The organism is Pseudoclavibacter sp. RFBI5, from assembly GCF_002931395.1.
Classification (GTDB): domain Bacteria; phylum Actinomycetota; class Actinomycetes; order Actinomycetales; family Microbacteriaceae; genus Pseudoclavibacter.
The window spans coordinates 1-55,815 of the sequence record NZ_PSYA01000004.1; the positions used below are offsets into that span (position 1 = coordinate 1).

General features: G+C 68.6%; 53 protein-coding genes, 2 tRNA genes, 1 other RNA gene, 1 pseudogene and 1 riboswitch. Of the genes and pseudogenes, 39 read left to right on the top strand and 18 right to left on the bottom strand.

The features are described from left to right. The 16 genes and pseudogenes from C5E06_RS19160 to C5E06_RS02980 form a co-directional block, all read left to right on the top strand. Positions 1-373 (top strand): annotated as a pseudogene (locus C5E06_RS19160) (hypothetical protein); the annotation flags it as partial. 64 nt (positions 374-437) lie between these two features. Further along, positions 438-611, top strand: a complete 174-nt coding sequence (locus tag C5E06_RS02910; protein WP_104305940.1) for a CsbD family protein — start codon at positions 438-440, stop codon at positions 609-611. A gap of 212 nt (positions 612-823) precedes the next feature. Next, positions 824-1,384 carry a recombinase family protein gene (locus C5E06_RS02915; RefSeq protein WP_104305941.1) on the top strand — a complete coding sequence of 187 codons (561 nt, stop codon included), beginning with the start codon at positions 824-826 and terminating at the stop codon, positions 1,382-1,384. 317 nt (positions 1,385-1,701) lie between these two features. After that, entirely contained in the window at positions 1,702-2,883 is a 1,182-nt protein-coding gene (locus tag C5E06_RS02920; RefSeq protein ID WP_219820179.1) for an MFS transporter, read from the top strand. A 95-nt stretch (positions 2,884-2,978) separates the two neighbouring features. Next, positions 2,979-4,241, top strand: a complete 1,263-nt coding sequence (locus C5E06_RS02925; protein ID WP_104305943.1) for a glycosyltransferase — start codon at positions 2,979-2,981, stop codon at positions 4,239-4,241. After that, on the top strand, positions 4,234-5,013 hold the full coding sequence (locus C5E06_RS02930) for a PIG-L deacetylase family protein (protein WP_104243303.1): 780 nt from the start codon (positions 4,234-4,236) through the stop codon (positions 5,011-5,013). Before C5E06_RS02925 ends, C5E06_RS02930 begins: the two co-directional genes overlap by 8 nt. Before the next feature lie 85 nt (positions 5,014-5,098). Further along, a riboswitch (FMN riboswitch) is annotated at positions 5,099-5,223 on the top strand. Positions 5,224-5,329: 106 nt separating this feature from the next. Beyond that, entirely contained in the window at positions 5,330-6,436 is a 1,107-nt protein-coding gene (gene ribD / locus C5E06_RS02935) for a bifunctional diaminohydroxyphosphoribosylaminopyrimidine deaminase/5-amino-6-(5-phosphoribosylamino)uracil reductase RibD (RefSeq protein WP_104305944.1), read from the top strand. Beyond that, positions 6,433-7,128: a 3,4-dihydroxy-2-butanone-4-phosphate synthase gene (ribB, locus tag C5E06_RS02940; RefSeq protein ID WP_104305945.1), complete on the top strand. Its 696-nt coding sequence runs from the start codon at positions 6,433-6,435 to the stop codon at positions 7,126-7,128. The genes ribD and ribB overlap by 4 nt, the downstream gene beginning before the upstream one ends. Beyond that, positions 7,125-7,634, top strand: coding sequence for a 6,7-dimethyl-8-ribityllumazine synthase (gene ribH / locus C5E06_RS02945; RefSeq protein WP_104299798.1), 510 nt, complete (start codon positions 7,125-7,127; stop codon positions 7,632-7,634). Before ribB ends, ribH begins: the two co-directional genes overlap by 4 nt. A 2-nt stretch (positions 7,635-7,636) precedes the next feature. Beyond that, on the top strand, positions 7,637-8,266 hold the full coding sequence (locus C5E06_RS02950) for a riboflavin synthase (protein WP_104306054.1): 630 nt from the start codon (positions 7,637-7,639) through the stop codon (positions 8,264-8,266). Between the two features lie 170 nt (positions 8,267-8,436). Then, a complete protein-coding gene (locus C5E06_RS02955; protein ID WP_104305946.1) occupies positions 8,437-9,918 on the top strand; it encodes a family 43 glycosylhydrolase in 1,482 nt (493 codons plus the stop codon). 41 nt (positions 9,919-9,959) lie between these two features. Beyond that, a complete protein-coding gene (locus C5E06_RS02960; RefSeq protein WP_104305947.1) occupies positions 9,960-11,297 on the top strand; it encodes an ABC transporter substrate-binding protein in 1,338 nt (445 codons plus the stop codon). A gap of 61 nt (positions 11,298-11,358) precedes the next feature. Beyond that, on the top strand, positions 11,359-12,240 hold the full coding sequence (locus tag C5E06_RS02965; RefSeq protein ID WP_104243292.1) for a carbohydrate ABC transporter permease: 882 nt from the start codon (positions 11,359-11,361) through the stop codon (positions 12,238-12,240). Continuing rightward, positions 12,237-13,163: a carbohydrate ABC transporter permease gene (locus tag C5E06_RS02970; protein WP_104299792.1), complete on the top strand. Its 927-nt coding sequence runs from the start codon at positions 12,237-12,239 to the stop codon at positions 13,161-13,163. Before C5E06_RS02965 ends, C5E06_RS02970 begins: the two co-directional genes overlap by 4 nt. Positions 13,164-13,201: 38 nt before the next feature. Next, positions 13,202-14,179, top strand: coding sequence for a LacI family DNA-binding transcriptional regulator (locus C5E06_RS02975; protein WP_308471409.1), 978 nt, complete (start codon positions 13,202-13,204; stop codon positions 14,177-14,179). Then, entirely contained in the window at positions 14,179-15,618 is a 1,440-nt protein-coding gene (locus tag C5E06_RS02980) for a glycoside hydrolase family 32 protein (RefSeq protein ID WP_104305949.1), read from the top strand. Before C5E06_RS02975 ends, C5E06_RS02980 begins: the two co-directional genes overlap by 1 nt. Before the next feature lie 64 nt (positions 15,619-15,682). On the opposite strand, the gene C5E06_RS02985 is transcribed toward C5E06_RS02980, so the two are convergent. After that, complete coding sequence (locus C5E06_RS02985) at positions 15,683-16,099, bottom strand: low molecular weight phosphatase family protein (RefSeq protein WP_104305950.1); 417 nt, start codon at positions 16,097-16,099, stop codon at positions 15,683-15,685. A 117-nt stretch (positions 16,100-16,216) separates the two neighbouring features. Between C5E06_RS02985 and C5E06_RS02990 the strand changes: the two genes are divergently transcribed. Beyond that, positions 16,217-17,065, top strand: a complete 849-nt coding sequence (locus C5E06_RS02990) for an aminotransferase class IV (protein ID WP_104305951.1) — start codon at positions 16,217-16,219, stop codon at positions 17,063-17,065. Next, positions 17,005-19,299 (top strand): chorismate-binding protein, encoded by a 2,295-nt coding sequence (locus tag C5E06_RS02995; protein ID WP_104305952.1) that lies wholly within the window; start codon positions 17,005-17,007, stop codon positions 19,297-19,299. Before C5E06_RS02990 ends, C5E06_RS02995 begins: the two co-directional genes overlap by 61 nt. A 24-nt stretch (positions 19,300-19,323) precedes the next feature. Here the strand turns inward: C5E06_RS02995 and C5E06_RS03000 are convergent, their stop codons facing one another. Together C5E06_RS03000 and C5E06_RS03005 are read right to left on the bottom strand one after the other, a co-directional pair. Further along, complete coding sequence (locus tag C5E06_RS03000) at positions 19,324-20,391, bottom strand: ABC transporter permease (RefSeq protein ID WP_104305953.1); 1,068 nt, start codon at positions 20,389-20,391, stop codon at positions 19,324-19,326. Next, positions 20,388-21,311: an ABC transporter ATP-binding protein gene (locus C5E06_RS03005; protein ID WP_104243278.1), complete on the bottom strand. Its 924-nt coding sequence runs from the start codon at positions 21,309-21,311 to the stop codon at positions 20,388-20,390. The genes C5E06_RS03000 and C5E06_RS03005 overlap by 4 nt, the downstream gene beginning before the upstream one ends. A gap of 299 nt (positions 21,312-21,610) precedes the next feature. On the opposite strand from C5E06_RS03005, the gene C5E06_RS03010 reads away from it, so the two are divergent. The 4 genes from C5E06_RS03010 (at position 21,611) to C5E06_RS03025 (ending at position 24,578) form a co-directional block, all read left to right on the top strand. Beyond that, positions 21,611-22,501 carry a class II glutamine amidotransferase gene (locus C5E06_RS03010; protein ID WP_181062874.1) on the top strand — a complete coding sequence of 297 codons (891 nt, stop codon included), beginning with the start codon at positions 21,611-21,613 and terminating at the stop codon, positions 22,499-22,501. Between the two features lie 70 nt (positions 22,502-22,571). Beyond that, the gene (locus C5E06_RS03015; RefSeq protein ID WP_104305955.1) at positions 22,572-23,030 is read left to right on the top strand and encodes a MaoC family dehydratase N-terminal domain-containing protein; all 459 of its coding nucleotides are present in this window, start codon (positions 22,572-22,574) and stop codon (positions 23,028-23,030) included. A gap of 4 nt (positions 23,031-23,034) precedes the next feature. Beyond that, positions 23,035-23,526, top strand: a complete 492-nt coding sequence (locus C5E06_RS03020) for a MaoC/PaaZ C-terminal domain-containing protein (RefSeq protein WP_104305956.1) — start codon at positions 23,035-23,037, stop codon at positions 23,524-23,526. After that, positions 23,526-24,578, top strand: coding sequence for a UDP-N-acetylmuramate dehydrogenase (locus C5E06_RS03025; protein WP_104305957.1), 1,053 nt, complete (start codon positions 23,526-23,528; stop codon positions 24,576-24,578). Before C5E06_RS03020 ends, C5E06_RS03025 begins: the two co-directional genes overlap by 1 nt. A 102-nt stretch (positions 24,579-24,680) precedes the next feature. Here C5E06_RS03025 and C5E06_RS03030 read toward each other — a convergent pair whose 3' ends face one another. The 6 genes from C5E06_RS03030 to C5E06_RS03055 all read right to left on the bottom strand — a co-directional run bounded on the left by C5E06_RS03030 (position 24,681) and on the right by C5E06_RS03055 (position 29,694). Next, complete coding sequence (locus C5E06_RS03030) at positions 24,681-24,962, bottom strand: hypothetical protein (RefSeq protein WP_146081287.1); 282 nt, start codon at positions 24,960-24,962, stop codon at positions 24,681-24,683. A 366-nt stretch (positions 24,963-25,328) separates the two neighbouring features. Then, positions 25,329-25,775 carry a hypothetical protein gene (locus C5E06_RS03035; protein ID WP_104299774.1) on the bottom strand — a complete coding sequence of 149 codons (447 nt, stop codon included), beginning with the start codon at positions 25,773-25,775 and terminating at the stop codon, positions 25,329-25,331. Between the two features lie 115 nt (positions 25,776-25,890). Then, positions 25,891-26,574 (bottom strand): response regulator transcription factor, encoded by a 684-nt coding sequence (locus tag C5E06_RS03040; protein ID WP_104243264.1) that lies wholly within the window; start codon positions 26,572-26,574, stop codon positions 25,891-25,893. Continuing rightward, on the bottom strand, positions 26,571-27,809 hold the full coding sequence (locus C5E06_RS03045; protein ID WP_104305959.1) for a sensor histidine kinase: 1,239 nt from the start codon (positions 27,807-27,809) through the stop codon (positions 26,571-26,573). The genes C5E06_RS03040 and C5E06_RS03045 overlap by 4 nt, the downstream gene beginning before the upstream one ends. A gap of 53 nt (positions 27,810-27,862) precedes the next feature. Beyond that, positions 27,863-28,747, bottom strand: a complete 885-nt coding sequence (locus tag C5E06_RS03050; protein ID WP_258067471.1) for an ABC transporter permease — start codon at positions 28,745-28,747, stop codon at positions 27,863-27,865. Next, positions 28,744-29,694: an ABC transporter ATP-binding protein gene (locus C5E06_RS03055; protein ID WP_104305960.1), complete on the bottom strand. Its 951-nt coding sequence runs from the start codon at positions 29,692-29,694 to the stop codon at positions 28,744-28,746. The genes C5E06_RS03050 and C5E06_RS03055 overlap by 4 nt, the downstream gene beginning before the upstream one ends. Before the next feature lie 205 nt (positions 29,695-29,899). On the opposite strand from C5E06_RS03055, the gene C5E06_RS03060 reads away from it, so the two are divergent. The 4 genes from C5E06_RS03060 to C5E06_RS03075 all read left to right on the top strand — a co-directional run bounded on the left by C5E06_RS03060 (position 29,900) and on the right by C5E06_RS03075 (position 33,908). Then, the gene (locus tag C5E06_RS03060; protein ID WP_104305961.1) at positions 29,900-30,355 is read left to right on the top strand and encodes a helix-turn-helix transcriptional regulator; all 456 of its coding nucleotides are present in this window, start codon (positions 29,900-29,902) and stop codon (positions 30,353-30,355) included. A gap of 48 nt (positions 30,356-30,403) precedes the next feature. Next, positions 30,404-30,808 carry a VOC family protein gene (locus C5E06_RS03065; protein WP_104305962.1) on the top strand — a complete coding sequence of 135 codons (405 nt, stop codon included), beginning with the start codon at positions 30,404-30,406 and terminating at the stop codon, positions 30,806-30,808. Positions 30,809-30,888: 80 nt separating this feature from the next. Continuing rightward, complete coding sequence (gene poxB, locus C5E06_RS03070) at positions 30,889-32,622, top strand: ubiquinone-dependent pyruvate dehydrogenase (RefSeq protein ID WP_104305963.1); 1,734 nt, start codon at positions 30,889-30,891, stop codon at positions 32,620-32,622. 80 nt (positions 32,623-32,702) lie between these two features. Then, on the top strand, positions 32,703-33,908 hold the full coding sequence (locus C5E06_RS03075) for a hypothetical protein (RefSeq protein ID WP_146081288.1): 1,206 nt from the start codon (positions 32,703-32,705) through the stop codon (positions 33,906-33,908). 231 nt (positions 33,909-34,139) lie between these two features. Here C5E06_RS03075 and C5E06_RS03080 read toward each other — a convergent pair whose 3' ends face one another. Beyond that, positions 34,140-35,351 carry a pyridoxal phosphate-dependent aminotransferase gene (locus C5E06_RS03080; RefSeq protein ID WP_104243248.1) on the bottom strand — a complete coding sequence of 404 codons (1,212 nt, stop codon included), beginning with the start codon at positions 35,349-35,351 and terminating at the stop codon, positions 34,140-34,142. Positions 35,352-35,543: 192 nt separating this feature from the next. Here C5E06_RS03080 and C5E06_RS03085 point away from each other — a divergent pair. The 5 genes from C5E06_RS03085 to rplA all read left to right on the top strand — a co-directional run bounded on the left by C5E06_RS03085 (position 35,544) and on the right by rplA (position 38,351). Beyond that, positions 35,544-35,616, top strand: a tRNA-Trp gene (locus C5E06_RS03085). Between the two features lie 70 nt (positions 35,617-35,686). After that, on the top strand, positions 35,687-35,998 hold the full coding sequence (gene secE / locus C5E06_RS03090; RefSeq protein ID WP_104243246.1) for a preprotein translocase subunit SecE: 312 nt from the start codon (positions 35,687-35,689) through the stop codon (positions 35,996-35,998). A gap of 88 nt (positions 35,999-36,086) precedes the next feature. Continuing rightward, positions 36,087-37,016, top strand: coding sequence for a transcription termination/antitermination protein NusG (gene nusG / locus C5E06_RS03095; RefSeq protein WP_104243244.1), 930 nt, complete (start codon positions 36,087-36,089; stop codon positions 37,014-37,016). 113 nt (positions 37,017-37,129) lie between these two features. Next, positions 37,130-37,561 carry a 50S ribosomal protein L11 gene (rplK, locus tag C5E06_RS03100; protein ID WP_104243242.1) on the top strand — a complete coding sequence of 144 codons (432 nt, stop codon included), beginning with the start codon at positions 37,130-37,132 and terminating at the stop codon, positions 37,559-37,561. A gap of 103 nt (positions 37,562-37,664) precedes the next feature. Beyond that, positions 37,665-38,351, top strand: a complete 687-nt coding sequence (gene rplA, locus C5E06_RS03105; protein ID WP_068482355.1) for a 50S ribosomal protein L1 — start codon at positions 37,665-37,667, stop codon at positions 38,349-38,351. Between the two features lie 100 nt (positions 38,352-38,451). Here the strand turns inward: rplA and C5E06_RS03110 are convergent, their stop codons facing one another. Then, entirely contained in the window at positions 38,452-40,146 is a 1,695-nt protein-coding gene (locus C5E06_RS03110) for a 2-isopropylmalate synthase (protein WP_308471410.1), read from the bottom strand. Positions 40,147-40,418: 272 nt separating this feature from the next. Between C5E06_RS03110 and C5E06_RS03115 the strand changes: the two genes are divergently transcribed. Further along, positions 40,419-41,087 carry a FadR/GntR family transcriptional regulator gene (locus tag C5E06_RS03115; RefSeq protein ID WP_104305966.1) on the top strand — a complete coding sequence of 223 codons (669 nt, stop codon included), beginning with the start codon at positions 40,419-40,421 and terminating at the stop codon, positions 41,085-41,087. 21 nt (positions 41,088-41,108) lie between these two features. Here C5E06_RS03115 and C5E06_RS03120 read toward each other — a convergent pair whose 3' ends face one another. The 4 genes from C5E06_RS03120 to C5E06_RS03135 form a co-directional block, all read right to left on the bottom strand. Beyond that, on the bottom strand, positions 41,109-42,110 hold the full coding sequence (locus tag C5E06_RS03120) for an NADP-dependent oxidoreductase (protein ID WP_258064834.1): 1,002 nt from the start codon (positions 42,108-42,110) through the stop codon (positions 41,109-41,111). 135 nt (positions 42,111-42,245) lie between these two features. Further along, positions 42,246-43,289, bottom strand: a complete 1,044-nt coding sequence (locus tag C5E06_RS03125; protein WP_258067473.1) for a YqaJ viral recombinase family protein — start codon at positions 43,287-43,289, stop codon at positions 42,246-42,248. Positions 43,290-43,474: 185 nt separating this feature from the next. Continuing rightward, entirely contained in the window at positions 43,475-44,737 is a 1,263-nt protein-coding gene (locus tag C5E06_RS03130) for an allantoate amidohydrolase (RefSeq protein WP_104305967.1), read from the bottom strand. Beyond that, on the bottom strand, positions 44,734-45,885 hold the full coding sequence (locus tag C5E06_RS03135) for an FAD-dependent oxidoreductase (RefSeq protein ID WP_104305968.1): 1,152 nt from the start codon (positions 45,883-45,885) through the stop codon (positions 44,734-44,736). Before C5E06_RS03135 ends, C5E06_RS03130 begins: the two co-directional genes overlap by 4 nt. A 115-nt stretch (positions 45,886-46,000) precedes the next feature. Between C5E06_RS03135 and C5E06_RS03140 the strand changes: the two genes are divergently transcribed. From C5E06_RS03140 to C5E06_RS19165, 5 genes are all read left to right on the top strand, one after another. Continuing rightward, the gene (locus C5E06_RS03140) at positions 46,001-46,882 is read left to right on the top strand and encodes a LysR substrate-binding domain-containing protein (RefSeq protein WP_104305969.1); all 882 of its coding nucleotides are present in this window, start codon (positions 46,001-46,003) and stop codon (positions 46,880-46,882) included. 255 nt (positions 46,883-47,137) lie between these two features. Continuing rightward, positions 47,138-47,653, top strand: a complete 516-nt coding sequence (gene rplJ, locus C5E06_RS03145) for a 50S ribosomal protein L10 (RefSeq protein WP_104243230.1) — start codon at positions 47,138-47,140, stop codon at positions 47,651-47,653. Between the two features lie 45 nt (positions 47,654-47,698). Beyond that, the gene (rplL, locus tag C5E06_RS03150) at positions 47,699-48,082 is read left to right on the top strand and encodes a 50S ribosomal protein L7/L12 (protein WP_104243228.1); all 384 of its coding nucleotides are present in this window, start codon (positions 47,699-47,701) and stop codon (positions 48,080-48,082) included. 249 nt (positions 48,083-48,331) lie between these two features. After that, a complete protein-coding gene (locus C5E06_RS03155; protein ID WP_104305970.1) occupies positions 48,332-49,681 on the top strand; it encodes a hypothetical protein in 1,350 nt (449 codons plus the stop codon). A gap of 257 nt (positions 49,682-49,938) precedes the next feature. Further along, positions 49,939-51,060, top strand: a complete 1,122-nt coding sequence (locus C5E06_RS19165; RefSeq protein ID WP_181062875.1) for a hypothetical protein — start codon at positions 49,939-49,941, stop codon at positions 51,058-51,060. A gap of 148 nt (positions 51,061-51,208) precedes the next feature. On the opposite strand, the gene C5E06_RS03170 is transcribed toward C5E06_RS19165, so the two are convergent. The 3 genes from C5E06_RS03170 to ffs all read right to left on the bottom strand — a co-directional run bounded on the left by C5E06_RS03170 (position 51,209) and on the right by ffs (position 52,280). Next, positions 51,209-51,296, bottom strand: a tRNA-Ser gene (locus C5E06_RS03170). Between the two features lie 106 nt (positions 51,297-51,402). Beyond that, a complete protein-coding gene (locus C5E06_RS03175; protein ID WP_104305973.1) occupies positions 51,403-52,056 on the bottom strand; it encodes an SDR family oxidoreductase in 654 nt (217 codons plus the stop codon). A 127-nt stretch (positions 52,057-52,183) separates the two neighbouring features. Continuing rightward, positions 52,184-52,280: signal recognition particle sRNA small type (gene ffs, locus C5E06_RS03180), an RNA gene on the bottom strand. 102 nt (positions 52,281-52,382) lie between these two features. Between ffs and pta the strand changes: the two genes are divergently transcribed. Both pta and C5E06_RS03190 read left to right on the top strand, forming a co-directional pair. After that, positions 52,383-54,497, top strand: coding sequence for a phosphate acetyltransferase (gene pta / locus C5E06_RS03185; protein WP_104243393.1), 2,115 nt, complete (start codon positions 52,383-52,385; stop codon positions 54,495-54,497). A gap of 54 nt (positions 54,498-54,551) precedes the next feature. Further along, positions 54,552-55,739 carry an acetate/propionate family kinase gene (locus C5E06_RS03190; RefSeq protein WP_104306058.1) on the top strand — a complete coding sequence of 396 codons (1,188 nt, stop codon included), beginning with the start codon at positions 54,552-54,554 and terminating at the stop codon, positions 55,737-55,739. Positions 55,740-55,815 lie beyond the last annotated feature (76 nt).

Consider the following 55,815-nt stretch of genomic DNA (forward strand, 5'->3'; position numbering starts at 1 on the left):
GGGCATCATCCTGCTCCTCGCCTTCAGCCTTCGACAGGGGCAGGGGCGGACGGGAACACTCATCCACGACCGCAGCTCGGACACGGGACGCACCGTCGTCGACGTGTCCGTCGCACGCGACGCACTCGCTGACGCACTCGGCGAACGTGACGAGTTCCTCTCGACCAGCGTCTCCGCGTACGACGTGAAACGCACCCCAACACTCAAGGTCTCGGCGACCTGCCGACGTGGTGTCTCGCCCAGGGACGCGACGGCGATCGTCGAGCAGAACCTCGAGGCGCTCGATTCGCTCCTCGGCCAGAAGGTGCCGGTCCTGCTGCAGCTCAGCGGCGGATTCCGCGCCAAGGTGCAGCAATCGACGCGCCTCCAGTAACCACGACTCCCCACCGCGGCACCCCGATTCCGAGGAACCGCACCCCCAACAGAAAGGAACTGCCATGAGCGCAGGAGACAAGATCAAGAACGCAGCAGAAGAGTTCGGCGGCAAGGCCAAGGAAGCCCTCGGCAAGGCCACCGACAACGACAAGCTCGTCGCAGAGGGCCAGGCCGACCAGGCCAAGGCCAACGTGAAGCAGGCGGGCGAAGACGTCAAGGACGCCTTCAAGAACTAGCTCTCACCAGCGCGAGAAGCGGCAGCCGTCCCTTCGGGGCAGCTGCCGCTTCTCGCTTCCGCGGCTGCAATCGACGGTCACGGGCTCGGGAGTGGAGCCGCAGGCGAGTCCCCAGCGCGGTGGAAGTTCATGGCTCGCCGTCGTCATGCCCCGGCGTCTCGGGTCGATCGGTAAAGTCGCGTCTTCGACGTTGGTTCGGCGACAGGAGAAGCGTGCCCAAACTCATCGGCTACGCCCGAGTCTCGACCCGACAACAGGGCGCCGACCGGCAGGAGGCGGACCTTCGAGCTGCCGGCGTCCGAACGGACGACCTCTACGTGGACCGTGCAGAGGCCACCGCTCGCGACACCTCCTCGGCCCTCGACGCCGCCCTGCGCGCGCTGAGCGGCGGCGACACCTTGGTCGTGCCGACGCTCGACCGGCTCGGGCGGTCCACCGGCGACCTGCTGCGGCTGGCCGCCGAGCTGCGCGCGGAGGGCGTCTCGCTGCGGGTGCTCGACCTCGACGGGGCAGAGGTGGACACGTCGACGCCCACGGGGTCGATGATGTTCACGGTTATGGCGGGGCTCGAGCGGATGGAGTCGGAGCTCACGCGTGAGCGAGTCCTGGACTCGGTCAGCCGGCGACGAGCGTCCCGAGTCGACGACGGCGGCAGCTCCCGGAAGCGCACCGACGGCCCCGCCCAGGCAGGCGGACAAGAACTGCCGGAGGTCGCGGGCGGAACGCACCCGCCTGCCCTGCACGGCCTCACCGTTCCGATCAAGCGACTCTGACCGCGCGTCGCCGTGCCCTCGAGCGGGGCGACGCTGCAGCGATGGGGTCGGCAGCGCGACGCGACGCCGACGAGCGAACTCTGCGCCGCGTCGACAGGGTGGGTAGTCTGCGTGGATGATCGGCTTCATCGTCGCCTTCGCCTGACGGTCCTGCGACCCGCCCCTCGCAGTTCCCAGCACCGACCCGGGTGGGTTTCAGCGCGCCTTCTTCCGCGTGCTTTCCTGACGCAGGCCGCTTCGCTCATCTCTGGGGATGAGTGCTGAGCGAGATCTCATCGGAGTCTCCGTTGTCCCCTGAACGACCCTCATACGCTTCTGTGCTGCGAACGCCGCACCTCACACGCTCCTTCGTCGCCAGCATCATCGGCCGCCTCTCGCTGGCAACCTCCGGGCTCGCGCTGATCCTCCTCCTGGAACAGTCGACGGGCTCGTTCGCGGTGGCCGGCATCGCAACCGCGACGCTCGGCGTCGCTAACGTCGTCGCGACACCGTGGCGTGCGCGACTCATCGATCTACACGGACAGTGTCTCGTGGTGACGTCCCTCGGGCTCGTCCACGCCGCGTCCCTGCTCGCCGTTGGGGTGTTGTCGAGCGCAGGCCTGCCGACACTGCTGTTCCTCAGCGCGCTCGCCGGGGTGAGCGCCCCACCATTCGGCGCGGTCATGCGCGTGCTCTGGACCGCAGCGCTCCCGGCTGGCCCCCAGCGCACTCGCGGATTCAGTCTCGACGCCGTCGCAGACGAGGCGACGTTCGCCGTCGGCCCCTTGGCGGCTGCCGTCCTCGCCGTCGTCGCGGATCCGCTCTCGTCGCTGGTCGTCTCGGCAGGCTGCGTCGCCCTCGGGACGGCACTCTTCGTGACGAGCCCACGGTCACGAGCGCAGCGCGGATCACGTCAGGTGGAGGTCCCCGGCGCCCGGCCGGCGCTGCGTCCGCTGCGCTCCAAGGGCTTCCTGCCCATCGTGCTGGCGATGACGGCCCCGGGAGTGATGCTCGGCTGCGTCGAAGTCGCAGCCCCCGCAGTGGCCGCCGCCGCATCCAGCACGGTACTGGCAGGTGCGCTGCTCGCGGTGTTCGCGGGCACCAGCGCGATCGGCGGCTTGCTCTACGGCCGATGGGACCTCCGCGCGAGGCCGGAGCGTCAGCTGCTCGCGCTCACCCTGGCCCTTCTTGCGATCATCACTGTGACCGGGCTCCTCGGGGGCGTCGGCGTCGCGATCGTCGGCTTCGCGCTCAGCGGCCTCTTCCTGGCGCCGACCCTCATCGTCGGCTACCTCGCCGCGGACGCTCGCACCGACCCGCGAGCGCGAACCGAGGCGAGCAGCTGGATCAACACCGCCGTCAACCTCGGCGCAGCGCTCGGCGCGGCAGCATTCGGGACGCTCACCGACCGCGTCGGCCCGGGCCCCGCCCTCGCGATCTCCGCAATCTGCACGCTCATCCTCATCTGCGCACCGCTGGCCCTGCACGACCGCAGATCTCGGCGACGGGCTGACGGATGACGGCGGCCCCATCGGAACGGCCGGACGCCACCCCGGTGCGTAACCGAGGGCATCCCGAATGGAAAAGTGGGGCCGCGGGGCCTACGGTCGGAGGCATGCCTGACGTCCTCTCCGATGAGCGCCCACTCCGTATCGCGTTTGTCGTGCTCCACACCTCCCCGCTCGACGAGCCGGGCACCAAGGATGCAGGTGGCATGAACGTCGTCGTGCTCGCCCAGGCCGAGGCGCTCGCCGCCCGCGGCCACCAGGTCGAGCTCATCACGCGACGAAGCGATCCAGACTCGGCGCCCACCGTGCAGCTGCGCGAGAACCTGTGCCTCCACAACCTCGACGCCGGGCCGGCCCGCCTCATCGCGAAGGGGGAGCACGAGCACGTCATCCGCGAATTCCAGGATGCGCTCGCCACGCTCCTCGGAGAACTGCCCGTCGATGTGCTGCACGCCCAGCACTGGTTCTCGGGCGTCGCCGCCCTGCCCGTCGCCCGCGAGTTCGGGATCCCGATCGCGCAGAGCTTCCACTCCATCGCCGCGGACAGCTCCACGCCGCTCGCCGACGGGGAACGCGCAGAATCGCCGGGACGGCTCGCCGGCGAGGCGATGCTCGCGAAGTCCGTCGACGCGATCGTCGTCGTCAGCAGGGCCGAACGCGACACCGTCCTCTCGAGGCTCGGCGGCGACCCCGCGATCACGCACATCGTGCCGCCTGGCGTCGACGCCGACCTCTTCTTCCCCGCCTGGGATGCGCGGGCTGAGCCGGCCGCGCACGAGCAGCGACCCAGGCGTGCCCTGTCTGCCGGGCGCCTGCATCCGCTCAAGGGGTTCGACCTGGCCCTCGACGCGATCGCCGAGGTCGACGCCGACGTCCGCCCCGACTACGTGCTCGTGGGCGCCGCACCGCCGGATGCCGACGGCCGCGAATACGAGGCTCGCCTGCATGACGCCGTCGAGCAGCACGGGCTCGCCGACCATGTGCAGTACATCGGCTCGCTCAGCCGGCACGCGCTCGCAGCCCAGCTGCGCCTCGTGGACCTCGTGCTGATCCCCTCCCACTCCGAGACGTACGGTCTCGTCGCGCTCGAGGCCGCGGCATCCGGGGTGCCCGTCGTCGCCTCCGCAGCCGGCGGACTCCGCGAGGCTGTCGTCGACGGCGTCACCGGCATCCTGCTCGAGACGCGCGACCCCGCCGACTGGGCGGCCGCCATCGCGGGCATCCTCCGACAGTCCGAGGTCGCCGAGCGCATGAGCCGCGCCGCACGCGAGCACGCGCTCACCCACTCGTGGGACCTCAGCGCGGAAGGCCTCCTCTCGGTGTTCCGCGACCTCGTCGCACAGGCCCGGCCGGGTTCCGCGCGTGCCTGAGGCCGGCCACAGCCTGCTCGACTCGGTGCGCCACGCGCTGGTCGTGCACGCGCATCCCGACGACGAGGTGCTTGCCGGCGGCGCCCTGCTCCGCGAGCTCCACGAACGCGGCGCACGAGTCACGCTCGTGACGTGCACGCGCGGCGAGCTCGGCGAGATCGTCGACGGCGCGCTGCCAGATGCCACCTCCGTCGGGGAGCTCGCGGCCGTGCGGGAGCGGGAGCTGCGCGGCTCGCTCGACGCCCTCGGCATCGACGAGCACCGCTGGCTCGGCACCGCCCCCGCACGCGCCGAGGGCCTCGCACCCCGCGACTACCGTGATTCGGGGATGCGCTGGCTGCGGCCGGGCCTCGCGGGCCCCGCCGACGAGACTGACCTGCGGTCGCTGAGCGTCGCCCCGCTCGAGGAGGTCACCGCTGATCTCGCCGCCGCGATCGCCCATGACGGGCCGGACCTCGTCATCAGCTACGACGCGACCGGCGGGTACGGGCACCCCGACCATGTTCGGGCGCGGGAAGCGAGCCTCGCCGCATCGCGGGCAGCCGGTGTGCGATTCGCGGAGCTCGTCGAGCAGAGCGAGCGTGCCCTCGCGGCCGAGATCGGCGACCTCGAGTGGTTCGACCTCGAGCAGCACCGGGCCGCGGTCCTCGCCGCCCTCCGCAGCCACCGCACCCAGCTCACGGTCGACGACGAGGGCGCGTCGCTCGTGCACTCGGGCGGGCAGCGGCAGGACGTGCACCTCGCGATCGGTCTGCGCGAAGTGGTGGCGTAGCGAGGCCGTCCGCGCGGGCACCCACCTGGGTGCGAGATGTCCCACGACGTCACACGCCAAGCTTGCGGGCTTATGCTCGCCGTGCAACATGCTCCGGGGTCGGTGAAAGTCCGAACCGGCGGTGAGAGTCCGCGACCCGCTCGTCCGCGAGCGGTTGACCTGGTGGAATTCCGGGACCGACGGTTAAAGTCCGGATGGTAGGTGCATGGGAGGCGCTCGTTTCGGCGAGGGCCTCCGAGGCGTCGGCTGCCGGACTCTCCGGCTGCGCCGGCACCGGGACATGGCCCCGTGGTACGCGAAACGCGGAGGTCCGGCCATGCCGATCCAAGAACCCACACGCGTCGACACTGTCGACGCCGCCATGCAATTGGCGCTCTCCCTGGCGGCCCGAGGGCCAGCCCGAGATCCGAACCCACAGGTCGGGTGCGTCCTGCTCGCGCCGCCCTCCGGCGAGGGCGGCCCGCGCCGCATCCTGGGAAGCGGCCACCACCGCGGAGCGGGCACCCCGCACGCGGAGGCCGCCGCGCTCGACGCCGCGCGCGCAGCCGGGGCGGATGTGCGGGGTGCGACCGCCGTCGTGACCCTCGAGCCCTGCGCCCACAGCGGCAGGACGCCGTCGTGCGCCGACGCCCTCCTGCACGCAGGTGTCGCGGAGGTCGTCTACGCGGTCGCGGACCCGAACCCGATCGCATCCGGGGGAGCGGCGCGCCTTCGCGCGCACGGGGTGAGCGTGTCGATGGGCACCCGGCAGGTCGAGGCCGAGTCACTCCTGCGGGTCTGGCTCGTCAATGTCACCGAGCGGCGGCCGTTCGTGACGCTCAAGCTCGCATCCACGCTCGACGGGAGGGTCGCCGCCGCCGACGGGTCGAGCCAGTGGATCACCTCCGAGGCCGCCAGGGCGCACGCGCACGGTCGGCGGGCCGAGGCCTGCGCGATCCTCGTCGGCACCGGAACGCAGCGCGCCGACGACCCATCGCTGTCGGTGCGGGGAATCGCCGCGACCGACGCGTCTCAGCCCCTGCGCGTCGTGATGGGGCTGCGCGAGGTCGAGGAGGGCGCCGCCGTGCGCGCGGAGCCGGAGCTGTTCGTGCACCTCCGGACGCACGACCCGGTCGACGCCCTGGAGGTCCTGCACGCGAGGGGCGTCCGCCACGTCATCGTCGAAGGCGGCCCCACCATCGCGGCGGCCTTCCTGCGCGCCGGACTCGTCGACGAGATCGACGCCTACGTCGCGCCCATCCTGCTGGGCGACGGGGCGAGCTCCGTCGCGTCGCTCGACATCGGGAGCCTCCGGGACGCGAACAGGTGGACCACCGACTCCGTGCATCCGCTGGGCGTGGACACGCTCATCCGGCTCGTCCGGGGCCCCGAATCACCCGCCGTTCACGTCCCCGGCGCTGCACCCGTGGGAGTCGCAGCATGAACGCTGAACTGCTCCGGGCACTCGAGGCGCTGCGGGCGGGACGCCCCGTGCTCGTCGCCGACGCCTCCTCACGCGAGAACGAGGTCGACGCGATCCTCGCGGCGAACACCGCCACCCCCGAGTGGATGGGCTGGATCATCCGCCATTCCTCCGGGCTCCTCTGCGCGCCCCTCCCGGCGGCGCTCGCCGACCGGCTCAGCCTGCCGATCATGGTGGAACGCAGCGAGGACGCGCGCGGCACCGCCTACACGGTCACGGTCGACGCGGCCGAGGGGGTGACGACGGGCATCTCGGCAACCGACCGGGCAGCGACCGTCCGCGCCCTCGCCGCAGCGGACGCGCGGCCGAGCGATCTCATCCGCCCGGGCCACGTGCTGCCCCTGCGCGCCGTGGATGGCGGCGTGCTCGAGCGTCCGGGGCACACCGAGGCGGCCGTCGACCTGGTGCGCCTCGCTGGCACCGGCGAGGTGGGCGTCATCGCCGAGCTCGTGCGGGACGACGGCGAGATGCTGTCGTTCGGCGAGGCGCTCGAGCTCGCGGCAGCCACCGACCTGGTGCTGCTGCACGTCGACGACCTCGTGCGCCACCGCAGGGAGCATCCGGGCTTCCCCGCAGTGCGCACGCAGGAAGAACCGCAGGACCACAGCCAGCAGCGCGCCGCCCAGGCGCACGTGAGAGGAGCGCGACGATGAGCGGACACGGAGCACCGACAGTGCAGGCAGACGGGCGCGGCATGCGAGTCGTCGTCGTCGCGGCCGAGTGGCACGAGACGGCGATGGACGCGCTGCTCGACGGCGCCCAGCGCGCACTCGCCGATGCCGGCGTCACCGACGTCCAGGTCGTGCGGGTTCCCGGCTCGTTCGAGCTGCCCGTCGCGGCGAGCCGCATAGCCATGAGCAGGCCGGACGCGATCGTCGCGCTCGGCGTGGTCATCCGTGGCGGCACCCCGCACTTCGACTACGTGTGCACGGCCGCGACCAACGGCCTCACCGACGTGGCCGTGCGCACGGGCATCCCGGTCGGCTTCGGGGTGCTCACGTGCGACGACGAAGCCCAGGTGCAGGCCCGCATCGGCCTGCCGGGGAGCTTCGAGGACAAGGGGGCGGATGCGGCACTCGCCGCCATCGCCACCGCGAGCGCGCTCCGGGAATGGCCCGCGAGCCAGCCGGCAAGCCTGCCCACGAGCGGACGGGGCTGACCGTGTTCACGGGCATCATCGAAGAGCTCGGTCGGATCTCGAGCATCGAACGGCATGACACGGACGCGCGCCTCACGCTGCGCGCCCCGCTCAGCGTCAGCGACGCGAGGATCGGCGACTCCATCTCGGTCGACGGCGTCTGCCTCACCGTCGCCGAGCTGCTCGACGACGGCTTCACCGCGGACGTCATGGGGGAGACGCTGCGTGCCTCCGCGCTCGGCGACCGGGCCGAGGGGGAAGCGGTGAACCTCGAACGCGCCATGCGCCTCGGCGATCGCCTCGGTGGCCACATCGTGCAGGGGCACATCGACACGACCAGCGAGGTGCTGGAGGTGGAGCGCTTCGACGCGTGGCGGCGCATCCGCTTCGCCATCGACCCAGCGCACGCGAGGCTGCTCGTCGACAAGGGGTCGGTCGCCGTGTCGGGTGTCTCGCTGACGGTCAGCGCGGTCAGTGCCGTCAACGGCGTCGGGCGAGCCGGCGCAGATGGCTCGCCCTGGTTCGAGGTGTCGCTCATCCCCGAGACGCTCGCCGCGACGACCCTCGGCGACCTTGGCGTCGGGGACCGGGTGAACGTCGAGACCGACATCCTCGCGCGCCACGTGGCGCGGCTCGCGGGTCACCAGGCGTGAGCGAGGGGCAGGCGGGGCGAGCTCTTCGCTCCGTCTGCCCGGCGGGAAACCGGCACCATGCAGCTCAGCGAATCTCAGCGGACCACCTCGATCTTGATTAACCGCTTGATCAAGGTGATGGCGTGTGGTTATAGTCTGCGTAACCGATTAACCACGAACAATGAGGTGACATGGACCAACGAGGGTTCTACAAGCCAGACGGAGCTTGGGTAGGCGACGTGATCCCGTGGCAGGAAGGCGGACGCTTCCACCTCTTCTACCTCCACGAGACCCGTGAAGCCCCGAAGGCTGGCATGCCCTGGCACCGCATCGAGTCGGACAACGTCGTCGACTTCTCCGAGACCGGGGTCGCGCTCGCATCGGGTGGTCCAGAGGCCGCCGACTTCAACGTCTACACGGGCAGCGTCGTGCTCGACCAGAACGGCCACCACCACCTGTTCTACACGGGGCAGAACCCAGCCATCACCGGCCAGGACGGTCGGGCGCTTCAGGTGGTCATGCACGCAACAAGCTCGGACGGTATGCGCACCTGGGAGCGTCACCCCGCACACACATTCGGCGCTACACCCGGCTACGAAACCGGTGACTGGCGCGATCCGTTCGTGTTGTGGGATGCCGATCAGCAGCTCTGGCGGATGCTCATCACTGCTCGCCACGAGCACGGTCCCGATCGACGCCGCGGTGTCATCGCGCAGTGCACCTCGAAGGACCTCACGACTTGGCATGCTGCTGCGCCGTTCTGGGACCCGCGGCAGTACGTCGCGCACGAGTGCCCAGAGGTGTTTCAGTGGGGCGACTGGTGGTACCTCGTGTACTCGGAGTTCAGCGATGCTTTCGCCACCCGCTACCGGATGTCGCGCAGCCTCGAAGGTCCCTGGCAGGTCCCGGAACATGACACCCTTGACGGGCGGGCCTACTACGCGGCGAAATCTGCAGAACGAGAAGGCCGACGCTTCTTCTTCGGCTGGATCGCAACGCGAGAGGGGGCACGCGACGACGGCCCCTGGCAGTGGGCGGGCACCCTGTCCGTGCTCGAAGCGGAACAAGCGTCCGATGGGACACTCTCGTTCCATCCGGCGGCCGAGCTCCGAGAGACGTTCGACACGCTTGCCGGTTCAGGCGGCATCGCACCAGGGACGGTGCTTGCCGCGTCGGACGGCTACGCCGAGGTGCTGACCGACCGAGACGCGCCGAGCTCTGCCCGCGTGCGTGCGCGATTCGACATCACGCAGGACACCACCGAATGCGGCGTCCTGCTGCGGGCCAGCGCAGATGGCGACACGGGGTACCGACTGCGCCTCGAACCGAAGCGCAATCGCCTCGTCTTCGATCGCTGGCCGCGGGCATCGACCGGCACCGAGCAGTGGCACATCTCCGGGGATGTTCCCCACGTCGTGGAACTCGAACGACCCTGCTCCCTCGACGCGGGCGTGCACGAGCTCGAGGTCATCCTCGACGGTGAACTCTGCGTCGCGACCGTCGACAATGCCGTGGTCCTGAGCACTCGGCTCTACGACCTGCCCGCCGGCCGTCTGGGCGTCTTCGTCGCTGAGGGCACCGTCACCGTCGACAGCTTCATCATCCAGAGCCGCGACTCAGCGCCCCATTCGCCTTCCCCGCGCCATCAGCACCTCGTCACTACGGCGAGCTGACCTTCATCCACTGTCCCGATCAATCAACGGAGATCTCGATCATGTTCAGAACATCCAGGAAGACCGCCATCGTCGCGACCGTCGCGGCCGCGGCGCTTGCACTCACGGCCTGCGCCGGTGGCGCTCAGAGCGTCGACCCGAGCAACGTAAATCCGGAGGGTGAGATCGTCCCCAGGGAGATCTCGTGGCTCCTGTCCAGGCCGGCTGACGGGGGTGTAATCACGGCAATGCAGCAGATCGCCGAAGAGTACGCCGCTGAACATCCCGGCTTTGCGCTCAACCTCATCACGACCCCCGATCGTCCTTCCTACATTCAAAAGTACGAGACGCTGGCCGCGGCCAACCAGCTTCCTGAGCTCTTCGACACGGACGCGACTCCGTTCGCCCAGAAGCTCGCCGGTCAGGGGCGGATGCTCGATATCGATGCGCTCCTGGAAGATCTCGGGCTTGCCGACGACTACCGCGAGACGGCGCTCAACTACCAACGGTTCGATGACGGGACGCTCCGCATGGTGCCGTTCGAGTTCCAGCTCGAGTTCTTCTGGTACAACCAGGCTCTTCTCGACCAAGCAGGTGTGCAGCTGCCCGCGACGCTCGATGACTTCCCAAAGGTGTGCGAGGGTCTGCGGGCGGCAGGGATCACCCCGATCGCCCTCAACGGACAGGACCAATGGCCGCTTGAACGCTACATGGCCTACTACCCGTTCCGCATGGTTGGTCCCGAATACATCCAGGACCTGAAGAACGGAGACGCGAATTTCTCTGACCCGGCGGGACGCGCAGCTGCAGAATGGCTCTCCTCGCTTGGGCAGGCCGGCTGCTTCCAGGAAGGCTTCTCGTCCACGGGGTACGCGGATGCGCAAGCATTGTTCACCTCGGGTAAAGCGGCCATCTACAACACCGGCACCTGGGAGCTCGGAAACCTGGCCACCGAATCGCTGGATTCCGGCGTGCGGGACAACGTCGACTACTTCACCCTCCCCACCATCGACGGAGCCGTCACCGCCGACAACGAGTACGTCACGCCATCGGGAATCGGGATGGCCGTGAACACCAAGACCTATGACCCACTGGTTCGCGACTTCCTCGCGTTCGCACTCGAGCGATACCCGACGCTCTACGCCGCGACAGGTGCGATCTCCCCGACGGTCTCCGCAGAGACGGTTATCCCGGGAGGCGCCACCCCGCTCTATGAGCAGGCAGTCTCCCAGGCCGACGACACCGGAGGCGCGATCGCCATGCCGTGGGACACCCAGCTCGACCCAGCCACCAACACGCGGCTTCAGCAGGAGTTGACATTGCTGGTGCAGGGGGACATCACTCCGGACCAGTTCGTGGAGACCATGGACGCCGCGATCTCGGAGAACCGCGTTGAGTAACGCAGCCCCCGCAGAGAATCACGGTCCTCGCCCGCGTCGTCAGAAGAAGCCGTTCGCCTCGATGCTCCCACTCCGATCTCGTCTCTCGGTGCTGGTCTTCCTCCTCCCGCCGCTGCTCCTCTACAGTGCTGCGGTCCTGCTGCCGATCGTGCAGTCACTGATCCTGAGCTTCTACCGCTGGGACGGCATCACGAACATGGTCTTCGTGGGTCTCGACAACTACGTGAAGATGTTCACGCGCGATGATGTCTTCTGGACGTCGTTCGTGAACGCCCTCGGGTATCTGGTCATCTGTCTTGTGCTGCAGCTCGGCGGCGCACTCGCGGTCGCGGGGCTTCTCACTGCGATGCCGAGAGCACGGGAGCTCGTGAAGACGCTCTACCTCCTGCCTGCCGTCATCTCAACGGTGGCGATCGCGTTCCTCTTCCAGCGCATCTACTCGCTGGAGCCAATCGGTCTGATCAACCAGCTCCTCGAATGGTTTGGTCTCGGGGCATGGCAGACTGCCTGGCTTTCCAACGTGCAGACAGTGCTTCTTGCGGTCTCGATTCCAGAGGGGTGGAGGTTCACGGGCCTGTACATGCTCATCATCTATGCAGCCCTCATCGCGGTTCCGAAAGAGCTCGAAGAGGCTGCTCGTCTCGATGGGGCGTCCTGGTGGCAGGTCTTCTGGCGAATCCGATTCCCCTACATTCGGCCCGTCTGGATCACAACCACGATCATGGCGACCACCTTCGCGCTGCGTGGTTTCGATATCCCGTACCTCCTGACCAACGGTGGGCCAGGACAGTCGTCGGAGCTCCTGACCACCTACATGTACAAGACAGCTTTCGTGCACACCGACTACGGCTACGCCAGCGCGATCTCCGTGTTCATCGTTGTCGAGTGCCTCGTCGCTGTTGGTCTCATCTTCCTGCTTCTCCGTAGAAGGGACGCCTCATGACCGCGACACGTGTTCTCACCCCCGCCACGTCGCCAGTGGAACCCCAGCCAGCGCCAATACCAGGGCCGCGTCGCTCGCGTTCACCCCGACCGCCGCGAGTGCGGGTCCAGCGAACGCTCCTCACCGTGACCGTCGTGCTTATCGTGCTGGCGCAGGTGTATCCCCTGGCGTGGCTCTTCGTCACGAGCTTCCGCACGGCTGCGGATTTCGCCGGCGGAAATCCCTTCGCGCTTCCGGCGGAGTTCACGCTCGAGAACTACTCGCGAGCGTTCGCCACCGGCAACCTCTGGCTCAACATCGCGAATAGCTTCATCGTCACGCTCGGTTCGAGTGCGCTCATCGTGATCGCGGGAATGATGGCTGCGTTCGCTCTCCAGGTGCTCGGGTTCCGACTCAGCGGACTTGTTCGAGGGCTCTTCCTGCTGGGCATCATCGTGCCCGTGCAGATTGCGCTTGTGCCGCTGTTCATCGACTACTCGCAGATCGGGCTGCTCGACACGCACCTGTCGATGATCATCCCTCTCGCCGCATTCGCGATGCCGATGGCGGTCTACCTGTTCTCCTCGTTCTACGAGTACATTCCACGCGAGATGTACGAGGCCGCATCCCTCGACGGGGCTGGACCGTACCGTATCTTCACCCAGATCACGTTCCCGCTTTCCGTGAACACGATCATCACGGTTGTCCTCGTCAACAGCATCTTCATCTGGAACGACTTCATCTTCGCGAACACCTTCGTGCTGTCGGATGGGCTCAAGACGATCCCACTCGGACTGCAGAACTATATTGGCGCGATGGGCAACACCGACTGGACGGCAACGTTCGCTGCCGTCTGCGTCACCGTGACGCCGCTGCTTCTCGTCTTCCTTGTGCTGAACAAGGCCATGATCAGCGGCCTTGAGAGTGGAGCGACCAAGGGATGAACTTGTCCGAGCACCCTAAGAACGGGCCCCCCGTGACCATGCGCGAGGTTGCCAAGGCGGCGGGAGTGTCCGTCGCCACGGTCTCCCATGTCGTCAACAACAAGAAGGGCGCGCGCATCGGCGAGGATGCGCGCCGCCGAGTGCAGCACGTTGTCGCTGAACTCGGATACCGTCCGAATGCGCTGGCCAAAACCCTCTCACGGGGGACGTCTCGCTTCATCGGGCTGGTCGCCGATGCCATCGCGACGACCCCGTTCGCCGGCCAGATCATCCACGGAGCCCAGGACGAAGCATGGAAACACGGCTACATCCTGCTCGTCGCCAACACGGAGAGCAACGCGGCGGCGGAGAGTGAGGCGATCGCCATGATGCTGGAGCATCAGGTGCACGGCATCCTCTACTCCACCTGGTATCACCGAGGAATCACGCCCCCGGAGGGCCTCGAGAAGACCGAGACCGTGCTGGTGAACTGCTACGCCCTCGATGGCGGCTACCCCGCGGTCGTTCCCGACGAGTACCAGGGCGGACGAGCCGCAACTGCAGCGCTGCTGGCAGCAGGGCATCAACGCATCGCGTTCATCAACACGACGACCGAATCGCCCGCCCAGTCCGGTCGCCTCGCGGGGTACCGGGCAGCGCTCGAGGCTTCCGGGGTCCCATTCGACGACTCGCTGGTCTTTCCCGCGTCACCGCAGCAGGAAGGTGGTTATGCGAGTACCGATGGCGTGCTGAGAACCGGTGCCACCGGAGTGTTCTGCCACAACGACCGCGTCGCGATGGGCCTCTACGACGGACTCCGCGAACGTGGCCTGCGCATCCCCGAGGACATCGCCGTCATGGGCTTCGACAATCAGGACGTGATCGCTGCCCACCTCAGGCCGCCCCTCTCGACGGTTGCGCTCCCGCACTACGAGCTTGGAGCGCAAGGCGTTCGGCTGCTGCTCGGACTCGAGAGCTCCACTCCGGATTCTCCGCAGCTCATCGACTGCCCACCGATCGCGCGGAGCTCCGTCTGATGGCTGGCAGCTCTCGCCGTGCAGCAGACCCCACCGTGCCGCGCCCGATCGTCCACTTCGCCCCTGAGCGTCACTGGATGAACGATCCGAATGGGCTCATCCACCACGGTGGCCTCTGGCACGTGTACTTCCAGTGCAACCCGGAAGGCAACGACTGGGGAAACATGAGCTGGGGCCACGCCAGCAGCAGCGATCTGCTCTCCTGGACCGAGCATCCTCTTGCCCTTCGTCACAGCCCAACCGAGCAGATCTACTCAGGGTCGATCGTGCGCGACCCCAGCAGCGATGACAACCGACTGCGAGCGATCTACACGAGCGCCTACTCCAACGGCAAGCAAGCCCAGTCCGAGGCCACGAGCACAGACGGAGGGTTGACATGGACGCAGAATCCGCAGAACCCGATTCTCGATCGAGGCACATCGAACTTTCGTGATCCGAAGGTCATCAGGTACGCCGATGCCGAAGGTCGAGAACGATGGGTGCTCCTCGCCGTCGAAGCGGAGGACCGGCAAGTGCTGTTCTACCGCTCCGACGACCTGGAGACCTGGGACTACCTGAGTTCGTTCGGGCCTATCGGGCCGACCGGCGTGGTGTGGGAGTGTCCGGATCTTGTTCAGCTTCCGCTCGACGGCGACCCGGAACGTGCTCGCTGGGTACTGACTCTGAGCACCAATCCCGTCGGTGACCAGCCCGACAGGACTGGGTCGTCGATGAGCTACGTCGTCGGTGACTTCGACGGGCACACGTTCACGGCGGAGGCCCCAGGGCTCCGCCGCCTCGACCACGGGCGCGATTTCTATGCCGGCGTCACCTTCGCCGATGCGCCGAGCGACGGGCCGATCATGCTCGGTTGGATGAGCAACTGGCGATACGCCGATCAGTTCCCGTCAGCGCCTTGGCGAGGAGCCATGTCGTTGCCTCGAGAGCTTTCGCTTCGCGAACTGCGCGGACATGCGCAGCTGGTCCAGCGCCCGCTGGGGCTTGATGAGGCGCTGTTGCGGTCGGACCAGGTCAGTGGGCTTGCCCCCGCTAAGAGCACTTCGTGGACTATGGGCGCCCACTCAGTGATCGACCTCGCTTGGGAACCGTGTCGTACCGGCAACGCGAAGCTTGTGCTGCAGGGCGAGGATGACTTCGTCGAGATGGCACACGATGTCGACTCGGGTGAGCTCATCATCGCTCGGGGTGGGCGATCGTCAGCGGCTGTGCATCCGGACTTCCCGTCCTCGATCTGCATGCCCCTTGATGCCTCGGCGCCTCTGCGCCTCCTCATCTGTCTCGACGGGCCGCTTCTCGAGGTGTTCGCGAACGATGGGCAGCACGTGGCATCGCACCTCGTTCTCCTTGGAGGGGGTCCGGTGAGCGCCTCGCTCACGACAGGGCAAGCTGCGCTTGTCACCGTGGCCGTTGGCGAGCTCGAGGGTGCGCGCCAGGGCTGAGGGAACCCGGAATCCCGATGTTGGGCGGCGTAGTCCCGTCTCCGAGCCGGGATGGTGCGCCCCCTCAGGCGTCGCGGAGCCGCTCGTGCAGCTCCGCGACGCGGGCGCGGATGTCGTCCCGCACGAGGCGCATCCGCTCCATGCCGACGATGCCGCGCGTGGAAGGCTCGTCGGTGATCCACCGCTCGACCGGCACGCTCGTGTCCTCGGGCAGCTGCGCCTCGTCGCCGAGGATCACGACGAGGTCGGCGCCGGCGAGCATCGACGGCGTGAGCGGCTTCGGATGCTCGTCGCCGACGTCGATCCCGAGCTCGGCAAGCGACTCGACCGACTCGACGTTGAGCGCCCCGCCTGGGGAGGTGCCGGCCGAGGAGACCTCGACCGTCTCGTCGGCGATCGCCCGCAGGAGGGCAGCCGCGAGCTGCGACTTGCCGCCGTTCTTCTTGCAGACGAAGACGACGCTCGTGGGGGTGGGGCTCATGCTGATCCGTTCGTCGAGGGTAGCTATGCAGCTCATCATCGACGATACGGATGAACGCCGTCCGAGGGCCACGGGCGCCCCGCTCACCCCGCTCGTCCCTTGAGGCAGAATGGGGCGATGCAGGATCACGGTGCAGCGGCACGCGACATAAGCGCCGCGGGTGACACGAGCGCGGCGGTGCTCGTCGTCGAGTCGTGGCGGGTCGAGTCGGGGCGCGTCATCGCCGCCGCCGCGCACCGGCAGCGTTTCGAGCGCTCCGTCGCCGATCTCTTCGGGGAGGCGGCAGCAGAGCGGCCCCCGCTCTGGGCTGGCAGCCCCGCCGGGACCACCCCGGTCGAGGCTGACTGGCCTCGAATCTGGGGCGACGTCTTCGAGAGCACGCCTCTCACCGACGCGTGGTTCCCGCGCCTCTCCGCCCGCCTCGACGACGGCCGCCTGCTCGTCGAGCTCACCCTGCGGCCGGCTCCGGAGGCGAGGCCCCTCACGAAGCTCAGCACCCGCCTCGACGAGCGGCGCTGGCCGACGCTCAAGGGCCCAGACTTCCCGTCCCTCGCAGAGCTCAGGGCGAGCGTGCACGAGGAGGGTGCGGCCGATGCCCTGCTCGTCAACGAACGCGGCGCGATCACCGAGGCCGCCTACGGCACGGTTGTCGGCTGGCTCGGCGAGACCCTCGTGGTCCCCGCCGCGAGCCGCCGCGTGGCGGGGACGACCCTCGGTGTGCTCGAGAGACTCCTCGCCACAGCGGGCGTCACGCGCGTCGAGGGGGAGCTGCTCGCCGACCCGCTCGCCTCATCCGCCGAGCGCGGCTGGGATGAGCTCTGGTACCTCAACACGCTCCACGGCATCAGCCCCGTCTCCATGCTCGACGGCACACGCCTCGGCCTCGACGTCGCCCGCGTGCGCAGGTGGCGGCCTCGCCTGCACGAGACGAGCGCCGTGCCCCGGCCGGATGGGCGCTCGGCGTGATCGTCGTCGTCGACAACCGCGATTCGTACACCTACAACCTCGTCCAGCTGCTCCTGGAGCTCAGCGATCAGGAGGTGCGGGTCGTCGACGCCGGTGACATGCAGGCGGTGGATGCGTGCCTCGGCTGGGTCTCCGAGGGGCTCGTCGCCGGGGTCGTCATCTCGCCCGGCCCCGGGCATCCTGCCGAACCGGCCGACTTCGCGGGCTCGGCCGTCGTGCTCGACGCCGCACTCGCCGAGGAGCGCCTGCCCGTTCTCGGGGTGTGCCTCGGCCACGAGGGCATCGCCGTGCGGTACGGCGGGGAGGTCGTGCCGGCCCCCGAGGCGAAGCACGGGTGGCGCAGCCCCCTCTCACACGACGGGTCTGGCCCGTTCGCCGGCGTGCCCCAGGGCTCCCTCGTCACGAGGTACCACTCCCTGGTCGTCAGCGAGCCCCTGCCGTCAGGGCTGCGCGTCACGGCGCGCAGCGAGGACGGCGTCGTGCAGGGCCTCGAGGTCGAGGGCCGGCCGGTCTGGGGTGTGCAGTTCCACCCGGAGTCGATCGCGAGCGAGCATGGCCGGCAGATGGTCGCGAACTTCGTCGACGCCGTGGATGCGGCGGGGCTCGGCGCGCCCCCTCGCGGGGCTCGCGGCGCTCGTCGCGCTCGCGGTCAGCGCGACGCGAGCCGTCGCCCCGCGGAGATCGGGGCGTTCCCGCGGCCCGCAGCTCGCGAGCTGTTCGTCGCGAGCCGTGTCGTGCGCGGCCCGCAGCCGGAGGGCACGGCCGCAGCCGAGGCCGCCGCCGCGGTCATCTACCGCGAGGTGCTCCGCCGAGGCTCTGCCAGCGTCTGGGTGGATGTGCCCGACGACACAGGCAGGCAGGCGCGGTTCAGCATCCTCGCCGACGACGCCCCAATCGGTATCGGGACCTGCCCCGCGCACGCCGCTCGCCTCGACGGCTCAGATGAGGCAGCGCACGAGACCGAGCCGGGCTGCGAGACGTGCGAGCCCGCTCGAGTGCTGCGCTTGGACGGCGACGGGAGCTTCGAGACCGTGCAGCGGGAGCTCGAGGCCATGCGCGCCGTCGGGGGCGACGGGCTCGCGTTTCGCGGCGGGCTGCTCGGCTACTTCGGGTACGAGCTCGGGGTGCGGATGCTCGGCGTGCTGCCCCGGGAGGCGGAGGAGACCGCGTCCCCCCTCCCCGACGCGTGGTGGCTCGACCCGCGGCGCGCGGTGCTCGTCGACCGCGCAACTGGCGCAGTCACCGTCGTCGCGACCGCGTCGAGCGGCGCGCTCGCGGAGGCCGGCGCCGAGCGCTTCAGCTCCGAAGTCGGCGAGGCCCTCGAAGCGTCAGGCGGCGAGCGCCAGCACGCTCTCCCCGACGTGGGACGCGCCCGGGCGATGTTGCAGGGCCCCGACGTCCTCGCCGACGGTGCCTGGCACACGTCGAGAGAGCAGTACGCCGCCGACATCGACCGCTGCCGCGACCATCTCCTCGCGGGGGACTCCTACGAACTGTGCCTGACCAACGCGTTCCGGCCGCATGACGACCCCGACCCGCTCAGCCTGTTCCTGGAGGTGCGCGCCGCCGACCCGGCACCCTACGCCGCGCTGCTCGAGTTCGACGGCGGCGCGGTCGTGAGCGCGTCCCCCGAGCGGCTCCTGCGCGGCACCCCGGACGGGGAGTACGAGACGAAGCCCATCAAGGGCACTGCGGCTCGCGCCTCAGACCCCCTCGCCGACGCCGCCGCGGCCAGAGACCTGGCCAACGACCCGAAGGTCTTCGCCGAGAACCTCATGATCGTCGACCTGCTGCGCAACGACCTGGGCCGCGTCTGCACCCCCGGCTCGGTGCACGTGCCGAGCCTCATGGCCGTCGAGTCGTACACGACCGTGCACCAGCTGGTCACGACCGTGCGCGGTTCGGCGCCCGGCGTGCCGCCGCTCGACGTCGTGCGGGCGCTGTTCCCGGGCGGGTCCATGACCGGGGCGCCGAAGCTGCGAAGCGTCGAGCTGCTGCGAGACATCGAAGGTCGCGACCGTGGCGTCTACGCCGGTGCGCTCGGCGTGCTCGGTGCCGACGGCTCGACCGAGCTGAGCATCGTCATCCGCACCGCCGTCCGGGATGCGCGCGGCTGGTCGATCGGCGCGGGAGGCGCGATCGTGCTCGCGAGCGACCCGGAATCCGAGACCGTCGAGGTCGAGCTCAAGGCAAGTGCCCTGCGACGCGCGTTCACGCGCGCCGTCTCGCGCTGACGCGCACGGGCGGATCTGGCGCGATCAGGCGACGCGGGTGCCCGGCGGCAGCCGCTTCGCGGGCGTCCGTGTGCGCGCCCAGGCGCCGAAGAGCAGGCCCCCGGCGAGCACCAGCTGGAGCGCCAGACCGACGAACCAGGTGGGGACCGTCGAATCGAGCACCTCCTGCGACGTCGGGCCGGGCTCGAAGTTCGAGCCAGTCGGGTCAGCGCAGCCGTCGTAGCGCTGCTCGCCCATCTCCGGGGGAATCTGCGACTGACGCAGCAGCAGCTTCGCGCCGGAGAAGAAATCGTCTGGCTGATCGCTCGCGCCGAAGGAGACCGGCGTCGCGTCCGTCAGCACCGCGAACGGATTCGCGGCCAGCACGCCCCAGACGAGGTCGTAGCGCGGAACCTCGTAGGTGTACGTCTCCCAGTCGCCGCACGTGAAGCTGTTCTCGTCGAAGGGCTGCTCCTCGCCGAACTCCGCATAGACGGGGTACCGGGAGGTGTTCGTCACCTCCGCCGTCACCGCAGCACCACCCAGGCCGAACGCGATGCCCGTGCCCACCGTGAGCGCGGCGATCGTCAGATAGCTCGCCGCCACAGAGAAGAGCGGCCTGGCCAGGATGCCGCTGAAGCCGACGCCGATAGCGGCCACGACGCCCACCTCGACGAGCAGCACCAGCAGCGAGACGACCACCTGCACGGGAGCGACGGCCCCCACGAGCCCGGCGAAGATCAGGAACGGCGCCGCGACCGCCAGGAACGCGAGCCCGGTCACCCAGGCGGCCAGGAACTTCGCCGCCACGATCTCGGCTGTCGTCGCGAGCGTCACCTGGATGGGCGCGAGCGTCGCCGCGTCCCGATCGCCGTTGATCGCGTTGCCGCTGAGCGTCGGCGAGACCAGCAGAGCGAGCAGCAGCACGAAGTACACGACGATCGAGTACATCCACGACCCCGACTCCTGCAGGTCGCCGAAGACCACCACCGAGAGCGCGGTCATGCCGAGGAGCAGCACGGCGAAGATGCCGAGCAGCACGTACCAGGCGACGTTGCGGAGGCGCTGGCGCAGTTCGAGGGTGACAAGCGTCGTGACGCGGGCGGGGCTCATGACTGTTCTCCGAGGTCGAGGTAGGTGTGCTCGATGTCGCCAAGCGCCGGGGCGAACTCCGCGACGTCGATGCCGGCGGTGAGGATCGCGCGCAGGCCGGCCGCGGCCGCGGCGTCAGAGGAGAACGGGACGAGGAACCCGGTCCGTTCGGCGCGGATGCCCGGAGCTCCGGTCCCCAGCACCGCCGCCAGCTGATCAGGCCCGACGCCCTCCGTCAGCACGCGCACCCGCCACTGTCGCTCCCGCGCCGACGCCTGCGCGAGCCGGTCGGCCCGCACCGTCACGCCCGCCTCGATGAAGACGGCATCGTCGACGATCTCGTCGAGCTCGGACAGCACATGGCTCGAGATGAGGATCGTGGAACCGGCCGCCGCAAGCTCCCGCAGGTGCTCGCGCAGGCCGACCCTCGCTCGCGCATCCAGGCCGGAAGCGGGCTCGTCGAGGAGCAGCACGCTCGGGGCGTGCACCAGAGAGCGCGCAAGCCCGAGGAGCTGCTTCTGCCCGCGGGACAGCACGCGAGCCTGCACCTTCGCGAGGTCGCTGAGGCCGACCCGGGCGAGGAGCTCGGTGGCACGGGCATCCGCCGCGGCGCGCGGCAGGTCGTAGAGGCGGGCCGTCGTCACGAGCGTGTCGTGCACCGACAGCGACGGCCAGGCGCCGAGCGCGTCCGGCATCCAGCCGAGCTGCGCCCGCACCTCGGCTGTCGCCGTCGACGGGTCGAGGCCGTTGATGCGGATCGTCCCCGCATCCGGTCGCAGCAGCGAGGCCAGCATCAGCAGCAGCGTCGTCTTGCCGGAGCCGTTCGGGCCGACGAGCCCCGTGACCGCTCCAGCGCGCGCCGTGAAGCTCACATCGCGGACCGCGTGCGCTGCGCCGAAGGAGCGCCTGACGTTCTCGACGAGGATTCCGCGTTCTGACATGCGGCCAAACGTAGCGAGCGGATGCGACGCCACGCTGAGAGGCGGCGCGGGCCGGTCTGACCAGCATCAGTGCAGGATCAGCCTGTTTCGGCGTCGCGGGCCCGATCTGGCCGCAGATCGCACACATCTCGGACAGACGCCGCCGATACACCCGCGTCGGGCAGCGCAACCGTCCGTCACACAGCGTCGCGAAGGTGGACCGCACGTGAGGGCTGTCACAGGATAGTCAGATGCTCGTGAGCCGCTCGGCTCCGAACAACACCCGACAGCAAGCTCGACAACCTGGAAGGAGTTCGCACATGTGCCGTCTGCTCGCTTACGCAGCCCCACGTGACACCACCGTCACGAAGGTGATCGGAGACATGAACAGCGACGCCTTCCAGCGCATGACCAGCGTGCACAACGACGGCTGGGGCACCGCCTGGCTCGCCGCCGGCTTCGGCGAGACGCAGCGCGAGATCGAATCCCTGCGCATCTCCACGCCCGGCCAGAACGACCCGCTGCTGTCGACGCTCCTCTCGGATGCCCCCTCCAACGCCCGCATCGTGCACCTGCGCCTCGCGACCGACGACTTCAAACGGACCAAGGTAAACACGCACCCGTTCGTCGCCGAGGGGCTCGCCTTCGCGCACAATGGCTCGATCGTCCCCACCTGGCGCTTCGACGACCTGCTCCGCCCCGAGATCCGCGCCACGGTGGCCGGCGACACCGACAGCGAGCTGTACTTCGGACTCGTCCGGCAGAACGTGCGCGACGGCCTCTCCCTCGAGGAGGCGGCCACCGCCGCCGTCCGCGTGCTGCGCGACGAGTTCCCCGAGTCGAGCCTCAACGCGACCATCCTCTCCGCAGATGAGCTCGTGGTCGTCCACGCCTCGAGCACGGCACACGTCACGGAAGCGACGTTCGCGCGCTACGGCATCGACGCATCCACCCTCCCCAACGGGCACACCGACGAGTACTACCGGTTGAGCATGCTCCGCGCCGCCGACGGAACCACCGTCTTCTCGTCGACCGGCATCGACACAGCCGGCTGGACCTCGGTGCCCGAGGACACGATCTCCCGCATCGACCTCGCGTCGCTCGACTTCACGCAGCGCGCGCTCTTCTCGAGCGCCGCGGAAGCACGCGGAGCGGCGGGCCGTGCAGTTGGCGTCGCCGCTCCCACACTCCCGCGTCTCGTCGCCGTCTAGGCCCGCGACGCACCGCCTCCGCTGGCCGCCTCTCTGGGGCGTGGGTCTCCCCGCGCGTACACTGGCTGGCGTGTCTGTGAACCCTGAACTTGCCGGCCGCCGGTACGAGCTCCCCGAGCCGTACGTCGTGGGCCGAGAGCACATCCGCTCGTTCGCGAAGGCCGTGCTGGCCTCGCACCCGACGCACTTCGACGTCGACGCAGCCCGTGCTGCCGGGTACGCCGACCTCGTCGCACCCGCCACGTTCCCTGCCGTGCTGCAGGATGCGGGGCTGCAGCTCCTGCTCTCCGACCCCGAGGCGCAGATCGAGCTGTCGCACATCGTGCACGGCGACGAGCGCTTCACCTACGAGCGCCCGATCGTCGCGGGCGACGAGCTGCGCGCCGCTCTCGAGGTGAAGAGCGTCAAGTCGCTCGGCGGCAACTCCATGATCAGCGCTCAGACGGTGCTGACGGATGCGGCGGGCGAGCAGGTCGTCACCGCATCGGCAACCCTCGTCGTCCGCGCAACGCCCACCGAGAGCGAGTGACCGCATGACTGACACGATCTCCGTCGCGCAGCTTCCGCGCCCCGACTTCACGAGCCTCGAAGTCGGAACCGTCATCGCGGAGCGCGCCGTCACGCTCACCCGCGACACCCTCGTGCGCTACGCCGGCGCATCTGGCGACTTCAACCCCATCCACTACCGTGACGACGTCGCCGAAGCGGTCGGGCTGCCCGGTGTGCTCGCGCACGGGATGCTCACGATGGGGGTCGCGTTGCAGCCCGTCGTCGACGCCCTCGGCGACCCTGGCCGTGTCGTCGACTACCAGGTGCGCTTCACGCGGCCCGTCGTCGTCGACCCGCAGACCGGCGCGGAGGTGTCGATCGTCTCGAAGATCGGTCAGCTCGCCGGCGAGGACGGCGTCGGTCGCATCGACCTCGTCGTGTCCTTCGGCGGGCAGACGGTGCTCGCGAAGTCGCAGGTGCGCGCCGACTTCCGCGGCGAGGTTCCCGCCGTGCTGCCCGCAGAGGCCACCGCGTGATGAGGCTCTCCGAGCTCACGACCACGCAGGTCGGTGGGGAGGCGACGCAGCTCGTCGTCCCCGCGACGCGCCCTGAGCTGATCGCCGCGGCCGAGGAGCTGTTCGCGAACCACGAGCAGCCGCTGATCCTCGGCGGTGGTTCCAACACCATCGCCACCGACGACCGCATCGACGAACCCGTGCTGCACGTCGTGACGAAGGGCATCCACCAGCTGGACGGGCCCGTCGACAAGGTGGGCCAGGCTCGCGTGCGCATCGACGCCGGTGAGTCGTGGAGCGCCCTCGTCGACTACGCCGTCGCTCGCAACTGGAGCGGCATCGAGGCGCTCGCCGGCATTCCCGGCTCCGTCGGCGCGACCCCAGTGCAGAACATCGGGGCGTACGGGCAGGAGCTCTCCGATGTGCTCGCTCGCATCGAGTTCTACGACGCCGACGCAGACACGGTGCGCTGGATCAACGCCGCCGACCTCGGTCTCGGCTACCGCACCTCCGCGATCAAGCGCGGCGAGTTGCGAGGCGTCGTGACTCGCGTCGAACTCGACCTCGTCGAGATGCCGGAGGGCCAGAGCGAACCGGTCCGGTACGACCAGCTCGCGCGCGCGCTCGACGTGCCCCTCGGCGAGCGGATGCCCGTGCACGTCGTCCGCGACGCTGTCATCCGCCTGCGCGCCTCGAAGGGCATGGTGCTGGATGCGCACGACCGCGACTCCGTCTCGTCCGGTTCCTTCTTCATGAACCCGATCGTCCGCGCCTCGTTCGCGAGCGAGCTGCCCGAGATGCCGAAGTTCGACGCGGGCAAGGACGAAGACGGCTCCCCGCTCGTGAAGCTCAGCGCTGCGTGGCTCATCGACCACGCCGGTGTGCAGAAGGGCTTCTCGCTGCCGGGCTCGAACGCCGCCATCTCATCGAAGCACACGCTCGCGATCACGAACCGCGGCGGTGCGACTGCCGAGCAGATCGTGGAGCTCGCCCGCTTCGTCCGTGCGCGCGTCGAAGCGGAATACGGCGTCCGGCTCGTCAACGAGCCTGTCCTCGTCGACCTGACGATCTAGGCACATCCGGCGAGACCAGCCGGGTGAGCCGGAAGCCCCGAAGCGCTGCACGCGCTTCGGGGCTTCCCTCTCGGTGCACCCAGCGTCCGCTCGGGACGCGTGTCAGTGGTGCATGCACTGCGCGCACCAGGCGCGGAGTGCGTCCTGCTCGCGGCGGGCGCGCTCCGAACTGTTGCGGCGCCGACGATGCTGCTCGGCGTGGTCCAGTTCGGGTTCTTGACGCCGCGCGCTGCGTATGAGCAGCCACAGTGCGACGCGCAACTCGATGCGGTGGAGCAGCGAAGGCTGCACCGCGGAGGTGGGCGTGGACGCGGATGTGGGCGTGATCGTGACGTGCACGGTGCTCGGGTTTGAGGTGTGGACGGTGGTCAGGACGTGATTCATGAGAGTGGTCTCTCCGACAGAAGGCATGCAAGAAGAAGGCGCTCACTCGAGCGGGGCCGCGTTAACGCGGCGCGAGAGACGTGACTGCCGTGCAGTCGACGAATGCGGCGGCTGCTATGCCGCTGCGTATCCGTCGGGTGTGGGGGCAGACTTCACCCACGACACGGAGCTCAGGAGATGTGGGCGCCCAGGGAACGAGTCGCCGACTGCTGAATGCAAAATGTGAACGTACGCATTATCGGGACTCCTCTCTGTCTAGGCGCGTGCTGCGACCCTATCGAGTCTGCGAATACCCGTCAACCTTTTGGCAGGGCAGGGCAGGGCAGGGCACTCTGGTGGATGGCGCTCAGCCCCCGGAAGCTCGGGTCAGTCGAGGACGACGGAGGCGCGGGGCTCCTCGCCGTCGAAGCTCACCGTGACCGTCAGCGGCGTGCCCGTGGCGTCGTCGGGGAGGTCGATCTCGCTCGTGTGCGGAGCATAGTCCGCTGTGCACGCCTGGTCGGGGTAGGCCGTGGCCTCGAGGTACTGCAGGTCGAGGGTCTGCGCGTCCACCGCGTTGACTTCGGTGAGGATCGCCGGGCATCCCGAGCTGCCCCACGTCGTGACGGAGATCGAGGAGCCCTCGTCGAGCCACATGACGAGCGGTCCTTCCATGTCGCCGGCTCCGACATCTTCGCCGAATCCCTTCGGCAGGCCGCCGTAGTTGTCGCTCGCGACGCTCGTCGGCGTGGCTGCGGGAGCGCATCCGCTCAAACCGAGCGCGGTGACCGCGATCGTCGGGAGTGCAAGCAGGGCGACGCGTGCAGACTTCATGCGTCAAGCCTACGACTTCGGGCGGACAGACCCCCGGCCTGGCCCCGCAGCAGGGAGGTACGCTTTCGCGCTCATGCGCCTTGGTCCCATGCGGGCCGCTGGGTCCGCCGACGCCCTAGCTCCGGCGGAGCAGGCCGAGATCGAGACCCCTCGTCACGGCGCGCACCCTGGAGTTGACCTCGAGCTTCGCGAAGACCTTGCCGAGGTGCGTCTTCACGGTCGCCTCACCGATGTGGAGGCGCACGGCGATCTCAGGGTTGGACATGCCGTCGGCGACGAGCTGCAGCACCTGCAGCTCGCGTTCGCTGAGCGCGGGGGCTGAACCGGGCGAACCGGCAGGCGGATGCGCGGTGCTGGAACCGGCGGATGCCGCTGCCCCGGCAGCTCGCGTCTGGGCTACGAGCTTCGCGGTCACCGATGGTGCGAGGGCCAGCTCGCCCGCGGCCACACGGCGAACGGCCTCCACGAGCTCTGCCCCGCTGGCCGTCTTGAGCAGGTAGCCGCTTGCCCCGGCTTCGATGGCACCGATGATCGCGTCGTCGCTGTCGTAGGTCGTGACGACGAGGATGCGCGTCTCGGGGAGCGCCGCCAGGATCTGCCTCGTCGCGCTCACACCGTCGGTGCCCGGCATGCGCAGGTCCATGACGACGACGGCGGGCGTCGTCGCGGTCGCGCGAGCAACCGCGTCGGCCCCGTTGGCGGCTTCAGCGACGACCTCGATGTCGGGCTCGTCCTCGAAGATGCCCACGAGTCCGGCGCGCACGATGGGGTGGTCGTCGGCGACCAGGATGCGGATCATCGCTCGGCACTCGCTTTCGCCGGAATCGTCACGGTCACGATCGTGCCACGCCCTGGTGCGCTGGAGATGTCCACGCCACCCCCGATCGCGTTGGCTCGGTCGCGGAGGCTGTCCAACCCGAATCCGCTCGGCTCCGCCTCCAGCTCGAATCCTCGGCCGTCGTCGGTGACGTTCAGCACGACGTTCGCGGCCCCGTGCTCCACTGAGAGCTGCACGCTCGTGGCATGAGCGTGCCGCCTCGCATTCGACAGGGCCTCCTGCGCGCATCGCAGCAGGACCACTTCGCTCTCCCGCTCCAGCGCGCCGGCCTCCAGCTCGATTCGCGCCTCGGCGAGCACGCCCGTCTCGCGGCGGAACCGATCGACGAGGCGCCTCAGGGCATCTGCGAAGGTCGCTTCCGCGGGGTCGGTCGACCGCACCGGCGCGTTCTCGGCGATGAGGCCCCGCGCCTCGGCGAGAGCGTCGCGGGCGAGCGACGCGATGAGGTCGGCCCGTTCCTCCTGCGCGGAGAGCTCCTCGCGCAGGTGAGCCCCCGCGGAGCTCTCGTCGTCGCGCATCCGCCCGATCTCCTTCGCGCTGCGGTCAGCCAGCATCGCGAGGCCGGCCAACGTCTGAGCCAGCGTGTCGTGCAGGTCGCGGGAGATGCGCTCCCGCTCGACGGAGGCGCCGCTCAGCCGAGAGAGCTCCTGCACGTGCTCCTGGGAGGCCGTGAGCTGCTCGAGCAGCTCACGTCGCTCGTCGGCCACTCGCCAGGCGTAGCTGATCGACAGCCCGATGCCGCAGGTCGCCGCGACGCTGAAGAGCTGGCCCGGCAGGATGTCCGGGATCTCCTCGACCCCGTTGTACAGCGCCGACACCGCGCCGATGCCGAACGCGATGCCGATCGAGACGAGGATGCTCCGTCTCGCGCTCACGCACACCAGCCAGACGAGCGGATAGATGAGGGTCTGCACGAAGCCCGTCCAGGGCACGAGCACCATCGAAACCGTCACGAGCAGCGTGACGAGCAGGATCAGCGCCGCGCCGCGGCGCGGGTCGGTGAGCGACCTGACGCCGAAAGCGAGCCACACGACGGGGATGAGCAGGAGCGCCCCCGTCGCCACGAGCGCCTCGGAGCGTTCGGACTCGGTGGCCGCGAAGGCCGCCACCGAGCCCGCGACGACGGTGTTCGCGAGCGCCGTGCCCACGATCAGCAGGTGCCACCAGCGCCCGTCCCGAAACCAGAAGTCGACCATGCGCTTATCCTCCCGCACCCCACCGACATTGCTGCACGGTCGGGTCAGGAGCGTCAACTCCGCCCTCGACTCCAGCGGAAGGTGAGCAGGCTCGCGACGAGCCCGATGACGGTCCAGACGCCGAGCGTGATCGCCGCGGCTCCCAGCCCCCACGTGCCTCCGACCTCGGCGGCCGCGAAGGCATCCGGCAGGAACACGCTGCGCATCCCGCGCACGAGACCGGCGAGGGGGAAGAGGTTCGAAACCTGCTGCATCCACTCGGGCAGGACCGAGAACTGCACGTAGATGCCCGAGAGGAACTGCGGCACGAGCACAAGCGGCAGCACGATGGCGGATGCGGACCGTGCAGAGCGCGGGAGCGCCGAGATCGCGATTCCGAGGGAGGCGAAGCAGAGGATGCCGAGGGCAGCGAGCCAGGCGAAGCGCGCCCACAGCTCGCCATCTTCCGGCAGCGAGATGTCGAAGGCGATGACCGCGAGCCCCATCAGCATTGCCAGCTGCAGCGTGCACGTGATGAGGACGAGCCCGATCTTCCCGATGAAGAACGACACCGGGCTGAGCGGGGTCGCGCCGAGTCGGGCGAGGCCGCCCTCGTGCTTCTCCGTGGCGATGTCGATGCCGAGGAACTGCATCCCGGAGAGGAGGATCGCCATCGCGAGCATCCCGGTCAGGTAGTACTGCGACATCGTCACGTCGGCGAAGCGTGGGTCGTCGACGACCGTCTCGCCGCTGAAGATCGAGGCGAAGAGCGCGAACATGACGAGCGGGAACAGGAAGACGAAGAACACCTGGTCGGTCTGCCGGAAGTAGCCGCGCAGCTCGAAGGCGATGCGCCGAAGACCGTTGCCGATCATGGACCTGGGCTGCGACGGTGTGCGTGTGGGCGATTGGATGCTCGGCTGCGCCTTCGCGTCGCCCGAGACCGCGGTCTGGCTCATCGTGTTCCTCCTGCGGGTGCGGCAGCGCGGGCTGCATCGTCGGTCGCCGCGAGTCCCGCGGCGGGTGAGGCAGTCGCGGGCGTTCCGGGGGAGGCGGCCGGGTGCTCGCCGATGATCTCCAGGTAGACGTCCTCCAGGGACGGGCGGGTCACGGTGAGTCCGGCGGGTTCCGGGCCGAGGCGCTCGACGAGCGCGCCGACGAGCTGTGCGGGCGCATCCGTCGTCTCCTCGCGCCACCTGCCGTCCTGCTCCTGCCAGCGAACCCGCGGTGTGCGCGACTTCGGCCCGCCGATCGTCGCGATGTCGCCGATCTCGACGAGCTTCCCGGCGGCGATGATCCCGGCGCGGTCGCTGAGCTGCTCCGCCTCGTCGAGATAGTGCGTCGTGAGCACCATGGTCATGCCCTCGCCCTTGAGCTGCTGGATGAGGCCCCAGAACTCGCGGCGCGCGTTGGGATCGAACCCGGTTGTCGGCTCGTCGAGGAACAGCACCTCCGGGTTGCCGATGATGCCGAGCGCGACATCCACTCGCCGCTTCTGGCCACCGGAGAGGCGACCGACTCGCTGCGACGCGAATGGGGCGATGCCGCACCGCTCGATGGTGTCGTCCACGGCGCGAGGGTTTCGGTAGAGGCTTGCGAAGTGGCGCAGCACCTCGCGGGCCGAGTAGCGCTCGATGTCGGCGCTCGACTGGCTGACGACGCCGATTCGACCTCGCCACTCGGCGTTGCCGCGGGCCGGGTCCTGCTCGAGCACGCGCGCGGTACCGGAGGTCGCCGTGCGGAAGCCCTCGAGGATCTCGATCGTGGTGCTCTTGCCAGCGCCGTTGGGGCCGAGGAAGGCGAAGGTCTCGCCGTGTCGGACCTCGAAGGAGAGGCCGTCGACGACGTCGCGGTCGCCGTAGCGCTTGACGAGGTCGGTGACCTCGATGGCTGCTTGTGTGCTCATGGTGCAATCAAACGCCGAACGGGGCGTACGCGACAGGGTCCGACCGGCGGATACGCATCCACCGTTCGGGGGAGGTGCGGGCCGCGCCGCCGCTGACCAGCTTCCGTGCAATATCCCCTGCACTGGGCCGCAGCGGGGCCCGTTCGCGAGTTTTTGCACTCAAGTTGATCAGACCTGGGCGGACACACCCGCACATACTGGTGCCATGGCCTCACCCGATCTCGATGAGCTTCGCCGTCTTCGTCGTGCGCGCGACTTCATCGACAGGGAGTTCGCGAGCCCGCTCGATGTGCCGACCATGGCGAAGGCAGCCCACATGTCGGCGGCTCACTTCAGTCGACGCTTCCGAGAGGCGTACGGCGAGACCCCATATGCCCATCTCATGACACGGCGCATCGAGCGTGCCAAGGCGCTGCTGCGCAGCGGCGAGGTGAGCGTCACGGATGCGTGCACGGCGGTCGGGGCCACGAGTCTCGGCTCGTTCAGCAGCCGCTTCGCGGAGATCGTCGGAGAGTCTCCGAGCGCCTATCGGGCGCGTGATCACAGCGGCAGCGTCGTCATCCCGAGCTGCACCTCGCAGATCTGGGGGCGTCCCCGCCGCGTGCGCGACCGACCAGGAATGGCGCAACGGGAAGCCGGCGACGGGCAGGCACGTCTCTGAGCAGTTTCGAAGAAGTGAATGTCGGTGGCCGGTCCTAGCATCGGACACATGACGCTCTCACTCAGCCACGTGCACGTGTTCATCGACGACCCGGATGCGGCGCTCGTGTTCTACCGAGACGCCCTCGGCCTGGAGGTGCGCAGCGAGGTTCCGAATGAGGGGTTCCGCTGGGTCACGCTCTCCGCCCCCGGGCAGCCGGAGCTCGAGATCGTGCTCTCGCACCCGAAGGCGGGGCGTTCGGAGGAAGACGGCGACACGCTCGCAGCGCTGCTGGCGAAGGGGGAGCTGCCCGGCCTCCTGTTCCGAACGAGCGACCTCGACGCGCTGTTCGAGAGGGTGCTGGCGACGGGCGGAGTCGAGGTGCTGCAAGAGCCCACCGATCAGTTCTGGGGCGTCAGAGATGCCGCATTCCGCGACCCATCCGGCAACATGGTGCGGGTCAGCCAGGCCTAGCCGACGACATATCACCCACATCGATTCGTCCCCGGTCCGGCGCTCGGCTGGCTCCCCGTTTCGAGGCAGAGGATCACGGCATGACTACAGTCGCTGACACGATCGTCGATATCCTCCACGATGCCGGAGTCGAGCGCGTCTACGGGCTACCCGGAGACTCGCTCAACGGATTCACTGACGCCATCCGACGAAACGACGCGGTCGCCTGGTCGCACGTGCGACACGAAGAGGCCGCGGCCTTCGCCGCCTCCGCAGACGCAGCACTCACGGGCGAGCTCGCCGTGTGCGCCGGCAGCTGCGGCCCGGGCAACCTGCACCTCATCAACGGGCTGTACGATGCGAACCGAAGCCGCGTTCCCGTGCTCGCGATCGCCGCCCACATCCCGTCCGCGGAGATCGGCAGCGGTTACTTCCAGGAGACGCACCCGCAGGAGCTCTTCCGGGAGAGCAGCGTGTACTGCGAGATGGTGGGGGTGCCGGAGCAGCTGCCTCGGATCCTGGAGATCGCCATGCGCGCCGCGGTCGAGAAGCGAGGCGTCGCCGTCGTCGTGATTCCCGGCGAGATCTTCCTGCAGGAGAGCGCAGGACGACGCAAGTCGGCACCCATCCTGCCTGCGAAGCCCGTCGTGCGACCTGCCGACGACGAACTGGCGCAGGCCGCCGACATCCTCAACTCGGCGAAGAAGGTCACCATTCTCGGTGGCGCTGGCACACAGGGCGCACACGCGCAGCTGCTTGCCGCCGCTGAGGCGCTGCAGGCACCCATCGTGCACGCGCTCCGCGGGAAGGAGTTCATCGAGTACGACAACCCCTACGACGTCGGCATGACGGGGCTGCTCGGCTTCTCCTCCGGCTACCGGGCCATCGAAGACTGCGACGCGCTCCTCATGCTCGGCACCGACTTCCCGTACCAGCAGTTCTTCCCGTCACAGGCGAAGATCATCCAGGTCGACATCCGCGGCGAGCAGCTCGGCAAGCGCACGCCCCTCGACCTCGGGCTCGTCGGCGACGTCGGCGACACCCTCGACGCCCTCATCCCGCTCCTCGAGGGCAACAAGAGCGGCAAGCACCTCGAAGCCTCGGTGAAGCACTACCGGAAGGCCCGGAAGGACCTCGACGCGCTTGCCGACAACGACCGGGGGCGCGCCCCCATCCACCCGCAGTACGTGGCACGGCTCGTGAGCGAGCTCGCGAGCCACGACGCCGTCTTCATCCCGGATGTCGGTTCCCCCGTCGTCTGGGCGGCCCGCTACCTCGAGATGAACGGCAAGAGGAGGCTCATCGGATCGTTCAGTCACGGCTCCATGGCCAACGCCCTTTCGCAGGCGGTCGGTGCGCAAACCGCCTTCCCTGGGCGCCAGGTGGTGGCGCTCGCGGGAGACGGCGGACTCGCGATGCTCCTGGGGGAGCTGCTCACGCTCAAGCAGAGCAAGCTGCCCGTGAAGATCGTCGTGTTCAACAACTCGTCGCTGAACTTCGTCGAGGTCGAGATGAAGGCCGCCGGATTCGTGAACTACGGCACCGACCTCGACAACCCCGACTTCGCCGAAGTCGCCAAGGCGGTCGGCATCCACGGGCAGCGCGTCGAGAACCCGAACGACCTCGAGGCCGCCCTCCGCGAAGCCTTCGCCCACGACGGGCCCGCGCTCATCGACGTCGTGACCGCACGGCAGGAGCTGTCCATCCCGCCGACCATCACGGCCGAGCAAGTCAAGGGCTTCACCCTCTACGCGCTGCGAACAGTGCTCTCCGGGCGCGGAGACGAGCTCGTCGACCTCGCCGACACGAACCTGCTGCGACGCATCTTCGACTGACCGTCGCCCAGCCGCACGTACCGCCCGCGCCAAGGCAGCTCTCAAGGCAGCTGCCTGGCGCGGGCGGTACTCTCGCAGGCATGACGCAACCGCCCCTCACGCCACCGCCGGGTCAGAACGGCGGGTTCGACCCCCGCCGGCAGCAGCCGGGTGCCGCTCCTCAGGGTGGCCAGGGCGAGTGGGGCGGACCACCGGCCCAGGGTCCTGTGCAGCAGGGCTCTGGTCAGCAAGGTCTCGGTCGGCAGGGTCCGGGGCAGCAGGGCCCCGGTCAGCAGCCTCCGTGGGGAGCGCCGTCGAACGGGCAGCCGCCGGCTCCCGGTCAGTTCCCGCACCCTGGTGCCGGACCTGTTCAGGCTCCTGGCGGCTTCGGCGCGCCGGGTCAGTTCCCCGCTCCCGGGCGACCTCCCGCGCCAGGCCAGTCACAGCATCCCGGGCAGTTCCCAGGCCAGCCGCAGACCGGCATCCCCGGGCAGGCGCCGTTCGTTCAGGCCCCACCGTCGCATCTGCCGGCTGGTGCCCCGCCGCCTCGCTACGCCCCGCAGCAGCAGGCGACACCGCAACCACGGCGTCGAGAGCTCGGCGAAGACCCTGAGCTGCAGAAGCAGCGCAGGCGCCCCGTCGGCCTGCTCCTCGGCGTCGGCATCAGCGGCGTCGCGATCATCGCCCTCGTCGTGGGCCTCTTCATGGCGTTCAGCTCGCCGAACGATCCCACCATCCCCGTCGGCGGCGCCGACCCGAACGCGGCGACCTCGACCCCCGTGCCGACGAGCACGCTCATGCCGGCCGCGCCCCAGGACGCCGCACCCGGGTTCATCCCGATCACAACCGACGTCGTGTTCCCGAACGGCATCACCGTCGTGAACCCACCCCTCGGCGGATGGGAGCAGGACATCTCCGAACGGCAGCCGAACCTCTACATCCTGAGCGACCCCGCATCCGGTGCCTACTTCTCGATCGCCCAGGAGAACCTGCACAAGAGCGAGTACCGGGACGAGGACATGACGAGGTCGGAGCTGAACTCGGCGTCGCTGCAGTTCACCGCCAAGCCGGAGCCGGTCGGCGACCCCGTTCCGCTCGTCCTGAAGGGGGCAGGCGGCTACGAGCTGGAGCTCCTGGCGCAGCGCCTGCGCTGGTCGGACGGCTCCGAGGGAATGATGGCGTCCCGCTACATGCCTTCGACCGGCACCAAGATCACGATCCTGGCGAACGCGTGGGGCGGGGAGCTGGACGACCCGAACTCGCGCATCTCGCAGAAGGTCGCGGAGATCTCCTTCACGACGCCCTAGTCGCGCCCGCCCGCTGGCCCACGCCCGCCCGCTCGCTGACCCGCGCTCCCACGCCTGCTCGCTGGCCCACGCCCGCTCGCAGGCCTGCGCGTCGCCCGCCGCCCCCACGAACCTCGAATAGGCCAGTTTCGCCCCATCCTGAGCGTCCGGATGGGGTGAAACTGGCCTAATCGGGGGAGCGGATGCGCGGCGCGCGGGCGCGGCTGCGAACGCGGGGCCGCGCGGCGCGGGCTAGAGCTCGACGCCCGCGAAGAGCTTCTGCAGGCGCTGCACGCCCTCGAGGAGCGCGTCGTCGCCGAGCGCGTAGCTGAGGCGCAGGTACCCGGATGGGCCGAACGCCTCACCTGGCACGACCGCGACCTCCGCGACGTCGAGGATGAGGTCGGCGAGGTCGAGCGAGGAGTTGATCTGGCGCCCCTCGATCTCCTTCCCGATGAGCCTCTGCACGTCGGCGTACACGTAGAAGGCGCCCTCCGGCGTCGGCACGCGGAAGCCGTTGACCTTGCTCAGCTCCTCGACCATCGTCGTGCGGCGGCGGTCGAAGGCGAGGCGCATCTGCTCGACGGGCTCGGTGGGCCCCGTGAGCGCGGCGAGCGCGGCACGCTGCGCGATGTTGTTGACGTTGCTCGTGAGGTGCGACTGCAGGTTGCCCGCCCCCTTGATTGCGTCGACGGGCCCGACCATCCATCCGACGCGCCAGCCGGTCATCGCGAACGACTTCGCAACGCCGTTGACCAGGATCGTGCGGTCGGCGACCGCCGGGGCGGCCTCGACGATGGACACTGCGCGGACGCCGTCGTACGTGAGGTTCTGGTAGATCTCGTCGGCGATGACCCAGATGCCGTGCTCGGCGGCCCACTCGCCGATGGCGCGGGTCTCGGCCTCGGAGTAGACGGCGCCGGTCGGGTTCGACGGCGAGACGAAGAGCATCGCCTTCGTGGCGGGGGTGCGTGCGGCTTCGAGCTGGTCGACGGTGACCTTGTACTCCTGGTCGGCGCCGGCGAACACGGGAACGGTGGTGCCGCCCGCGAGCTGGATGACCTCGGGGTACGTCGTCCAGTACGGGGCGGGGAGGAGGACCTCGTCGCCTGCGCCGACGACGGTGTTGATGGCCTGGTAGACGGCCTGCTTGCCGCCGTTCGTGACGATGACCTGCGAGGCGGGGACATCCCAGCCCGAGTCGCGCTTCGTCTTCTCGGCGATGGCTTCGCGGAGTTCCGGCAGGCCAGGCGCCGGCGTGTACCGGTGGTTCTTGGGGTCGCTCACGGCGACGAGGGCGGCGTCGACCACGTGCTGCGGAGTCGGGAAATCGGGCTCGCCCGCCGCGTAGCTGATGACGGGCCGGCCGGCGGCCTTGAGGGCCTTGGCCTTCGCGTCGACCTTGAGGGTTGCGGATTCGGCGATCGCGGCGATGCGAGGAGAGAGACGTGAGTCGGAAACCATGGCCCTGAGTCTAGGTCCGGTGGCCACGCCTCGTCAGCGAGTTGCGCCCGCGTTGGACTTCCGTGTGGCACCTGTCGTATGCTTTCCTGGTTGCCGAAAGCGACATACTGAACCGCGCCTGAAACTGTTCCCTATGGAACGGCTGCAGACGGTATCAGGGTGAACGGATGCACGCATCCGGTGTTCACGCAAAGGGCGGTGGCTCAATTGGTAGAGCAGCGGTCTCCAAAACCGCAGGTTGCAGGTTCGAGTCCTGTCCGCCCTGCATTTCGGTGCTGAACGCACCCACTACGGGGCCCACCATCGAAGGTCTCAACCATCGAAAGGGAGAGCGCGTGAGTCCAAGCAAGTCAGATGAGGCGACCGACGTCGCCGAGTCAAAGCGAGGCTCCGAGCCGAAGCGCGGCATCATCGGCCGTATCGCTCTCTTCTTCCGTCAGGTCATGGGCGAGCTCAAGAAGGTCGTCACCCCGACCCGGGCCGAGCTCTTCAAGTTCACGGGCGTCGTGCTCGTATTCGTCATCTTCATGATGGCGCTCGTCACGGTGCTCGACCTGCTCTTCGGGTGGGGCGCTTCGTGGGTCTTCGGTCAGGGAAGCTCGTTCTTCCCGAGCGAGCCGGCCGCGACGCCGGTCCCGACGGAATAGCCGGAGCGCGCCAAGCTCTCCACCGGCTCACAGGCCTCCACCGACAACGGGCGAGCAGCCCAGCATCACAGAATCGAGATGAGGAATCGTGTCAGACCCGAACGTCGCCGACCCGAACGGTCTTTACGAGACCGCCCTGGAGCAGGACTCCGAAGTCGTAGAGGCCCAGGAGGGTGACCGCGACATCGACGCAGAGTTCGACGCGGCCCACGAGATCGAAGAGTCCGACGAAGTCGTGACCGAGGAAGACCTCGACGACGGAGAAGGCGCGGACGTCGTCGACCCCGAGGTCGACGCGATCGTCAACGATGTCCTCGAGATCGACACGAGCGAGGAAGAGGCCGCCGCGGCTGCCGCGACCGAGGACGAAGAGGTCGAGGCTCTCGAGGAAGACCCGGACGTCGACCCGTACGAGACCTTCAAGCGCGAGCTGCGCCTCAAGCCGGGCAAGTGGTACGTCATCCACACCTACGCCGGTTTCGAGCGTCGCGTGAAGCAGAACCTGCACCAGCGCACCGAGTCCATGAACATGAGCGACTTCATCTACCAGGTGGAAGTCCCCATGGAAGACGTGGTCGAGATCAAGAACGGCCAGCGCAAGATGGTCACGCGCGTCCGCATCCCCGGATACGTGCTCGTCCGCCTCATGCTCAACGAGGACAGCTGGTCGGTTGTCCGTCACACCCCGGGTGTGACCGGCTTCGTGGGCAACGCCCACAACCCGACCCCGTTGCGCTTCAACGAAGCATTTGAGATGCTGAAGAGTCTGGTCGAAGTCGCTGAAGCACCCGCGAAGGCGAACGCTTCCGGTCAGGCTGGCCTCCAGAAGCGCCAGCCCATCGCAGAGATCGACTTCGAGATCGGCGAGACCATCACGATCAAGGAGGGCTCCTTCGAGGGGCTCACCGGATCGATCAGCGAGATCAAGCCCGAGAGCGGCAAGCTCACCGTGCTCGTGTCGCTCTTCGAGCGCGAGACCCCGGTCGAGCTCAGCTTCGACCAGGTCACGAAGCTCTAGATCTCGCTCCAATAGGGCTGCTGCCCTCAGAAACCACCGGAGTCCGGAACCGCCGGGCCACCGGGAGAGCGCCGCGCATCAGCGCGGAGTTCGAATCGAAAGAAGGAAAAGACATGGCACCCAAGAAGAAGGTCTCGGGTCTGATCAAGCTGCAGATCCAGGCTGGCGCCGCTAACCCGGCTCCTCCTATCGGCCCCGCGCTCGGTCAGCACGGCGTCAACATCATGGAGTTCTGCAAGGCCTACAACGCGGCTACCGAGTCGCAGCGTGGCAACGTGATCCCCGTCGAGATCACCGTGTACGAAGACCGTTCGTTCACCTTCATCCTGAAGACCCCTCCTGCTGCCGAGCTCATCAAGAAGGCTGCCGGCGTCAAGAAGGGCTCCCCGACGCCTCACACGGCCAAGGTCGGCAAGCTCACCGCCGCCCAGGTCCGCGAGATCGCCGAGCAGAAGCAGTCCGACCTGAACGCGAACGACATCGACATGGCGTCGCGCATCATCGCCGGTACGGCTCGCTCCATGGGAATCACGGTCGAGGGCTAAGGCCTTCCCGCTCCCAACACCACACGTCGCGCTTCGGGCGCGGTACTGAACATCGCGGGAGAGCCGGCCAGGCTCGCAACCGCAACTCTTGAAGGAGAACAACATGGCTAAGTCCAAGGCATACCGTGCCGCGGCAGAGAAGATCGGCGAGGACAAGTTCTACGGTCTCGCCGAGGCCGTCGAGCTCGCACGCGAGACCGGCTCGTCCAAGTTCAACAGCACCGTCGAGGTCGCTCTTCGCCTGGGTGTAGACCCGCGCAAGGCTGACCAGATGGTTCGCGGCACCGTCAGCCTGCCAAACGGCACCGGCAAGACGGCCAAGGTCATCGTCTTCGCGACGGGTGACAAGGCAGAGGCGGCTATCGCTGCTGGTGCTGACGAGGTCGGCGGCGACGAGCTCATCGCTCGCGTTGCAGACGGCTGGACCGACTTCGACTCCGCGGTCGCCACCCCTGACCTCATGGGCAAGGTCGGACGCCTCGGTAAGGTCCTCGGACCCCGTGGCCTCATGCCGAACCCGAAGACCGGAACGGTCACGACCGACCCGGCCAAGGCTGTCACCGAGATCAAGGGCGGAAAGATCGAGTTCCGCGTCGACAAGCACTCCAACGTGCACTTCATCGTCGGCAAGTCGGCGTTCACGTCGGAGCAGCTCGGCGAGAACCTCCGCGCAGCTCTCGACGAGGTCGTCCGCCTCAAGCCGTCGAGCTCGAAGGGCCGCTACATCCAGAAGGCTGTCGTCTCGACGACCTTCGGCCCCGGCATCCCGCTGGACGTCAACGCGATCTAGTCTGCCGCGAGCTGCACAGCTCAGGTGGATGCCCCGCATCCGCCACGCGAGAACGGCCCAGTCTTCGGACTGGGCCGTTCTTGCGTTTCCGCGGTGGCCGCTACGCGCGTTCGAGCGCTGCGAGCTGGCGTCGCGCAGCGCCCAGGATCGCCTGCACGGTTGCCGACAGCACAGACCGGTCTCGGCCGGCGACCCAGTGTGCGCCTGACGAGTCGTTGTATTCCAGGAGCGTCAGAGCATCGCTGCTGTTGCCGGCGCCGAGCGATGTCTGGTGGAGTGAGCGTATGTCGACGGAGATGCCCGCGTCGGCGAGGAGCTGGGTGACGGCCTCTGCGGGGCCGAGCTCGTCGAAGATGCCGGGGTGCTCGACGCCGTCGACGCTCACGCGAATGCGCGTGCATGCCACGCCGTCGCGGGTTTCGACGCTGAAGTCGAGCAATTCCACGCCGGACGTGTCGACGCGGAGGTAGCTGCGCTCGAAGAGCTCGAGCAGCTGTGCCGCCTCGATCTCCAGGCCGCTGGTGTCGGTGTGCTCCTGGACGCGCCTGGCGAAGTCGATCTGCAGGCGTCTGGGGAGCTCGATGCCGTAGTCCGCCTCGAGGAGGTAGGCGATGCCGCCCTTGCCTGACTGCGAGTTGACTCTGATGACGGCGTCGTAGCTGCGCCCGATGTCGGCGGGGTCGATCGGCAGGTAGGGCACGCGCCACTCGGTTTCGCGTTCTGCCCGCATCTCGAGCGCAGCGCGCGATCGATGCTCGGCGAGTCCCTTCTTGATGGCGTCCTGGTGCGTCCCGCTGAAGGCGGTGTGGACGAGGTCTCCTGCGTACGGGTGCCTCGGGTGGATCTCGAGGCGGTTGCTGTACTCGACGGTTCGGCGAATCGCGTCGATGTCCGAGAAGTCGATCATCGGGTCGATGCCCTGCGCGTGCAGGTTCAACGCGAGGACTGCGATGTCGACGTTGCCGGTGCGCTCGCCGTTGCCGAAGATGCAGCCTTCCACTCGCTGCGCTCCTGCGAGCACTGCGAGCTCGGCGCAGGCGATTCCGGTCCCTCGATCGTTGTGGGGGTGCACGGAGAGGATCACCGAGTCGCGCCTCGCGAGGTGCTTGTGCATGTACTCGATCTGATCCGCGTAGACGTTCGGGGTCGCGACCTCTACCGTGGCGGGAAGGTTCAGGATGACAGGCCGATCCGGGGTCGCCATCCAGAGCGCTGTCATGGCGTCGCAGATGTCGATCACGTAGTCGGGTTCGGTGAGGTTGAACACCTCTGGCGAGAATTCGAATCGGACGTTCGGCAGGTGGCCGGCGAGCTCGAGGACATCTCTGCCCCCGGCCAGGATCAGTTCTTTCAGCTGCTGCTTGCTCTTCCCGAGGACGACATCGCGCCAGGCCGGCGCCGTCGCGGTGTAGAGGTGGATGACGACGGGGTTCCTGATGCCCTGGATCGAGTCCAACGTGCGCTGGATGAGGTCGCGACGCGCTGGCGTGAACACCACGATGGTGACGTCTTCCGGTGCGATGTCGGTGGTCGCGATGCGGCGCACGAAGTCGTAGTCCGTCTGCGAGGCGGAGGGGTAGCCGACTTCGATCTCCTTGTAGCCCATGCGGATCATGAGCTCGAAGAAGACGCGCTTGCGGTCGGGGTCCATCGGCTCCGACAGGGCCTGGTTGCCGTCGCGGAGATCGACTGGCACCCAGAGTGGTGCTGCCGTGAGTCGGCGTGAGGGCCAGTCGCGTTCCGTCAGGGGCACCTCGACCCGCGAGTACACGTCGCGGTATCGGTGCGATGGCATCTGCGAGTGGCGCTGGCGGTTCCAGTGCGGTGCGTTGTTGGGGATCGGGCCGGTTGGGGGAGAGATCCGGGATGCGCTGCTGTGCATGGTCGTGTCCTTGGTTGTCGTGCGATCGTGACGACCGGCGCGCGTCTCAGCTCCACGGCGGGGGACCGGTCAGGCGAGGTCCCGCCGTGGCAGAGAAGCGTGAGCGGAGCGCGCGGCATGCGAGAGAAGCTACCACAACTCCTCAGACAAGTAGACGAATTGCGGGAGTGCGAGATGATGGGGGCATGAGTACCCTCCACCGTGAACCACTCGCCGAGCAGGCGGCCAAGCTGCTGCTCGAGCGCATCCGGGCAGGCGAGTGGGAACTCGGCCAGAAGCTCCCAGGTGAGACGACGCTTGCACCCCAACTTGGCGTCGGGCGGTCGACCATTCGCGAGGCCATCCGCCAACTCGCGGGGAGCGGCGTGCTCGCCACCAGGCAGGGCGCGGGCGTCTTCGTGATTGCGCTGGACGCCCCGGAGGCCCTGGACGCGGTGCTGCTGCGTGCAGATATCCAGACGGTGATCGAAGCGCGCATCGCGGTCGAGGTCGAGGCCTCCTCGCTCGCCGCGGAGCGCCGCACGGGCGAGGAGCTGCTCGCGATGAGGCGGGCCGCCGATGCTCGCGACGCGCAACGATCGAGCATCGAGGCGCATGTGGATGCGGACACCGCGCTGCACCGCAGCATCGTCGCCGCCGCACACAACGAGATCCTCTCGGAGCTCTTCGAGGGCTTCGCGCCCCGCAGCAGGCAGGCCATGATCGGGATGCTGCGCCTTCGCAGCGAGTTCGGCAGTGACGCCGACCACCTCGTCCACACCCGCATCCTCGACGCGATCGATGCGCAGGACGCGTCAGCGGCGTCCGCGCTCACGCGCGCCCACCTGCTGGAGCTCGCAGCGAGCGTGGCCTGACGACGGCCGGTTGCTCGCGGCCTACGCGTCGATGTCGAGGACGACCTTGCCGCGCACGTGGCCCTCTGCGATGAGCTCCTGGGCGGCGCCTGCCTCGGCGAGGGGGAAGACGCGGTCGACGTGGGTCTGCAGGGCGCCCTGCTCGAAGAGCTGCGTGATGGTCTGCAGGATTCGGCCCTCTGGCGAGAGCTTGAGGGTCGACGCGACGATGCCGCGGTTCTCGGCGGCGGCCTCCTCGAAGAGCTCCGGGTAGCTGCCAGTCGGCACGTTGATGAGCGTTCCGCCGTCGCGCAGCACCCGCAGCGAGCGGGTCCCCGTCTGGTCCTTCACGTTGCCGATGAGGTCGATGACGACGTCGACCGGCTCGGCGATGGCGTCCTCGAAGCGCGCTGAGCGGTAGTCGATGACCTGGTCTGCGCCGAGCTCGCGCAGCCAGTCGTGATTGCGCTCGGACGCCGTGGTGATGACGTGGGCTCCGTAGTACTTCGCAAGCTGCACGGCGAAGTGGCCGACGCCGCCCGCGCCGGCATGGATGAGGACACGCTGTCCGGTGTAGACGCCCCCGGCCTCCACCACTGCGGCCCAGGCGGTGAGCACCGCGAGCGGAACGCCGCCGGCCTCGATGAACGACAGGTTCTCGGGCTTCTTCGCGAGGCTCATGAACGGGACGGAGACGTACTCGGCGTACGCGCCGGAGTAACGCGGGAAGAGGAGCATCCCGTAGACCTCATCGCCGGGCTGGAACGGCGCGAGCTCGTAAGGGGCGCGGACGACGACCCCGGAGAATTCGCCGCCGAGGGTCGAGGGGAAGCTCGAGATCGCCTTCGACGCGCCGGCACCTGAGCGGGTCTTGCCGTCGATGGGGTTGACGCCCGCCGCCTTGACGCGCACGAGCGTGTCCGAGTTGAGCGTGAGCGGGACAGGCGCCTCGCCGAGCTGCATCTTCTCGGGCCCGCCGATGCCCGTGACAAGGGCGGCGCGCATCGTGTCGGAGGTGGGCTGGAGGTCGGAGGCGTCAGTCATACGCGCCATTCTCCCCCGGAAAGGGAGACTCCTCCGGAAAGGGAGACTCCTCCGGAAAGGGAGACTCCTCCGGAAAGGGAGACTCCTCCGGAAAGGGAGACTCCTCCGGAAAGGGAGCCGCTCCCGTGGGGCTGGCTACGCGTAGGTCTCGGCGTCGTAGAACGACTGCGTGTAGTCGCTGCTGCTGTGCGTGTTGCCATATCCCTGGAACGGCGCGGCGTTGCCCGTGGAGTACTGCGCGAACTCACCGCGGTACTTCTCGACGTCCTTGAGGACCTCGTTGGCGAGCGTCACGAGTTTCGCGATCTCGGCCTCGTCGCGGTCGACCCACACGAACTTCGGCTCGCGGTCGACGACGATGAAGTCCTGGTGCCGCTCCCAGACCATGAGGGTGCGCTCGGCGCCGAGCACGTACTGCTGCCACCAGATCTGCCGCATGTACGAGCGGGGGATGCGCTTCCAGACCTTGTTGGTGGTCTTGATCTCGGCGAGCAGGATGCGTCCTTCCTCGTCGCAGTGCAGCCCGTCGGGGGTCGCGAGGTGGCTCTTCGACGCTTCGGCGTGGAAGAGGAGGCCGCTCGCTGGGATGCCGTGGCGCTCCATCACCCACCTGGCGATCTCCGGCTCGCGCTGCCGGCCGAAGTCGGTGTACGCGTTGCCGTTGAAGGAGGTGCCCATGACCTTGTCCTTGACGACCTGCTTGACCGAGGAGGGGGTCGCGAGTCGTGCCGCGTCTGTCGCGGTGACGCCGTCGGAGCGGGCTTTGAGCCAGGCCGCGCGGTCGTTGGAGTCGGCGAGCACTCGAAGGAGGTGGGCGCTCATCGCCTCGACCTCGCGCGTTGCCGGGAGCTCGATGGCGGCGGTCTCGGCGGAGGCCGGGACGTGGGCGCGCCAGACGCCCACCTCGCTTGCCGAGAGCGGTGCTGCTGCGGACGCGGGCCGGGTCTCTGAGGTGTAGAAGCGCGGCAGCGGCTCGGCGGGGAGCTCCGTGAGTCCACCGCTCGTGCGCGGTTGCTCCTGCCGGATCGGCGCGGGCGGCGCCGCGTAGTCGACGAGCGCGGCCGGGCCGTAGAGCTCGCGGTCCCGCCGCCGCGACTTCGGCGCTGTCTTGGGCTCGGTCTTGGGTTCGCCGAACCAGGACGTCTCGTCGACGTCGTGGCTCGGGCGGAACATGACCATCTGTTCATTCTTTCCTACACCACCGACAGATCCGGCAGGGAGTGCCGTCTGTCGGAAGAAAAGACGTCGCTCCACCTCCCCACACCACCGGCAGATCCGGTACCAGGCGCCGTTGCCGCGAAAGTCCCCGGCGCGTTGCGCCCGCCGGCCACGCACGTCAGTCACGGTCGTGCCGCCACGGCACGTCAGTGCGGGGCTGCCTCGACTGCCATAATCGCCGTCGCGAGCGCCAGCGCGCCGTGGTCGGCGTCGGCGTCTTCGACGTATTCCTCGGGGGAGTGCGAGATGCCGCTCGGGTTGCGGATGAAGAGCATGGCGGTGGGCAGGTGCGCCGCGAGCACTCCGGCATCGTGGCCGGCTCCCGTGTCGAGCACCGGCGCCTCGGGGAGCGCGTGCTGGAGCGTGTCTCGGAGGTTCGCGTCGAACGACACGGTCGGTGAGAGCGACTCCTCGACGAGCACGGCTTCGCAGCCCTGCTGGGCAGCCACCTCGCTCGCTCGAGTACGGATGCGCTCGACGAGTGCAGCGGTCACGTCATCGTCCGGGTGGCGCACGTCGAGCCACGCGTCGACCCGGGATGCGATGACGTTGGTCCCGCCGGGGACCGGCTCGAGTCGACCCACGGTTGCGCGGGCGCCCGGCACGGTGCGGGCGATCTCCTCGATGCCGACGATCAGCCGAGCTGCGGCGACCATGGGGTCGCGCCGGTCGGCCATGAGCGTTGTTCCGGCGTGGTTGCCCTGGCCCGTGAAGCTCACTCGCCAACGGCCGTGGCCGAGGATCGATGAGCCGATCGCGACGGGGCCGGCGAGGTCGATGAGGCCGCGGCCCTGCTCGACATGCAGCTCGATGAAGGCGCTGAACTGCGCGACTCTCGAGGGGTCTGGGCCGAGATGCCTTGGGTCCAAGCCGGCCGCGGCCGACGCTTCCGCGAAGGTCGTGCCGTCCGCGTCCCGCAGCGACCGGGCCCGGTCCGGGTCGATGGCACCGGTGAGGAGCCTCGAGCCGAGGCAGGCCACGCCGAAGCGAGAGCCTTCCTCCTCCGGGAACACCGCGATCGCGATGGCGACGCTGGGTTGGCGGCCCTCGCTGCGGAGGAGGTCGACGGCGGCGAGGGCTGCCGTCACCCCGAGGGGGCCGTCGAAGGCGCCGCCCCCTGGAACAGAGTCGAGGTGGCTACCCGTGATGAGGGCGCCGGAGCGGTTGCCGTCGGGGCGGTCCCACCAGGCCCAGATGATGCCGTTGGCGTCGATCTCGACGTCGAGCCCGCGGGCCGCGGCGGCGGCGAGGAACCACTCGCGGAGCTCGAGCTCGGGATGCGAGTACACGGGCCTGCTGTAGCCGCCCCGCGTCCGGTCGCGCCCGAGGTGCTCGATCTCGCGCATGAGCGCCGACACGGAGCTCGGGTGGGCGGCGTTCGCCGTGGTCGCGGTCGTGGTTGTGCTCATGCTGCGGCTCCTGTCGCTGCGGCGATGCGGAATTCATCGGGAACGGTGCCCGCTCCGGTGAGCAGGTCGGCGGCGAGCTCTCCGAGTAGCGGAGCGAACTTCCCGCCGTGGCCAGAGCAGGCCGAAAGTACCACGAGGTTGTCGACCCGGTCGATCACGAAGTCCTCGCTCGGTGTCGTCGTGAACAGGCAGGTCGTCTCGGCGAACGGCTCTGGCCGCACGCCGGGGAGGAACCTCTCGGCGTACGCGATGAGCGCGCGGCGGTTGGCCGCATCCACGATGCCGTCCTGCGTGAGTGCGGAGTCGATGATCTTGCCGCCGTTGAACTGCGCGACCTTCTGCCCTCGCCAGTCGGCGTCGCGTCCGCCGGGGAGCCCGTAGGTCTGCAGTTGACGCGACTTGCTGATGAAGGTCGGCCAGGGGGCGGCGTCGGGGCCCGAGTCCGCATCGTCGAGGTAGGGGAAGTGGTACGCCTGTTCCTGGCGCACCTCCAGCTTCGGGAACTGATCGAGGAACGCGGTCGGCAGCGACAGCTCTCCGAGAAGCGCCGGGAGCCAGCCGCCGGCGGCGACGACGATGCTGTCCGCGTCGACCGTCGCCCCGTCGGCCGAATGCACGCGGTAGCCGCTGCCGGTGCGTTCGACGCGGGCGACGGGCCACGAGGTGCGCAGCTCGAGCATCCCGGTTGCGGATGCGGCGGCCAGGAGCGCGTCGACGGTCCCGCCAGCGTCGAGAACTCCGGCCCCCGGATGCCAGAGCACGTCGGTCTCGAACCGGAACTGCGGCCAGCGCTGCTTGGCTGCCTCGGCGCTGAGGAGCTCGTGCTCGACACCTGCCGTTTCCAGCACGGCCGCGAGGCCCGCGGGGTCGCGGATGTTCCCGTGGTCGAGTGCGCCGGTCGGGCGGATGAGCTGCGTGCCGCTGACACGCTGCAGCTCGTCCCAGCCCGCCTTCGACCGCACGACGAGGTCGGTGTAGATCTGCTCCGGGTAGGCGTACCGGAAGATGCGAGCGGAACCGTGGGAGCTCCCGTGCTCGTTCGCCGGGGTCGTCCGTTCGAGAACGGTCACGTGGTGTCCGCGTTCGGTCAGATGCCAAGCGGCCGCTGCGCCGGCGAGTCCCGCGCCGATGACGATCGTGTCGGTCATATCCGCTCCCTGCGAGGTTGATCGAGTGGTGCTCGAGTGATGCTCGACCTCCAGTAGGCCACCGAGGTGCGCGTGTGTCCAATATCATTTGCAGAGCATTTGATATGCATCGCGAATGGAAGTCATGGAACTGCGCCAGCTCAAGTATTTCGTCGCCGTCGCCGACGAGCTGCACTTCGGTCGTGCTGCGGCACGCCTGCACATGACGCAGCCACCGTTGACCGTCGCCGTCCGCAAGCTCGAGGACGAGCTCGGCGTGCCGTTGTTCGAGCGGACGACGCGGAGCGTCTCCCTCACTGCGGCCGGCCGGATGTTCCGACAGCGAGTCGGGGCGGTCCTCGACGACCTGGACGCGGCCGTCTCGGACCTCGGGGACGTGGCGGCAGGGACGGCCGGAAGGCTCCGGATCGGCTTCGTGAGCTCGGCGAGCTACAGCGTGCTGCCCAGGGGGTTGCAGGCGTTCCAGCTGCTCAGGCCGCGCATCCAGCTCGAGCCGCAGTCCCTCACGAGCGCCGAGCAGGTGACGCTCCTGCTCGAAGGCGAGCTGGACGTCGGGATACTCCGCGACCCCCTCGCCGTTCCCGGGCTCAGCGCCACGCTGCTCGAGGGGGAGGACCTGGTGGCCGTGCTCCCCGCTGGTGACCCGCTTGCCGCCGAGGCGATCGTCGGACCAGGGAGCTTCCACGGGAAGCCGGTGGTGCTCTTCCCGTTCGAGCTCATGCCGGGCTTCGTCTCTGCCGTCATGTCGTGGCTCAGGGGAGCCCAGGCCGTGCCGCGCATCGTGCAGAGCGTCGTGCATCAGGAGACGGTTCTCGGCCTCGTCGCGGCGGGCGTCGGCGCCTCGATCCTGCCGGCGTCGGTGGCCCGATTCCACATGCCGGGGGTTGTCGCACGCCCACTGCTCGGCTCGCCCCGCACCGAGCTCTACGCCGTCGAAGGCCAGCGTTCTCATCCCAGCTCCAGCCTGCTCATCGAGAGTCTTCGCGACTCGCGTTGACGATCGCCGCGCGAGCATGTACTCTTTCGGAAGCCCAAGACCGCAGGTCTTCGTTGTGCGTGAGAACGCACACGAACGAAGGTTCGCAAGAACGTCCCGCGCAGGTGAACGAAGCAGATCTGCTCTGCGCGCAAGCGCATCCTCTCAGCTCCGGTCCACCTGCGACCGGAGCTTTTTTGTGTGTTGTGCATCGAAGATGCGCCTGCGGTGCGTGAATGACAAACGTCATGCACGTGCAAGAGAGAGAGGAGTGCCATGGCGACCAAGGAAGCAACTGTTGCCGAGCTTCAGGACTTGTTCCAGAACTCGACCGCCGTCCTGCTGACTGAGTACCGCGGTCTCACTGTTGCGCAGCTCAAGACGCTGCGTCGCTCGATCAGTGAGCACGCAAGCTACGCCGTGGTGAAGAACACGCTGACGAAGATTGCGGCGAACAACGCCGGAATCACCGCGTTCGACGACGAGCTGGCCGGCCCGAGCGCAATCGCGTTCGTGCACGGCGACCCCGTCGCAGTCGCGAAGAGTCTTCGTACCTTCGCCAAGGACAACCCTCAGCTTGTCCTGAAGGGTGGTTTCTTCGACGGAAACCCCCTCAGTGCAGAAGAGGTCAACAAGCTCGCCGACCTCGAGTCCCGCGAAGTTCTGCTCGGCAAGCTTGCCGGCGCCTTCAAGGCCTCGCTGTTCGGTGCCGCATACCTGTTCACCGCGCCTGCAGCCAAGGCTGTTCGCACGGTCGAGGCATTGCGCGAAAAGCAGGAGTCCGCGAACTAGTCCTACGGGATCTCGCGGCTAGAACAACACACAAGGAGAAAAAACATGGCAAAGCTCACGACTGAAGAGCTCATCGCAGCATTCAAGGAGCTCACGCTCATCGAGCTCAGCGAGTTCGTCAAGGCGTTCGAGGAGACCTTCGAGGTCACCGCTGCTGCTCCCGTTGCAGTTGCAGGCGTTGCTGCTGCAGCAGCTGACGCACCCGAAGAGGAGGAGAAGACGGAGTTCGACGTCATCCTCGAGGGCGCTGGCGACAAGAAGATCCAGGTCATCAAGGAGGTGCGCGCACTCACGAGCCTCGGCCTCGGTGAGGCGAAGGCACTCGTCGACGGTGCTCCGAAGGCCGTTCTTGAGGGCGTCAACAAGGAAGCTGCTGACAAGGCAAAGGACGCCCTCGAGGCTGCCGGCGCTTCGGTGACCGTCAAGTAGTCATCCCGCAGCGGTTCTGCGCGGTGTGTTCCGACACGCCGAAGGAACTTTTTTCACGAGGCATCGCATCCAGTTTCTGGATGCGGTGCCTCGTTCCTGTTTGCGAGAAAATCCCTGTTGAAGATGCGATTCCTGAGGTCAGTGTGACCAATGTGACTGATGTGTTGACGAGAATCCGCAACTTTGCGCGTGTCGCTTGACCCCATTTCGGCCTCGACGCACAATAATCCGCCGTGTTAGCGTCCCCTCATGCTTTCCGACACCTTCAAGAGCGCTCGCGCTCGCACCACGGCCCTCGTCATCGCCTTCGGCGTCGTCGCCGGTGGCGTCGCCGTCACGGCCGCGCCTTCGTTCGCAGCGAACGGCGACCAGGTCGACGCGAGTGTCGACCGCGGCCCGGCATCGGCCTCGGTCTCCGAGGAAGCGATCGCGGCGGACGCTTCCGGCGTCACGGTCACGGGCTCTGGCTTCACGCCGGGCAACGTCGTCCACGTGCAGGTTGTCGGCCCCGACGGGCAGACCAACTGGTCCTGGGGAACCGAGTCGCACAAGGTCGACGAAGCTGGTGCCGTCAGCGCTGAGCTGAAGAGCGACGAGGCGTGGAGCGAAGGCGACTACTCGGTCGTGATCTTCGAGTCGGAGGGTCTGCAGGCCTCGACGGCGTTCGCGGCCGTTGCGCCGGCGGGCACGGAGACGCCTGCTCCGACGGAGACGGCAGCTCCCGAGCCGACCGAGACCTCGACCGAGACGGCGACGCCCGAGCCGACGGAGACCGAGACAGCGACTCCCGAGCCGACCGAGACGGCCACAGAGACCCCCGAGCCGACGCTCACCGAGGAGCCCACGCTCGAGCCGACGGAGACCGCGAGCGTCGCCCCGACTGCGACGGAGACGGTCACGCCCTCCCCGACCGAGACCGAGGCTCCCGTTGCGGCCCCCGCTGTGGCAACCGAGCAGTCCAGCTACACGCAGGAGGAGGCCGCAGAGGGCATCACCTACGTCGCGACCGGCTTCGCACCCGGCGCCGAGCTGGGCCTCACGCTCCTGCTCCCGGATGGCAGCTCCGCGGAGTTCGAGTCCGCCGAGCCGATCACTCCGGATGCGGACGGCAACTACGCCGGCATCATCACGTACGACGCAGCCTGGGCTGTCGGCGACTACGGCATCACGCTCACGACCATCAGCCCTGCGACTGGCGAGGAGACCGACGCTCCTGCTGCCGACTCCGCCCGCGCGGTGCCGCTCATCGTGCAGGAGGAGTCCGAGCTGACGGCGTCTGCTGAGTCGCCCTCGGCGGTGGAGCTCGAGCCCGACGCCGGAGCAGCTGCGGCAGAGCAGACGGCCACGACGTCCTTCTCGGTCACCGGCGAGACGCCAGCCACCGGCGGCACGTCGCCGAGCGCGACTTCTGCCCCGGCTGGAAGTGGCGGCAACGGTACTGGCAACGGCGACACCAAGGGCAAGGCGCAGAGCAAGTCGCTCGCGACCACCGGCGCGGAAGACGCCTTCGGCGCGGCGGGCATCGGCCTGCTCGTCCTCGGCCTCGGTGCCGCCGCGGTGACTGGCGCGCGCTTCCTGAGTCGCCGTCGCGAGAGCTGACAGCAACGAAGATTGCGATGAGCGGGGCTGGGGCCAAGTGGCTTCAGCCCCGCTTTCTTTCTGTCGGCGGTGATCTCCATGCGTTTTCACGCAACTGGGGAGAAGTCCCCAGGCTGGATACCGGTCCAAAGTCGTGCCCGTAAATGTCCTTTGACCAGGGCTTTAGTCGCCTCGGCACGAACCGAAGCAAGCTCGATTTCGCTATGTTCCGACTTAACCTTCTGGACATCACCTGTGAGTCGGGCCAAGATTTGGTTATGGCTTCCTCATTCTTCTCTCCGTCGCGCAAGCGCGCGTCCGCGTTCGCGATCGCCTTCGGCGTGTTCGCCGGCGGCGCCGTGCTGACTGCCGCCCCTGCGTTCGCAGCAACGACCACCCCTCCCGTCGAGAGCACGACTCCGGCGGAGACGTCCGCCGCATCCGAGGCGACGGGGCAGGCAACGAAGTCGAGCTTCACGCCCGACGAGAACATCACGTACACCCTCACGGGGTTCGCTCCTGACCTCGCTCTCTCCAGCATCACGCTCACGCTGCCCGACGGTTCGACCGTCCCGGTCGAGCCGAGCGGCGACGCTGCGTGGGATGTCGACAGCGACGGCAACTACAGCGGCGAGCTCATCTCGTCCCTGGGCTTCGACGTGGGTGACTACGGCGTCAGGATCACGCAGAACTACACCGACGCATCCGGCCCCGCACAGCACGACGTGACGTTCGGCTTCACCGTGGCTGAGGAGTCGAGCCCGGAGCCGACCGAGACCGCGACGCCGACCGAGACGGCCACGCCGACCGAGACCGCGACGCCGACTGAGACGGCCACGCCCACGGCAACGCCGACGGCGACCAGCACGCCGACCGCGACGCCGACCCCCACGGTCGAGGCTCCGCTCGCCTACGCGAACGCAGACAGCTTCCTCCCGACGGACGACATCACGTACACGGCGCAGAACTTCACGCCGGGCCTCGCGCTCGACCTCACGGTCACCTCCCCGTCCGGCTCCTCGGTCCAGGTCGACCCGACCGACGACTCCGTGGTCGGGGAAGACGGCAGCTACCCGGGCGTCCTCATCAACCAGTCGGGCACCCCGCTGCCCCTCGGTGAGTACACCGTGACGCTCTCGCAGTCGAGCGGTCTCTCGGCGACGTTCACGTTCCTCATCGCCGAGGCGACGCCGGGCACCACGACCGCGCCGACCACGGCACCCACGGTCACCACGGTCCCCGTGGGCAACGGCGGAGGCACCAACACGGGCCACAAGTCGCCTGAGCTCGCAACGACGGGTGCGGAAGACGCATTCGGCGCAGCCGGCATCGGTCTCCTCGCGCTCGCCACGGGAGCCGGCGTGCTCGTCGCCCGCCGCCTGGCGACCAAGAAGGCCTAGCAGCTCACTGAGCTCTTCGTAAAGAGGGCGTCACCTTCGGGTGGCGCCCTCTTCGCGTTCCCGCACGCGCGCCTGCCCGTCCGTACGCCCTGCCTGCAGCATGACGAAAGCCCCGACCTGGAATCCCTGGTCGGGGCTTTCGTGCACATGGCGGAGGATAGGGGATTCGAACCCCTGAGGGCTTTCACCCAACACGCTTTCCAAGCGTGCGCCATAGGCCACTAGGCGAATCCTCCACGGGAGCGCCAGGCGCTCACCTCGAAAGAGCATAGCGGGTCTGGCGACCGTTCGTGAACGCGAGCGCCAAATCGACCCGCGGCGAGCCCGCGAGGCGCGCCCTGGCTACAGCTTCTTGACTGCCTCGCCCACCTCGTCGTCGCCCGACACGACCTCGAACTGCTTGTGGATGCCCACGCGGCGAACCAGCAGGGCCGCGATCACCGTCGCCACGTCTGCACGAGGAATGCTGCCGCGCTCGACCTGCTCGCCCACCTTGACGTGGCCAGTCGGCTCGTCGTCGGTGAGGCCACCGGGGCGCACGATCGTCCAGTCGAGCTTCGCGCTGCGGGCGCGGATGTCGGCGTCGGCCTCGCTCTTCGCCCGCAGGTACACCTGGTAGACGTCGTCGGAGTCGCGGTCGAACGTATCCGTGCCGATGGCGGAGACGACGACGAACCTGCGCACGTTCGCGATCTCTGCAGCATCCGCCGAGAGGATCGCGCCGTCGCGGTCGAGCGTGAGCTTGCGCTCCGCGGAGCTGCCGGGGCCAGCACCCGCGGCGAAGACGACTGCATCCACATGGCCGAGCTGCTTGGCGAGGTCGGTCGCCGTGCTCTGCTCGAGGTCGGCGATGACTGGATCCGCGCCGAGCTCCTTGAGGGAGTCCACGTAGTCCGGGTTGCGGATGATGCTCGTGACGCGGTGACCGCGCTCGATGAGCTGGGTTGTCAGGAGGCGTGCGATCTGACCATTTCCACCGATGACTGCAATTCTCATGCCTGCAGTCAAGCTGGTCAGCCTGAGTTCACGGCCAGCGTTCGCGTCGGGCGATCTGCGAGCGGCCGCGGGGCCGGCGATCGAACGGGCAGCTGCGGCCTGAGTGGCGGGGATGAGTCGCAGGAAAAGAAAAGACCCCCCGCGCACCCGCCAGAGCCCGGTTACCCTTGCTGCGTTTCCGCCCTGGGGGAGTTGGCCTGGATGGCGCCACGCGAGGAGCCGTCGACCATCATAGCGCGACGTGAGCGAGACGCGAATCGGGAGCGATTCGAATTGGCAGGATCACGACAGCCCGCTGACTCGGCACCCGACTACCATTGCCTGACGTGGGGACAAGCATCTACATCACGTCATCAGAGGGTCACTCTGGCAAGTCAGCTATCGCGCTCGGCGTGGTGAGTGCCCTGAGCCGGTCGATCGGCCGGGTCGGCGTGTTCCGGCCCATCGTGCAGAGCGCTGAGGCGCGAGACGACATCCTCGAGCTCCTGCTCTCGCAGCTCGACCCGCAGAACCGCGGCTTCGAGTACGAGTCGGGCTTCGGGGTCACCTACGACGACGTGCACGCCGATCCCGACGAGGCGCTGTCCCGCATCGTCACCCGCTACCGGGCCCTCGAGCGGCGCTGCGACACCGTGGTCATCGTCGGCAGCGACTTCACCGACATCGGCAACCCCGCCGAATTGGGCTTCAACGCTCGAGTCGCCGCGAACCTCGGCGCGCCGGTCCTGCTAGTCCTGACCGGCCTCGATGCCGACAAGGGGCAGCCGCGCACGCCAGAGCAGCTGGCGCAGGCGCTCGAGGTCACCCTCCCCGAGCTCGACGCCGCGCACGCGACCCTGCTCGCCATCGCCATCAACCGCGCCGACGAGCACGCGACGGAAGAGGTGCGTGCCGCCGTCGCAGAGCGCGCGCTCCGCGAGCTCGGTCACAAGGTGCCCGTGTGGGCGATCCCCGAGACGCCGCTCCTCATGGCTCCGTCTCTGTCGCAGCTTCTGGATGCGGTCGGCGGCGAGCTCGTCTACGGCGACCGCGAGCTCCTCGGTCGCGAGGTCCTCGGCGTCGTGCTCGCGGGCATGTCCATGCAGAACGTCCTCGAGCGCCTCAAGGAGGGTGCCGTCGTCGTCATCGCGGCCGACCGCACCGAAGTGCTCCTCGCCGTGCTCCTCGCGCAGCGAGCCGAGACGTTCCCGTCGCTGACGGGCATCGTCGTCAACGGCCCGTTCGAGTTCCCGCCGGCGATCGAGCGCCTCATCAAGGGCCTCAACGTCGAGGTGCCCATCATCCGCACCAACTTCGGCACCTACGACACAGCCCAGCGCATCATGCAGACCCGCGGACGCCTCGCCGCCGCGGGCATCTCCCGCCGCAAGATCGACCTCGCACTCGCCAAGTTCGAGCAGCACATCCCGGCCATCGAGGTCGTCGCGCTCCTCAACGTCAAGCCGTCGCTCGTCGTGACGCCGCTCATGTTCGAGAACACGCTCCTCGACCGGGCCCGCTCCGACCGCAAGCACATCGTCCTGCCGGAGGGGAGCGACGACCGCATCCTCGTGGCGGCGGGCTCGCTGCTGGCACGCGAGGTCGCCGAGATCACGATCCTCGGCGAGGAGTCCGAGGTGCGCGGCCGTGCATCCGCCCTCGGCGTCGACATCTCGGCAGCTCACGTGCTGAGCACGAGCAACCCCGACTACGTCGCCCGCTTCGCGGAGGAGTACGCGCGGCTCCGCGCACACAAGGGCGTCACGATCGAGGCCGCGACCGAGCGCGTGCGCGACGTCAGCTACTTCGGCACGCTCATGGTGCACCTCGGCCTCGCCGACGGAATGGTCTCAGGGGCCGCGCACACCACGGCCCACACCATCCGCCCCGGCTTCGAGATCGTCAAGACCAAGCCGGGCGTCTCCGTCGTCTCGAGCGTCTTCCTCATGGCCCTCGCCGACCGCGTCCTCGTCTACGGCGACTGCGCCGTCAACCCCGACCCGACGGCAGAGCAGCTCGCCGACATCGCCATCTCCTCCGCCGAGACGGCCACGCAGTTCGACATCGCCGTGCGCGTCGCGATGCTCTCCTACTCGACGGGGGAGTCGGGGTCCGGCGCCGACGTCGACAAGGTCCGCACCGCGACCGGCATCGTGCGCGAGCGCATGCCGGACCTGCCCGTCGAAGGGCCGATCCAGTACGACGCGGCGACGGATGCGGCGGTCGCGAGCAAGAAGATGCCAGGCAGCCAGGTAGCCGGCCGCGCCACGGTGTTCATCTTCCCCGACCTCAACACGGGCAACAACACGTACAAGGCGGTGCAGCGCTCCGCCGGAGCTGTCGCGATCGGGCCGATCCTGCAGGGCCTGAACAAGCCCATCAACGACCTCTCCAGAGGCGCGCTCGTCTCCGACATCATCAACACCGTCGCCATCACGGCGATCCAGGCGCAGCGCTCCTAGGAGCATCCGCCTCACGTCCCGCCCGCCTCTCGCGGGTCTCGAGAAAGGGTGCTCATGAGCATCGTCCTGGTCGTCAACTCCGGCTCGTCGTCCTTCAAGTACCAGCTGATCGACATGGAGCGCGAGGAGACGCTCGCGTCCGGCCTCGTGGAGCGCATCGGCGAGAGCGTCGCCAGCGTCACGCACAAGACCGGGGGAGCGACCTTCGCGCGCGAAGCGGACATCCCCAACCACACGCGCGGGTTCGAGGCCATGCTGGAGGGCTTCGAGGAGCACGGCCCGAGCCTCGCCGAGTTCCCGCCGGTCGTCGTGGGGCACCGCGTCGTGCACGGCGGGCGCCGCTTCTTCGACGCGGCCGTCATCGACGGCAAGGTGCTGCAGGACATCGAGGACCTCATCCCGCTCGCGCCGCTGCACAACCCCGCCAACCTCGAGGGCATCGTCGGCGCGCGTGACGTCTTCGCAGAGACGCCGCACGTCGCGGTCTTCGACACGGCCTTCCACACGACGATGAGCGAGGCCTCGTCGCTGTACGCACTGGACGCGGCCGTCGCCAAGGAGCACAGGGTGCGCAAGTACGGCGCGCACGGCACGAGCCACAAGTTCGTCTCCGAGGAGACCGCAGGCTTCCTCGGGCGTGACCTGGGGGAGCTCAAGACGATCGTGCTGCACATCGGCAACGGCGCCAGCATGTGCGCCGTCGACGGTGGCCGTTCCGTCGAGACGAGCATGGGAATGACCCCGCTCGAGGGCCTGGTCATGGGCACCCGCACCGGCGACCTCGACCCGGCCGTGCTCGTGCACCTGTCGCGTCGCGGCGGCTACACGATCGACCAGCTCGACGACCTCCTGAACCGCAAGTCCGGGCTGCTCGGACTCACGGGGTCCGGCGACATGCGCGATGTCCGGCAGAAGGCGAACGCGGGCGACGAGCGCGCTCAGCTCGGCCTCGCCGTCTACGCGCACCGCATCCGCCACTACCTGGGCGCCTACATGCTGCTGCTCGGAGGAGTCGACGCGATCGTCTTCACCGCCGGCATCGGCGAGAACGACGCCCAGCTGCGCGCCGACGTGCTCGAGGGCCTCGAATGGCTCGGCGTGAAGCTCTCGCCCGAGAGCAACGAGTCGTCGTCGCGGGATGCTCGCCGCATCTCAGCAGACGACTCGCGCATCGAGGTGCTGGTCGTGCCGACGAACGAGGAGCTCGAGATCGCGCGGCAGAGCCTGGCCGCGATCGCCTGACCTGAGCCGGAGCTGACCTGGAGGGGCGCGGTCTGACCCGGCTCGGCTCGGTTCGGCTCGGTCTGAACCAGACCAC

Bases quoted from the DNA above. Each gene is read 5' to 3' on its own strand.
- C5E06_RS02910 (WP_104305940.1), top strand. From the start codon at position 438: ATGAGCGCAGGAGACAAGATCAAGAACGCAGCAGAAGAGTTCGGCGGC.
- C5E06_RS03175 (WP_104305973.1), bottom strand. From the start codon at position 52,056: ATGAGAATTGCAGTCATCGGTGGAAATGGTCAGATCGCACGCCTCCTG.
- C5E06_RS03125 (WP_258067473.1), bottom strand. From the start codon at position 43,289: ATGGTCATGTTCCGCCCGAGCCACGACGTCGACGAGACGTCCTGGTTC.
- C5E06_RS02925 (WP_104305943.1), top strand. From the start codon at position 2,979: ATGCCTGACGTCCTCTCCGATGAGCGCCCACTCCGTATCGCGTTTGTC.
- C5E06_RS02965 (WP_104243292.1), top strand. From the start codon at position 11,359: ATGCTCCCACTCCGATCTCGTCTCTCGGTGCTGGTCTTCCTCCTCCCG.
- ribH (WP_104299798.1), top strand. From the start codon at position 7,125: ATGAGCGGACACGGAGCACCGACAGTGCAGGCAGACGGGCGCGGCATG.
- C5E06_RS03010 (WP_181062874.1), top strand. From the start codon at position 21,611: ATGTGCCGTCTGCTCGCTTACGCAGCCCCACGTGACACCACCGTCACG.
- ribB (WP_104305945.1), top strand. From the start codon at position 6,433: ATGAACGCTGAACTGCTCCGGGCACTCGAGGCGCTGCGGGCGGGACGC.
- C5E06_RS02980 (WP_104305949.1), top strand. From the start codon at position 14,179: ATGGCTGGCAGCTCTCGCCGTGCAGCAGACCCCACCGTGCCGCGCCCG.
- C5E06_RS03140 (WP_104305969.1), top strand. From the start codon at position 46,001: ATGGAAGTCATGGAACTGCGCCAGCTCAAGTATTTCGTCGCCGTCGCC.
- C5E06_RS03000 (WP_104305953.1), bottom strand. From the start codon at position 20,391: ATGAGCCCCGCCCGCGTCACGACGCTTGTCACCCTCGAACTGCGCCAG.
- rplJ (WP_104243230.1), top strand. From the start codon at position 47,138: ATGGCGACCAAGGAAGCAACTGTTGCCGAGCTTCAGGACTTGTTCCAG.
- C5E06_RS03050 (WP_258067471.1), bottom strand. From the start codon at position 28,747: ATGAGCCAGACCGCGGTCTCGGGCGACGCGAAGGCGCAGCCGAGCATC.
- rplK (WP_104243242.1), top strand. From the start codon at position 37,130: ATGGCACCCAAGAAGAAGGTCTCGGGTCTGATCAAGCTGCAGATCCAG.
- C5E06_RS03040 (WP_104243264.1), bottom strand. From the start codon at position 26,574: ATGATCCGCATCCTGGTCGCCGACGACCACCCCATCGTGCGCGCCGGA.
- C5E06_RS03055 (WP_104305960.1), bottom strand. From the start codon at position 29,694: ATGAGCACACAAGCAGCCATCGAGGTCACCGACCTCGTCAAGCGCTAC.
- C5E06_RS02990 (WP_104305951.1), top strand. From the start codon at position 16,217: ATGCAGGATCACGGTGCAGCGGCACGCGACATAAGCGCCGCGGGTGAC.
- C5E06_RS02970 (WP_104299792.1), top strand. From the start codon at position 12,237: ATGACCGCGACACGTGTTCTCACCCCCGCCACGTCGCCAGTGGAACCC.
- C5E06_RS03025 (WP_104305957.1), top strand. From the start codon at position 23,526: ATGAGGCTCTCCGAGCTCACGACCACGCAGGTCGGTGGGGAGGCGACG.
- C5E06_RS03020 (WP_104305956.1), top strand. From the start codon at position 23,035: ATGACTGACACGATCTCCGTCGCGCAGCTTCCGCGCCCCGACTTCACG.
- C5E06_RS03065 (WP_104305962.1), top strand. From the start codon at position 30,404: ATGACGCTCTCACTCAGCCACGTGCACGTGTTCATCGACGACCCGGAT.
- C5E06_RS03110 (WP_308471410.1), bottom strand. From the start codon at position 40,146: ATGCCATCGCACCGATACCGCGACGTGTACTCGCGGGTCGAGGTGCCC.
- C5E06_RS02975 (WP_308471409.1), top strand. From the start codon at position 13,202: ATGCGCGAGGTTGCCAAGGCGGCGGGAGTGTCCGTCGCCACGGTCTCC.
- poxB (WP_104305963.1), top strand. From the start codon at position 30,889: ATGACTACAGTCGCTGACACGATCGTCGATATCCTCCACGATGCCGGA.
- C5E06_RS19165 (WP_181062875.1), top strand. From the start codon at position 49,939: ATGGCTTCCTCATTCTTCTCTCCGTCGCGCAAGCGCGCGTCCGCGTTC.
- C5E06_RS03155 (WP_104305970.1), top strand. From the start codon at position 48,332: ATGCTTTCCGACACCTTCAAGAGCGCTCGCGCTCGCACCACGGCCCTC.
- C5E06_RS03035 (WP_104299774.1), bottom strand. From the start codon at position 25,775: ATGAAGTCTGCACGCGTCGCCCTGCTTGCACTCCCGACGATCGCGGTC.
- ribD (WP_104305944.1), top strand. From the start codon at position 5,330: ATGCCGATCCAAGAACCCACACGCGTCGACACTGTCGACGCCGCCATG.
- C5E06_RS02985 (WP_104305950.1), bottom strand. From the start codon at position 16,099: ATGAGCCCCACCCCCACGAGCGTCGTCTTCGTCTGCAAGAAGAACGGC.
- C5E06_RS03130 (WP_104305967.1), bottom strand. From the start codon at position 44,737: ATGAGCACAACCACGACCGCGACCACGGCGAACGCCGCCCACCCGAGC.
- C5E06_RS03190 (WP_104306058.1), top strand. From the start codon at position 54,552: ATGAGCATCGTCCTGGTCGTCAACTCCGGCTCGTCGTCCTTCAAGTAC.
- C5E06_RS03120 (WP_258064834.1), bottom strand. From the start codon at position 42,110: ATGACTGACGCCTCCGACCTCCAGCCCACCTCCGACACGATGCGCGCC.
- C5E06_RS02955 (WP_104305946.1), top strand. From the start codon at position 8,437: ATGGACCAACGAGGGTTCTACAAGCCAGACGGAGCTTGGGTAGGCGAC.
- C5E06_RS03080 (WP_104243248.1), bottom strand. From the start codon at position 35,351: ATGGTTTCCGACTCACGTCTCTCTCCTCGCATCGCCGCGATCGCCGAA.
- rplA (WP_068482355.1), top strand. From the start codon at position 37,665: ATGGCTAAGTCCAAGGCATACCGTGCCGCGGCAGAGAAGATCGGCGAG.
- C5E06_RS03115 (WP_104305966.1), top strand. From the start codon at position 40,419: ATGAGTACCCTCCACCGTGAACCACTCGCCGAGCAGGCGGCCAAGCTG.
- C5E06_RS03135 (WP_104305968.1), bottom strand. From the start codon at position 45,885: ATGACCGACACGATCGTCATCGGCGCGGGACTCGCCGGCGCAGCGGCC.
- C5E06_RS02960 (WP_104305947.1), top strand. From the start codon at position 9,960: ATGTTCAGAACATCCAGGAAGACCGCCATCGTCGCGACCGTCGCGGCC.
- C5E06_RS03060 (WP_104305961.1), top strand. From the start codon at position 29,900: ATGGCCTCACCCGATCTCGATGAGCTTCGCCGTCTTCGTCGTGCGCGC.
- rplL (WP_104243228.1), top strand. From the start codon at position 47,699: ATGGCAAAGCTCACGACTGAAGAGCTCATCGCAGCATTCAAGGAGCTC.
- C5E06_RS03030 (WP_146081287.1), bottom strand. From the start codon at position 24,962: ATGAATCACGTCCTGACCACCGTCCACACCTCAAACCCGAGCACCGTG.
- C5E06_RS03045 (WP_104305959.1), bottom strand. From the start codon at position 27,809: ATGGTCGACTTCTGGTTTCGGGACGGGCGCTGGTGGCACCTGCTGATC.
- C5E06_RS03005 (WP_104243278.1), bottom strand. From the start codon at position 21,311: ATGTCAGAACGCGGAATCCTCGTCGAGAACGTCAGGCGCTCCTTCGGC.
- C5E06_RS03075 (WP_146081288.1), top strand. From the start codon at position 32,703: ATGACGCAACCGCCCCTCACGCCACCGCCGGGTCAGAACGGCGGGTTC.